This window comes from Poritiphilus flavus (genome assembly GCF_009901585.1).
Classification (GTDB): Bacteria; Bacteroidota; Bacteroidia; order Flavobacteriales; family Flavobacteriaceae; genus Poritiphilus; species Poritiphilus flavus.
The window spans coordinates 230,686-288,356 of the sequence record NZ_WXYO01000004.1 but is presented as its reverse complement, the minus strand read 5'-3'; the positions used below and the strand labels follow the sequence as shown (position 1 = coordinate 288,356).

The following is a 57,671-nucleotide window of genomic DNA, read 5'->3' as shown; positions in this document are numbered from 1 at the left end:
TACACCGGCATTAACGTTGCCGTTACCGTTAAAATTAAGCTCGCTCTGAGCAAAATTGATCTGTGCCTGCAGAGCGGAAACAAAAATTAGAAAAACAAAAAAGGGTAGAATATACCGAAGTCTAGACGTGAAGGAGTAGCTGTGATCCATTTTTTTGGTTGGTTTGGTGAAACAAAAAACAGACCTGGGGAAATAGACTAGGGCATTAAAAATATTTTGTTTGTGGCTACTTCGGAAAAGACCGCTGTTTTATTCGTTGATCGTATTGATTTTATAGGCCAATGGCAACAGAAAAGGGGGTGGTTGACGTTGCTGATCTGATATTTTTTACTGAAAATTGGATTTTGGGTTGATATAGAACTGTAAATGAGCTAGTAAAGGTCAGAAGCCGACTGTTCTGAACCATTATCAGATTCCCAGACGCACTATGAGCGCTGTTATCCACAGAAATACTATTTTTGCGCAGAAATTTGTGTTTGATGTTTCAAATTTTTGCCAAAAAGGAATACCTGGTCGATCACTTGAGCCATTATGTGGATATGCACAATCATATTCTTCCGGGTATTGACGATGGTGCTAAAACTGCTGAGGACTCCATTGCGCTGATCAAAGGCTTTGGGGAGTTTGGTATTTCGCGTTTTATCGCCACACCTCATATCATGCACAATTACTATCCTAACACAAGGGAGACCATAGAGGGTGCTTTGGCAACACTACAGAACGAGCTTCTTAAAAATGATTTGAAAGATGTGGTCATTGCCGCTGCGGCTGAACATATGATAGACGATAATTTTGAGAGTATTCTTGGAAAGGGTCAGGTAATGCCAATGCAAAAGGAATACCTGCTCGTGGAAATGAGCTTCCTGCAACCACCTATTAACTTTGATAAGGCTTTGATCAAAATCGCGGAGAACCACTACTACCCTATTCTGGCGCATCCGGAACGTTACGTTTTCCTTTACCAACGTCAAAGGAAATTTCAGGATTATAAGGAAAGGGGAATGCTCTTCCAACTCAATCTGTTATCCCTGGGGGATTATTACGGGAAGCAGACCACCAAAATGGCCCTGAAGCTTTTAGAAAATGGACTGATAGACTACGTGGCTTCGGATGTTCATAATCTCCATCAATTAAAAACACTTAAGGAATTGTCTTTGCCAAGAAAAGTACTCAGACAAGTCTTGCCATTGATCAGGCAGACCATAGAAGTATTTTACTAGCGCTACAAAAGAAAAAGGACCTGCCCCAAAGCAAGTCCTCTTCCCAATTTTATCTTTAGAACTGTATTAGTTTCTAATGACCATTTTCAAAAGGAAGGGTTCTCCTTCGCTCATGATGAGCCTTAAGAAATACACTCCATTCCTATGGGTATCAACCGGGATAATATAGGCTCCCTGAATTGTTTGCAGCTCTTCTCCCAAATACGAGCTAACCAGTCTTCCACCTACATCATAGATCCGCACTCCAAAAATCTCAGTATCACCTGGCTGATTCAGTATTTGCACTCTCGCTACGCCTTGCTGGGTAGGATTTAACTCGAGAATTGCTTTCATTTTATCAGCCACCGCCTCAACTGTTATGGTCACTGTTGCCGAATTTGTAAGGCCGGCAGCATCTTCCACAGTCAGAGTCACTTCGTATGTTCCCGGATTATTGAAGGTATAGCTGGCTTCCATATCCGTAGAGGTGCTACCATCTCCGAATTCCCACAGGTAACTCACTATACCCATATCATCCGTAGAATTTGCTGCACTGAAGGTTACTTGTAGCGGTGCATTTCCGCTGGTCGGATCCGCGTTGATCACGGCTACCGGCGGCAAATTAGAACCTTCCGGTAATACGGTCACGGTTACCTCATCAAAACCGGTCTGGCTTTCATCGTCCGTAACTGTAAGTCTAAAGACATAAACGCCTTCTACCAGGTCGGAAGCTGTCAATGTAGCCGTGGTCTCCCCTGAGAGTGTCGCAGTACCCGGGCCACTTTCCTGGGTCCAAAGGTAAGCTGTTATATCTCCTCCATCCGGATCGGTTCCGCTACCGTTGAGTGTTACTGAGTTCGTTGGAAGCACAATGGTCTGATCCGCCCCTGCGTCAGCCACAGGAGGTTCACCGCCTCCTTCCGGCTGGACCGTTACTATTACCTCGTCAAAACCGGTATCGTTCTCGTCATCTGTGACGGTCAACCTAAAGGTATAGGTACCGGCTACCAGGTCACTCACGGTAACATCAGTGGTAGTTTCACCTGCCAGGGTGGCCGTACTAGGACCACTTTCCTGGGTCCAGAGGTAGGCTGTAATATCCCCGCCGTCAGGATCGAATCCTGAACCGCTGAGCATTATCTGGTTTGTAGGCAGGGTAAGGGTCTGATCCGGACCTGCATCCGCGATAGGCGCTCCGGAACCAAATACTTCAATACCCGAAATCTTTGGGTTCTCTACAACTGAGGTCAATATTATAGTAAGGCTACCATCGTTAACCGTAATATTGCTGAAAGTTTCAATAACCGCCGTCGCGCTTCCACCTGCCGCAGCAACAATATCATAATTATCCATGGTTTGCTGTCCTCCTTCAATATCAATATCGAATATCCTGGAACCTTCGCCACCGGTAGGATCCCCGGAGGGAACTCCGAAAAAGATCTCTGCAAAGTGCAGATTAATGTTATAATCACCAGATGCCACCGGTATCTCATAAGTCAGGATACCTGAGGTGTTGAACCGTTCTGTCTGATACAACTCGTCATTTTCAGTATTGGCGATAGCTATTGGGTCGCTAAATACTCCGCCACCCAGGAAATACTGGTCTGCAGACCAATCTTCACCCATAAAGGTCAGAGCAGGTCCACCGGAATTAATTCGAAGTGACAGAGCTCCCTGTAGCACTTCAACAGTAACCTGGTCTGTTCCCATTTCAGCTTCATCATCTGTAACGGTAAGGCTGAAAACGTAAGTACCTTCTACAAGATCGCTCGCTGTAAGATTATCGGTATTCGCATCGCCAAGGGTAGCTGTAGTCGGACCGCTTACCTGAGCCCATTGATATGCCGTAATGCTACCGCCATCAGGGTCGTATCCGGAACCGTCCAATACAATACTGCTGTTTGGAAGGTTTACGGTCTGATCTTCGCCTGCATCGGCTACAGGTGGTTGAGTGCCACTTTCACCAAGTACCTCAATACCTGTGATCTTCGGGAATTCCACTATCGCGCTGAGCGTAATGGTCAAAGCACCGTCATTTACATTAATGCCTGTGAAATTCTCAACCACTGCGGTAGAAGGTCCGCCTGCTGCCACGAAAATATCGTAGTTCATAAGTTGCGCCTGCCCACCTTCAATATCTACATTAAATACCCTGGAACCGGCACCTCCGGAAGGATCTCCATTAGGAACCCCGTAGAACACTTCTGCAAAATGCAGGTTGAGATCATAGGTACCATCGGTCACAGGTATTTCATAACTGAAAGAGCTGGAAGTGGTAAACCTTTCCGTATGATACAACTGATCATTAGAGGTGTTCGCGATTTCCATGGCATTGGCAAAAGTATCGCCACCAGAGAAATACTGGTCTGCACTCCAATCCAGTCCGTTAAAGGTATAAGCTGGACCTCCGGCATTTATTCTTATGGCATCCGTAGGCGGAACCACGTTAACCGTAACATCGTCAAATCCGGTTGCGCTTTCATCATCAGTAACTGTAAGCCTGAAGACATAGACTCCTTCAATAAGATCATCTGCTATCAGGTCTGCTGTGGCCTCACCGGATAACGTGGCGGTACTCGGACCGCTCTCCTGAGTCCACATATATGCATTGATAGTCCCTCCATCTGGATCATTTCCTGAACCATTCAGGACCACGCTGTTCGTTGGGAGTGTTATGGTTTGATCTTCTCCGGCATCAGCTATAGGATCTGAAGGGCCTGCGGTTGTATTTTCAAATATTCTGGGAATGATGTTATCCCAGCCGATAGAGACCACATCCAGGTCACCATCGTTGTCAATATCCACTACCTGGGCTCCATCGTGATGGTCAAAGCCAGTTCCTCCCATATCAATAGTCTGCCGTATAAAGGTTCCAGAGTCACATAGGTCGTTCTCAAAGACGATCAGGCGATGGTCTTGCAGCCATTCCCCAACAATGATATCTTCATCTCCATCGAAATCAATATCCTCCACGAACACACTCAAACTACCGGTAATATCCGTAGCCAGAACCCGCTTGGTCCAGGGCTGTTCCGGATCAGCCGGAGCCTCAAACCAGGCAAACTCAAAGCGATCAGGATCACTTCCAAGACCTAGCTGGCCTACTACTGCATCCAAATCCCCGTCCCTGTCAAAATCTGCCAATTGATTACGATCAAGCGTCGTTGCGTAAGTCGCACCGGTTGAAAAAGTTGTCCAGGTACCATCTCCGTTATTTCTTAACCAGTTGCCACCCTGGAAGAGATCCAGGTTACCATCACGGTTAATATCTCCTTCATTAACATCTTCACCCAGGGAATCCGGACTTAAGTTCTCAAGGGTCCAGGTGGTGTTAACAGGATCTGCTGGCACCGTAAGCAGTTGCATGGCGTCTCCGGTATCTTCCGCTCCATTCCAGTTTATAGCCATTTGATAGGGGCCCGCAGTTTGAAATACCCCTCCTGCCAGTCCGGCCAGGAAAGGTTCTCCAAAAGTGGCCGTTCCTGAAGGAATATTTGTTCGAACCGTAAAATTCCCGGAACCATCATTTTCGGCCCAGGCCATATCCGAACTTTCGTAAGCTCCCTGCGTACCCAGCAGGTCCATATCTCCATCCCCGTCAAAATCGTATACGTGCGCGACGTTATTAAACGGACTTCCGATAGCATTTTGCTGCCAGTTCCCAGAGGCTGAACCCGGGTTTTTGTACCACCATCCTCCGGTTACAATATCTTTCAGACCATCGCCATCAAGATCGTAATGCGGGAAGATATACACAGCCCGATAGGGCAACTCAAAATCTTCTATCTCGTGTACTACCCACTGGTCTGGGAACGGATTGTCATTACAGGTTAACTGAGCTGTAACATTGACCGTTATTTCATCAAAAACACCAGTGCCAACGTGAGAAGCATCAAATAGTTCAAGTCTTATGGTGTGATTCCCAAGACTTAATCCATCTATAGTGATAGGGCCATAGCTGTAATGTGGCCCCACCATAACACCATCAATAAAATAGTGCATATGAGTACTGCCAACGGCGATCTCCCAATTCTCTACCGTAAAGTTAACCTCAAAAGGTTGATTAACATCCCAACCATTAGAAGGCGAAATTATGGTAATGTCCGGTGTCGCCTGGAAGGTATCCGGAGGTAAGATCTCTATAGCCGATATCTTTGGATTGTCTACCCCTGGGGTAAACTGTATATTGGCTGTTCCGTCAGTTATGCTGAAATTATCAAAAGTTTTGATCAGGGCTGTGGCCGGATCGGTTTCGGTCAGAATATCGAAATTGACTAATACCTCTTCACCCTCAATGGCCACATTGAATACGCGATCTCCGGCGCCGCCTCCCGGATTTCCACTGGGGACCCCAAGGAATATCTCCGCGAAGTGCAGACGTATATCGTATTCGCCGGCAACCGGAATAGGAATTTCATAAGAAAATGTGCTATAGCGTTCCGACTGATACAACTGATCAGCATCTGTATTTTCTATAGGGATGGCGTCTGTATAGGTATCTCCTCCATTGAAGTACTGATCCGCGACAAAGGTCTCTCCGTCTGCGGTGACCTCAGGACCTCCTGCATTGATGCGTACCGCATTAAATATAAAGAAGGAATAACTATCGGACACAACAGGCAGACCTACCAGATTCTGAACGTTACTTATTGTCAGATTATAGGTAACCCCGGAACTTAGGTTTGAGGTAGTGATCAATACCGATTGATCATTCTCTTGTAAAGCCACCGCGTTCACGGAAATGCCTCCGTCTATACTGTAATTAGAAAGGTTTTCTGCCGTAGCCTGGCTTACGTATTCGGAAAAATCTACCCGAATTGTATTATTGTCTTCCGCCACCACGGAAACCACTTCCGGAGGCGTATTATCCGTAGAGACCCCGTTTCCAAGGAATTCTACATAGTTAAGGTCAAAAATATCGGAAGTGACGCCCCCGTTCTTAAAGACAAAATACAGGTCGTTCTTTCCTCCCGGGTTGGTTAAATTGCTTTCAACGTCCAACCAGTTGGAGTTACCACCGGTATTCGGAACGTTAGTAGCGACTACCAAGGTACCGGTTGGACTTCCTAATCTAAGTTCTATGGATCCTCCGGCCATGGTTGAGGCTACCCTGTACTTTACCCCGGTAATATTTGCAAGGTTCCTTCCTTCAAAGACGATATAACCGTCATTATCTACCCGCATAGCCGAGTTACCTCCACCCCAGGGGTCCGTATTACTGATCAGTACGGTTCCACTTTCCGAATCGGCGAACTCCGCCTCCTTGCGTTTGGGGTGAAGTCTTATCTGATCGAAGGAGATCAATCCACCGGTATCCGTATAGTTTGTTCCAAGGACGAAAAACAGATCCGCTTCCCCCCCAATTTGGTGACCTTCGTACCCCAGGGTTACGGTTTGTGGGCATCCATTAAGTGTAGCTTCATCGTGAAAGTGGTTCAGGTGACCAAGTGAAGGAACCACATTTACGTCATCGCAATCTATCTCTCCTCCGGAGGTACTTCCGTCCTGCTCATCGGTTACTTCCAGGTCTATGTCAACATCATCCCCCCATCCTATCAAACCACCATCCACAGGAGATGTAAAATCAAATGTAGCTTTGGTGTTGCCTGCATATATGGTAACGTTCTTTACTCCTATTCCACCGTTACCGTCATCCACACGAAGTTGAGCATTAAAGGTACCTTCAGTGGTATACGTGAAGGTAGGATTAGGATCTGTGCTGTCTATGATTCCGTCTGTGGTAAAATCCCAGGCGTAAGACAGAGGAGAATCTCCATCCGGGTCAAAAGTACCATCACTAGAGAAATTAACTTCCAGATCCAGGATACCATCGGTAGGGCTCGCGTCCAGCGTAACCACAGGAATGGAGTTGGTAGTAATTCCAATGTAATCCACCCTGATCAATCTTCCGGTTCCCGCGTTCTGTGGGCAACATCCGGTTCCGTACGCCAGAATATACATAAAGCCATCAGGGCCGATCTTCATATCGAGAAAACCATCCTGGGATGTCGGGAAAACAGAGGGGGCCAATTGTTCGTTGGTTATAATATTTCCAGTGGCATCCATGGTGACTGCCCAAATCTTACTGGTATTGAAATCAAAATAAAAGTAGACCCCATCGAACTCTACCGGGAGTCTTTTAAGGTCTGTAAGGCTGGCATCGTAATAATATCTTGGTCCGGACAAGTAGCACTGGTGAAAAAAGTCTAACCATGCCGGCTGAGCCGGAGGAAGATCAGTTCCTCCCGTATTCCATACGGAAATGTTCTGCGGAGACGCTGGATTGTTATAGTATGGTGTGCTGGCATAATCTACCAGATAGGCTTCGTTATCTCCCGAAAAATAGGGCCAACCGTAATTCCCTGCTGCTTTGGTAAGGTTAATTTCATCCAATCCAACGGGTCCTTCTCCCGAACCTCCTGGAACATCTGCATCAGGGCCTACTTCTCCCCAAAACAGCCAGTCTGTATTTTCTTTGTCGACGAAGATCCGATAGGGATTCCGCGCACCCATCACATAGATCTCGGGTAAGCCATCTACTCCTCCTGGGAATAAGTTTCCCGCAGGAATGGTATAGCTGCCATTGGACTGTGGTGTGATCCTAAGGATCTTTCCTCTCAGATCATTCATATTGGAGGAAGTGTTCTCTGAACTCTCCGTAGGATTATTTTCATCAAAAGTAGCGTATGGGCTGTGGTTGGTATTATCCCCTGTTGCTATATAGAGATTTCCCTGGGAATCAAAATCGAGATCCCCACCAGAGTGAAAGCAGCAGGTTCGTTGGGTTGTCCATTCGATCATGACCACTTCCGAAGAAATGTCCAGTACATCCCCATTCATGGTAAACTGAGAAACCCTGTTCACAGATGCTGCCAGGGGCGAATAGTGTAAATAGATATAGTTGTTCGTCGAGAAATCCGGATCAAAGGCGATTCCCAACAAACCGTCCTCAAACTCGTGAAAGACAGGAAGAGTTCCTGCAGAAACCGTAGACTGCGTATCCGGCTTATAGATAATTACCTCACCGTATCTGTCAATAATAAAAATTCGTCCGTCAGGAGCAAACTTGAAAGTAGTGGCGTTAGCCAGTCCTGTAACCAGGTCTACCTTCTGAAATTCATCCGGAAGCTGGGCGTGAATAGATCCACTTGTGAACAAAGCGAGTAATAGAAGGCTAAACAAGCCAGATCTCAAACCTCTGGTGTTCAACAGAGACAGTTCACGTAAGTTCTTCTTAAACAGTAAAAATAAGGGAGTGACAATAGCAAACGATAAGTAGGTTTTTGGGTATAATTTTCTCATAGTTCACAAGTTATTATAGCAGTTTTTTTTACGTGCGCACACGACCCACAAAGATAACTTTATAACAACTTTAAGGGTAAATACCCTACCGGTTTTCGTTAAAACTAGATTGAAAATCGGCAAAGTACTTAAACCAACTAAATTTGTTTAATTTATCCAGTTGGGATTACTCTGTAATCTGTATGGTTTCGGGGGTTACCAGAGGATTTCAGGCACATCCTTAGAACGGGCCGTCAAATTTACAATTACTGAGGTTTTTAATCACATTATTAACACTAAAATCCGTCGCCTTTTTTGGTTGTAGGAAACCACCTATATCAACCCAGGCAAATCGCTTCTTTTAATCTGGTTATTTGTGTGTAGTTTGGTTTAATTGAATGGTGTTAAATGAGCTGCAAAAGCTCAATGGGGAACCTGAGATCCTAGAACCTCCACCATTTCTTCTGTTCTTTGGCATAGCCATAACCGTATTTTCCGGCGTATCCTAAATTAGATGCTTTTACGTCGTTGACCACAAAAGAGAGACCGTTAATTTTACCTTCTTCCTTTAGCTTGATGGGGTATTGAACCGCCTTCTTTTCAGTAACTCCCGCCCGGGTAACATAGACTATCAGGTCGGCAAATTCACTGATCAGTAAGGTATCGGAAACCACCATCATCGGAGCGGTATCCACAATGACGTAATCGTAGGTTTCAGACATCTCATCTAAAAGCTGCTTCAGTCTGTCGCTCATCAGTAATTCGGCCGGGTTAGGTGGTATCCTGCCCGAATAAATCACATCAAAGGTATTGTGGTGAACCAACATAGGGTTAATGATATCTTTGGATTGCAGGTCTTCATTGTACAGATATTCTGTCAATCCCGCGTCTTTGTTCTTGCTTCTTTTGGTAAGTTTATCCACCTGGCTTCCCATAAAAAAGGTATACAGCTTAGGATTCCGTATGTCTGCCCCGAGCAATAGCACTTTCTTATTGGTTCCGGAAAGTATCATGGACAGATTGGTAGACACAAAGGTCTTACCTTCTCCTGGTACACTGGAGGTCACAAAAATAATGTTGTGCTTACCCCGGCCTTTTTTGGCTTTGATCAGGTAATCCAGGTTGGTCCTCATGATACGCAGTGCCTCGGCCAAAATGGACCTATCATCCTTAACCACCACTTTCTCCTCATTTTTGGCCAGTTTTGGGATCTCTCCCAATACGGGAACGCTCTTGGTGATCTTTTCCAGGGAGTGCATATTCTGTACCTTGTTATCCAGGAGATCCGAGGAATAGATAACCGTAAATGGCAGCAATAGACCCAGTATCACCGAAGCCAGATACACCAGGGACCTCTTGGGAGAGACCGGGTCTTCCGTTTCGTTATAGGCGTAATCGATGATCTTTGATTTTGGGGCCGTAGACGCTACCGCGATTTGAGCTTCCTCACGCTTTTGAAGCAGATATAAGTAAAGTGATTCCGTAGTCTGCTGCTGACGTGTAATGTCTCTTAATGCCCTTTCATTACTGGGTGCGGAATAGATCTTTGAATTTATTATCGCCTGCTGTCCGCTCAGCGTATTTACCTGCAACCCAAGATTGTTTACCGTACTGTTCAAACTGGACTGCATGCTTTGTTTAAGGCCTCTCAACTGTTGGTCCAGGTTCTGGATGATCGGTGATCTCTCTGTGGAGCTTTTAAGCAGTCGCTTTCGCTCCAGTACAAGCTGGTTATATCTTTCCGTGGTACTGGCGATAGTCGGATCGTTTAGTCCGATATTTCCGGGAAGTACCTCAAAACCTTCCTGTTGTTCTACCAAATTCTGCATGGAGCTGGCAATGTCTAACTGGGTACGATAGTTTGCAAGTTCCTGCTGGTTCGCAGCGCCAATATTTAAATTGATGTTAGCCTCTGATTGGATGTCCGTCAGACCCCGGCTAGTTTTGAGGTCCTGGGCGTCCTGATCCACCGTAGAGAGGTTGGCGGAAATATCTGAGATCCTTTCGTTGATGAAGTTGGAAGTCCGGTCTGCAATGATCTGCTTATCTTCAATGGCATTCTCATTATATATCCTTATCAGGGTGTTGAGGATGTCTCTCGCCTTTTCTTTGATGGGATCTTCCAGGGAAAGTGTAACGATATTGGAATACTCATCCGGATTCAGGACCTTGATGCGTTTCTGATAGTTTTGTGCAACCAGCATGGTTGGGGTGATCTGTACCTTTATCCTGGTGTCCTTATACTTGCTGAAAGTTTCGATGTTCGGAGTGATAACAATCTCACCTACAGGGGATTTGATGTCCTTACCGAAAGCATAGATCTTTACGGGTTTGTCCTCCTCCTCACTGTAGCCAAAGGTGGTTGAAGAAGACAGTGTGAGGTAAAAAGAGAACTCCGCTTTGTTGATCACGGAATCCGGCGCAATGAAGTTCAGCTTTATCGGTGGATCTTTATAGATCTCGGTGTTCAATACATGGCCGGTTGCCATGATCTTGGTATTCAATCCTAATTCCTTTACAACATCTATGAAATTGGATCTTGAGTTGATAATGGCAATCTCATCTTCCACCTTATTCTGAATTCCGGAAAAGATCTCCATTTCAGAGAAAAGGTCGAGGCCGGTGCCGGAACTGGCATCTTCAAGAATATGGATCTTAGCCCGTGCCTCATACTGCGGGATGGTATACCTCAGATAGAGATAACCAAAAACAATACAGGCAACAATGGATAATACAAACCACTTCCACCTGACGGTGTAGTTATAAATAACATCTTTTAATTCGATATTCTCGGGCATAAAAAAACAATTTTTAAATGGGGCTGTCTACAGCCCGGCGTATCGGTATTAGTTCCTTGTTATTAACAGCACTGTAGAGGTAATAAGAACAGACGCAATTGAAACTGCTATTGTTGCCCTGTTGTCCAGAGCGGAAGAGGTAATGGCCGACCTGTTCGGCTCTACATAAACCACGTCGTTTTGAGTAAGGTAATATACCGGTGAACTCAAAGCGTCCTTATCGGTGAGATTTATTCTCGTATATACTTTCGTACCGTCAAAATCACGAATCACCATAACATTCTCTCGCTGACCTTTAATAGTCATATCTCCGGCCAAACCTAAGGCCTCTAAGATGGTAATCTTTTCTCCTATTACGGGATAGGTACCTGGACTTCGGACCTCACCCAAAACCGTTACACTAAAATTCCTTAAACGTATATTGATAATGGGGTCCTTAAGGTATTCCGAAAGCCGGTCTCGTAAGAGCACGCGGGTCTCCTCCGGGGATAATCCCGCGATCTTCAATTTCCCTACAACCGGAAAATCTATTTCTCCCTGCCCGTCGATCAGATAATCTACCTGCTGCGGTGTAATACCGCCTTCCTGAGCACCTCTAAACAGGTTAAAGGGTACACTTGCCTCATTATCCAAAGTAGATACGTGTATACTCACTAAATCGTCTACCTTAAATTTCGGGATAAAGTTGTTTTTTTCTACCAGCGTTTCAAAGGTACCGGCATTTTGAAAATAAACAACGTCCTTTTTTGAAGCACAGGAGGTTAACAAGCATATCACGAAAGATATGAGCATAGGGGCATAGAACCGAGAGTAGTTACTTTTTTCTAACATATTAATTGGAATTTTCTGTACAAGTATAGTCAAAATCTAGGATTGAAACACCTTCTTCTGAACCTTATTGTCCACTGCCTTCTTCTCGGATTCATCAAGCTTACAGAATTCTGAATTGTTAGAAACGTACTCAGGAACAATTTCTTTCATCAACTTTACAGTGTCACCATTGAAGAACATGTTAGAAACGCAAAGTTCGTCTATTTTGGAGCGCACTTCGGAGTAGTCAAGCTCACGCACTTTACTGATCATGATCTTCTTGTGGTAGGTAGGTAATGTGTTTTCGCCTGAAGCCAGCAGTTCTTCGTACAGCTTTTCCCCTGGCCTTAGACCGGTAACCTTAATATCAATGTCTTCCGGATAACGAAGACCGGAAAGTTTGATCATATTCTTCGCGAGGTCGTAGATCTTAACGGACTCACCCATATCAAAAATAAAGATCTCACCACCCTGACCCATCGCGGCTGCTTCCAGTACCAATTGCGAAGCCTCAGGAATGGTCATAAAATACCTGGTAATGTCTTTGTGGGTTACCGTCAGCGGGCCTCCTTTTTCAATCTGCTTTCTGAATAGCGGGATAACCGATCCGTTGGAACCCAGAACATTACCAAATCTGGTTGTAATGAATTTGGTCTTTTGCTCCTGGTGCATACAACTGATATACATCTCTGCAATACGCTTGGTGGCTCCCATCACATTGGTTGGGTTAACCGCCTTGTCCGTGGAAACGAAAACAAATTTCTCCACATTGTAAAGCAGGGAAAGGTCTACCAGCATTTTAGTACCTGCAATGTTGACCTTAATTGCTTCATAAGCATTGTATTCCATCAGCGGAACATGCTTGTAAGCCGCGGCGTGGAAAACAATGGTTGGCTTGTACTCCTGGAAAAAGGTATTCATGCGGTTTTTGTCCCGGATATCCCCTACAATAGGGATGAAATTGTGAAAGCCGTTTTGTTTTAATTCCTGCTGCAGGTCGTAAAGTGCAGACTCCGCCTGATCGATAATGATCAACGATTTGTAATCATAGGTGGCTATCTGCCTTACAATCTCACTTCCAATGGAACCGGCACCTCCGGTTACCATGATCACCTGCCCCTTCAACTCATCAGATACTTTGGATTTCTTGATATTGATAGGAACCCGGTTCAGCAGATCCTCAATCTGTACCTGTTTGATCTGAGAAACCTTGAGCTCCCCGTTGATCCAATCCTGTACAGGAGGAACGATCTTAACCTGTACCGGAAAGTCTACAAGGCTTTCAACGATTTCACGCAGGCGGTTGTTATCAATCGTATTTATAGATACAATGATCTCGGAAATATCACTTTTCTTGAGGAAGAATTCCGTGATGGTCTCCTTGCCATATACTTTAATACCGTTAATGCTCTTTCCTACCTTTTTATTATCGTCATCAATATACCCTATGACTCTTGCGTTACTTGCGGTATGATTAGTCAGAGCATTGTAGGTAAGAATACCAGACTCCCCTGCTCCATAGATCAATACATTCTTATTGATATGGAATTTCTTGACCAGGTTATAGTAAAGCGTCTTAAAAACATACCTGGATGTAGTAAGTGCAATAAACCCGATTAAACTATGTATGATAATAATAGACAGCGGGATAGTGAAATTCTTCATCAACCCCATCTGCTTATTGACGATCACCATGAAAATGGTCAGGATACTGGCCAGACAGATCGCGTTAAATATGTTATAGACATCCCTCACCCCGGTATGTCTTACCACTCCTTTATAAGAACCGGTAAAAATAAATGCTGCCAGAGCTATCAGGGCAACCAGGGGTAACTGAAGGAAAAGTTGCTTGGTATCGAAGTTCAACGTCAGATTAAACCTGATCAGGTAAGACAACATGAATGAGATACTGATAAGAAAGACATCAATACCCAAAACGAGCCATTTTGATGCGTATCTATGTGCGTTACTTACGAGGTAATTCTTAATCATGCTAAATTGTTTTGAGGATTAGGGCCAGGATTCTTTTCAGATCTTCCTCTACTAAATTGGATCCGCTCGGGAGGCATAGTCCTCTTTCGAACAGATTTTCTGAGACTCCGTTGGTATAAGACAGATTCGCTTCGAACACCGGTTGCATATGCATGGGTTTCCAAAGTGGTCTGGACTCAATATCATCCTCCAACAGCGCCAATCTTATTTTTTCTCTTGTTTCGTAATCCGGCAATAGTATACAACTCAACCACCTGTTGGAAAAGAATCCTTCAGGCTCGGCGAGGAAAGTAATGCCGGATATATGTTCCAGATGTTGCTTGTAAAATTCGTGATTGGCCCTTCTCGCTTTCACCCGCTCTTCCAGGACCTCCATCTGTCCTCTGCCTATTCCGGCGAGAACATTGCTCATACGATAATTATATCCCACTACCGAATGCTGATAGTGAGGAGCATTATCCCGGGCCTGAGTAGCCAGGAATACCGCTCTTTGCTTGTGCTCCAAATTTTTACTTACCAGGGCCCCGCCACCGGAGGTGGTAATTATTTTATTGCCGTTGAAGGACAAAATTCCAAGATCTCCAAGGCTACTGCAATTCTTTCCTTTGTACTTGCTACCTAGTGCTTCGGCGCTGTCTTCTATAATTGGGATATTGTATTTTTTTCCAATAGCGGTAATCTCGTCTGCCATATAGGGCATGCCATAGAGGTGTACCGCGACGATAGCCTTGGGCTTTTTCCCTTTGGCTGAACAATCCAGGATCGCTTTTTCCAGTAATTCCGGAGACATATTCCATGTCTTTTCCTCACTATCTATAAAAACGGGCTGAGCGCCTAAATATAAAATGGGGTTTGCGGAAGCGGAAAAAGTAAAACTTTGGCATAAAACCAGGTCACCTGAAGTAACACCCAGCAATTCAAGGGCAAGATGGATCGCAGCAGTTCCCGAACTCAGTGCGGCTACATGTACATCTTCCTGTACGTAATCTTCCAGAGCCTTTTCAAACAAATTTACATTTGGCCCCAGGGGTGCCACCCAGTTGCTGTCGAATGCCTCTTGAACGTAGGCTTGTTCATTGCTTCCCATATGGGGAGAGGAAAGCCAAATTTTCGTTGCGGTTACCAATGGTTAACTATTTTAAATTAATGTCAGCCCTATCCCTTCAACTACTTATCTCGGCAAATGAATTCCGGTAAACTAAGAGAGTAATATATGTTTATTCCGGATTCTGCAACATACAATATACTAAATATATAGCAGAAAAATTTCAAAAATCTCAAAGTCAGGCTGCATCTGTTGAGTAAAAGTACAACTTATCAGAATTCACAAAGTAAAATCCCGAATATATTTCGTTAAAGGGATAATTTTATCGTTAAAGCAGGGAGAATTTCTGAATTGAGTCAAAACAGCTGAAGCAAGGCCATGCTTTAAACGGCTAATTCGGACTGATGACTCGTAGTGCGCAAAATTCCTGCTACCATAAGATTTTCAACCCGATTGTGCAATTTGACATACAAATAGGTGCTTTTGGCAGCATTGTGTCGAAGCTTCCAAAAATATTTTATAATCTTTGCGCCATATTAGTTTTACCCTTAAATCAAAATGAAGAAAATAAACAAAATTTGCTGTATAGGAGCGGGTTATGTGGGCGGCCCTACCATGTCCGTGATCGCACAACAATGCCCTGAAATTAAGGTTACTGTGGTAGACATTAACAAAGAAAGGATCGCGCTCTGGAACAGCGAAGATCTGGATAAACTTCCTGTTTACGAACCAGGACTTAAAGAGATCGTCGGTGAGGCCCGGGATCGAAATCTGTTTTTCTCCACTGAGGTGGATCAGGCCATAGACGAGTCTGAAATGATCTTCATCTCCGTGAACACCCCTACCAAGACCTATGGAAAGGGAAAAGGACAAGCCGCAGATCTAAAATTTATAGAACTCTGCGCCCGAGATATCGCAAGGGTGGCCAAGACAGATAAGATCGTAGTTGAAAAATCAACACTTCCGGTTAGAACGGCCGAAGCAATAAAGAGTATACTTGAGAACACGGGTAACGGGGTTAATTTTGAGATCCTTTCCAACCCGGAATTCCTGGCTGAAGGAACGGCAATTGACGATTTATTAAATGCAGACCGCGTCCTGATCGGCGGTGCAGAGACCGAGGCCGGACAGGAAGCAAAGGATGCCCTTAGCAGTGTATATGAACACTGGCTCCCCAAAGAGCGTATACTTCAGACCAATGTTTGGTCTTCCGAGCTTTCCAAGCTTGTGGCCAACGCCTTTCTCGCTCAAAGGGTTTCCTCTATAAATTCCATTTCGGCCCTTTGTGAGAAAACCGATGCCAATGTGGCCGAGGTTTCCAGGGCCATTGGTTTTGACAGCAGGATAGGACCTAAATTCTTAAACGCCTCCGTAGGTTTTGGTGGATCTTGTTTCCAGAAAGATATCCTTAACCTGGTGTATATCTCCAGAAGTTTTGGCTTGGAGGAAGTAGCGGATTACTGGGAGCAGGTGATCATTATGAACGACTACCAAAAAAGGCGTTTCGCAGAAAATATCATCAGTACATTATATAATACGGTCTCCGGAAAAAAGATCGCTTTTTACGGCTGGGCCTTTAAGAAGGACACCAACGATACCCGTGAATCCGCCGCTATCTATGTGGCTGACGCGCTTCTTGACGAACAGGCGGAGATAGTGGTTTACGACCCTAAAGTAACTGAGGAAACTATCTATGCAGATCTCGATTATCTAAAAACAAGGGATCCACAGGAGAACCGACGTCTGCTTAAGGTGGTAACGGACCCTATGGAAGCTGCAAAGGAAGCTCACGCCATTGCTATTCTTACCGAATGGGATGAGTTTAAGGAATACGATTGGCAAAAAGTATATGAGGCCATGTTGAAACCGGCTTTTGTGTTTGATGGAAGACGACTGCTGGATAGCGATAAAATGAACGAACTTGGCTTTAAGTATTACAAAATAGGCCAGTCATGAAAATTCTGGTAACTGGTGCGGCCGGTTTTATTGGATACCATCTCTGTGAACTGCTCTTGAAGCAGGGACACAAGGTAGTGGGGCTTGATAATATCAACGACTACTACGATGTCTCCCTCAAGTACGATCGCCTGAAACAATTGGGAATAGCCAGAGAAAAGGCCGAAGTTTTCAACAAACCGGTGGTAAGCAGTCTTCACCCGGATAGTTTTTCTTTTGTACGTATGAACCTGGAAGACAGGAATGCTCTTCCACTCTTATTCGGTACTGAGCACTTTGACAAGGTGTGTAACCTTGCCGCCCAGGCTGGAGTTCGTTACAGTCTGGAGAACCCCGAAGCCTATGTAGATAGCAACCTCGTGGGTTTTCTCAATATCCTGGAATGTTGCCGAAATCATAAGATCAAGCACCTGGTCTATGCCAGTAGCTCCAGCGTATATGGCCTGAATAAGGAAATACCTTTTAAGGTGGAACACAATGTGGACAATCCGATAAGTTTGTACGCCGCCACTAAAAAGAGTAATGAGCTTATGGCCCATACCTATAGCCATTTGTTCGATATCCCAACCACAGGATTGCGCTTCTTTACGGTTTACGGACCCTGGGGAAGACCTGATATGGCCATGTTCCTGTTTACCGAAGCCATAGTGAATGACAAACCCATCAAGGTCTTTAATTACGGCAAGATGGAACGTGATTTTACCTATATAGATGATATCGTTGAGGGTGTGGCAAGGATCATGAACCAGGAAACCGCTTCCCTGGCCCAGGCTGATAAATACAGATTGTACAATATAGGTAATAACAATTCTGTAAAACTTATGGATTTCATTCAGCAGATAGAACAGAACCTGGGTAAGGAAGCCCAAAAGGAAATGCTACCCATTCAACCCGGAGACGTTGAAAAGACCTGGGCAAATGTGGACGACCTGATCGCGGACTACGACTATCAACCTAATACGGACGTGTCTATCGGTGTCAAATCATTTATAGATTGGTATCTGGACTATTATGGTAAAACGGTTTCGTAGTTTTGCAACAGGCAACGACAGAAAGTGATATCGCCTGATGGAGAAAGAACCGACAGGAACTTTTGGCCGAACACAAAGAATTTGAAAATCCGTATTACTATAAACCTCAATGACAAATTTTAAACTTGACCCAATCCATACCGTACTGGTTACAGGCGGTGCCGGGTTTATCGGGTCTAACCTTTGCCAATGGTTATTACAAAATGGCAATAAAGTGATTTGCCTGGACAACTTTGCAACAGGCAAAAGATCCAATATAGCTCCCTTTGAATCTCATCCGGAATTTCGTTTTATTGAGGGGGATATCCGCAATTTGGGAGATTGCATGGAGGCATGTAAGGATGCGGACTACGTATTGCATCAGGCGGCGCTAGGGAGCGTCCCGAGATCCATAAACGACCCTATCACAAGTAATGAGGTTAACGTTTCCGGCTTTCTGAATATGTTGGTAGCGGCACGAGATTCCGGGGTAAAAAGACTGGTCTATGCCGCGAGTTCCTCTACATACGGGGATTCCAAATCCATGCCCAAGGTGGAAGAAGTGATCGGCAAGCCGCTTTCTCCCTATGCGATCACCAAATACGTAAATGAACTGTATGCGGATGTCTTCAACAAAACTTATGGCCTTGAAACTATCGGCCTGCGCTATTTTAATGTTTTTGGAAGGCAACAGGATCCCAACGGGGCCTATGCAGCCGTGATCCCAAAATTTGTATTGCAACTCATCGGCCACCAATCCCCTACCATCAATGGCGATGGAAGTTTCTCCAGGGATTTTACTTATATAGATAATGTAATTGAAGCTAATATCCGCTCCATTACGGCAGATTCAGCAGAAGCGGTAAATACGGTTTACAATGTTGCCTTTGGAGAGCGTACGGATCTTAACGAGTTGGTGCGATTGCTAAAACTATACCTGTCTGAATTTGATGCCGAAATAAAGGATATTGCGGTGATTCACGGCCCGGAACGCAAAGGGGACGTCCCGCACTCCCTGGCTTCCATTGAAAAAGCGAAGAGGCTACTGGGGTACGATCCCAGGTTCAGTATGGAAGAAGGACTAAAGGAAGCCGTGGCCTGGTATTGGGCAAATTTGGAGAGGATCAGCTAAGTTTTGTCCGATCTGAATCCCTCCACGCCTCAAATAACCAATATCTTTAGTACTTTTGTCGCATTTTGATATCAATTGGTAACAGGCTGCCACAATCCGACCGTTAGCGGGAGAACATTCCAGCAGTGATCAGGTGCTATAGTGGCAGCAAACGAAGAAGCCAAGAAAACGCTTCCGTCGCATGACAAACAACAACAAAATTGCCGTAATTGGCCTGGGATATGTAGGTTTACCCCTGGCCCGTCTTTTCGCTACAAAATACCCTGTGATAGGTTTTGACATCAATGAAGAAAGGGTTCGGGAATTACAATCGGGTACAGATAGTACCATGGAAGTATCTGATGAGGCATTGCAGGTTGTTTTGAAGCAGTCTGCGGATATGGAAACCGGCCTCTACTGTACCTTCGAAATAGAAGATCTCTCCGATTGTAATTATTATATCGTTACCGTTCCCACACCGGTAGACAGTACCCACCGTCCTGTATTAGTGCCGCTATATAAGGCCAGTGAAACTGTGGGTCAGGTGCTGAAGAAAGGAGACATTGTCATTTACGAATCTACAGTTTACCCGGGAGTTACCGAAGAGGAATGTGTACCTGTTCTGGAAAGGGTTAGCGGATTGCGATTCAATCAGGACTTTTTTGCCGGTTACTCTCCTGAGCGTATCAATCCCGGAGACAAAGAACATACGGTGGATAAGATCCTAAAAGTAACCTCTGGCTCTACTCCGGAAGTCGGGAAGCAAATAGACGAATTGTACGCTTCGGTAATTACCGCCGGCACTCACCTGGCCCCCTCTATCAAGGTGGCGGAAGCGGCCAAGGTCATCGAGAATTCTCAACGAGATATCAATATTGCCTTTGTCAATGAACTGGCAAAGATCTTTAACCTAATGGAAATTGATACCCATGAGGTGCTTAAGGCTGCCGGTACCAAATGGAACTTTCTTCCCTTTAAGCCCGGCCTGGTGGGAGGTCATTGTATTGGTGTTGATCCCTATTATTTGGCTCAGAAAGCACAGGAATTTGGGTATCATCCTGAAATCATCCTGGCCGGCCGGCGAATGAATGACAGTATGGGGAAATATGTCGCTACCGAAGTGGTAAAACTTATGGTCCGGAACGACATAATGGTTCGCAAGTCTAAAATTCTGGTTCTTGGGATCACTTTTAAGGAAAACTGCCCTGACGTACGCAATACGAAAGTAGTTGATGTTATTTACGATCTGCAAAGCTATGGTTCGGATGTCAGCATCTATGACCCCTGGAGCGATCCCGTGGAAGTACAAAAGGAATACGGGCTCTCTGTAACCAGGGAATTGCAGCTTCAACCGGACTTCGATGCGGTGATACTCGCAGTTGCCCATAAGCAGTTCTCCGATCTCAATTTTGAAGCACTGCTTAGGCCCAAAGGCATTCTTTACGATGTTAAGGGCGTTCTTTCCGGAGAAGGAATTAGCGGACGCCTGTAAACTTCCCGTCTTTATAGCCAAACCTTCAGGTTTATTCCATCTGCAAAGGTCTGATCATTTGCCCTGCTCCTGGTATACCTTATAATATATTGATCTCTTTCCGCTGAAGCACTTAAAAGAATCCTTTTCCTAATTAAAGTAAGTCCATCCATGTGGAATTCTTAAAAAAAAGTGCAGTTCATCGATTAAATTCCTAATTAATGTTAAAATCAATTCAACGGTAATCTAAAGCTTTACAACAGCCGTAATAGATTACAATGTGGCCTAAAAACCGGCATCTTTGTTAAAAACGATGCTTTTCATCGAAAATAAGTGTTGCTTTATCGATAATGTTTAATTTTTTAAATATTTTTAAATGCCCAAAAATTACTAGTTAACCTAAATCTTAAACCTACTTATGACATTTCCCCCCAAAAACATCATTTGTTTGGTGCTCTTTTGTCTTATATTTCAGATTATCATTTCGTGTAGCAAGGACACTGACTTGTTCAATGACATCGTATTGAATGAAAATGGCTCTTTAGAAGAAAGAGAAAGAAACGTTGGCGAAGAAGGCGATGAGCCCGGAACCAGGATCTTCGCCTTTACCCCTATCAATGACGTCTACCTTCAGGGTGGCACTTCCTTTGATCAATCCATCATAAGATTACAGGAAGATTACAGAACAAGTTACCTCATGTTCGATCTAAGCGGTCTGCCAGGGGATATTAAATCAGCCAAGTTACAGTTTACCATTAACGCCGATGACGGGGATGGACTTATTGAAGTAAATAAAGGTACATCTAACGACTGGACGGAAGAGACACTAGATGAGAACAGCGCCCCGGGCATAGAGGCTGTGCTGGGAAGCATTAATCAATCCTATGCCATGGGTTCCACCCAGGAGGTAGATCTCACAACAGAAGATCTTAGCGCGGAAAAGCTTACTCTTGTACTCACGCACAGTACCGGAAACGACCTGGCTTTTGCTTCCAAAGAACACCCTTTGGATGATCTTTCTCCAAAATTGGTTGTTACCTATTACGGTACCGAAGATCCGGTAATTCAGGAAGAGGAGCCTGTGGATGAAGGAGAGGAAGAGCTACCACCATCTGATGAGCCTATCGATTACGGTGAGTTAAAAGCATTCCCCTCAGCCTACGGAGGTGGAGCCTACGCCACCGGCGGACGAGGAGGCAGAGTGATACATGTTACAAACCTGAACGATACCGGACCCGGAAGCCTCAGGGAAGCCGTATACGCCAGCGGACCGCGAATTGTCGTTTTCGATGTTTCCGGTACGATCAACCTTCAAACCACCTTGAACATTAAAAATGGAGACCTGACCATAGCCGGACATACCGCACCGGAAGGCGGGATCACCCTTACGGGGGCCAGGACCCAGTTTGACGGATGTGATAATGTGATTGTCAGATATATCAGGGTGCGCCCAAGATATCAGGCCATTGAACAGGACGGCCTTAGGGTGGCAAATTGTACGAATTACATCTTTGACCACGTTTCCGTTTCATGGGGAACTGACGAAGTTGCGAGTATGGGCGGGATCCTTACCCGAAATTCCACTTTTCAAAGAATGCTGATCGCAGAAGGAAAAACCGCGGCCCTGCTCGGGGATAGCGATACCCCGGCAAACTCTGATAATTTCAGTATGTTGAATTCGCTCTTCTACAACATCAGCCACAGATTCCCGAATGTGAATTCCAACGGCCGTGTGGATGTCGTAAACAATGTAGTATACAACTGGAATTTCAGACTAATCCGTACCCAGGGAAGTATCTTGCTCAACCATATCAATAATGTTTACCTCAGGCAGAAACACGGGGTTTATGAAAACCAGATGCACAAGGTGGATCATCACCATGGAGGTAACATACCACAGATCCACACCAGGGGTAATCTGGTACTGCCTGACGTGCTTACGGATCCGGACGCGGACAACTGGTTTACCTGGACTACTTTTGGTAGCTGGAGTTATGGTGGCACTTGGTATGACCTGAACGATACCAGGCCGGCACCACGTGATTTCCAGGCTCAGTCACCCTTTAGTATGCTAGGGCCTGATTTCCCATTGAAATCTGCCGGAGTAGCTTTTGATAATGTCCTTGATGATGTAGGATCCAATAAAAGGCTGGACGGTAGCGGAAATGTAATATGGGAACAGGATAATGTAGATGAGATGTATATAACCAGGGTAAGGAATGACGACCCGGTACCTTACACTTACGGAAGCGTTACTGAAATCCCTGCTACTCAACATTATCAGGCGTTCTGGGAAACTGTTAGCAATACACCGGTAGCCACACATCCTCAGGGTTATGATTCAGACAGAGACGGAATGCCCGATGCCTGGGAACTTGCTCAAAGCCTGGATCCAAACAATCCGGACGATGGAAGTCAGGACAGGAATAACGATGGATATACCAACCTGGAAGATTACCTCAACCTGATCGATTTTTAAGTCAAACCAAGGTATATATGATATCAAAGACCTTCGTCCTGCGGATAGGAGGTCTTTTCTTTTAGGCAGCACTTTGAAACTGTCCAAAGACCATTCCGTATATTAATTTTGGTTTGATCTTTGATATTCGTTTCTCGAACGTTTCAATTTTTGTTGACAAGTCATTCCGGAATGAGATAAAAAAGACCCGTTTATCCACTTTAGATCATAGGAAATCTTTGTAGAAATATCCATTGAGAAGCCTTGTCAGCCCGTTTGTTTTATCCCCATTAGCTGTACGCCATAGGAAAATCACTACAAAGTGTGCAGTTCATCGATTTTTTTATTAAAAAAATGTTAAAACCCTGTCGGTTGATCGTCCAAAACAGGAGCTTGCTACGTATGCTTAACAATGCTGCTTGGGGCAAAGTGTGCAATTTTGTTGATAACTTATAAACATTTTTTGAACAAAGAAAAATGGTTCAACTCTTTTGTGCTTATTTTTGTCCGGTTTGCATTTAAACGGAAAAAACAGCTATTATGTCGGAGATTTTTTAGATAAATGGCAGATCCCGAATAACCACTAAACTATTAGAGTTCACTATGAGATTTCACCCCACCCGAGTCCATAAGTTAAACCTATGCCTTAGTTTATTACTTTTTTTGATCGTTCTTGCCTGTACCAAGGACAGCGATATCCTCCAGGAAGCAGATTTCAGTAACGAAGTACTGCAAGTGGACGAAAATGACAATTCCGAAGAGGAAGCAACTGAAGAAGAAGAAACAGAAGAGGAAGAGGCGACTGAAGAAGAGGCAACCGAAGAAACCGAAGAGGAAACCACCACAGAAGAAACCCAAGACGAAGAATCCGCCGCGGAGGAGGTATTCGAAAGTCGTACCACCGTATTTATACCGTCCCAGGACGCCTACGTTCAAAACGGACAGGGTTTTAACGATGATATAATCAGAGTTGATAACGAGTTCAGAACCAGCTATTTACTTTTTAATCTTAGTGCCATTGATAGTATTGGAGGTTCTATTACTAATGTAGAGCTTCGCTTTACGATTAATGCGGATGGAGGAAATGGACAGCTTGATATACATAAAGGTGTAGGCAATGACTGGTCTGAAGATGCATTGGACGAAAGTAATGCTCCGGAAGTTGATGTGAATGTCGGATCGGTCAACAAAGACTACCAGGTGGGGACTGTACATGATATCCTCCTTAACGCGGAGAACATCACAGCAGACAAAACCACTCTTATCCTAACGCACGGGGAGGGAGACGACCTGGCATTTGCTTCCAAAGAACACCCTTCCGTAGAAGGTCCGAAACTCATCGTTACCTATGACGCTCCTGAAAGTGCTCCTGAGGTTGTAACCGACGAAACGGTGGAAGATAGCGGTGGAGGCTCCGGCGGTCAGGAAGACACAACATCAGAAGAGGAGACTACAGAGGAAACTACCGGAGAAAACGGAGCTCCAACAGCCCGTATAGGTGCCGATCCGACATCGGGAACCGCACCGCTTGTCGTTTCTTTTACCGGAAATACCTCATCGGACGACAAAGGCGTTTCCAGTTATCTGTGGGATTTCAAAGATGGCAATACAGCAACAAGTGTAAATCCTTCTCATACATTCACAGATGCAGGGACCTATGCCGTTACCCTTAGAGTTACAGATGAAGAAGGTCTGTCCGATACTACAACTGTGACAATAACGGTTGAAAATCAAGTAGATAACGAAGAGCCTGTTGCCGTAGCTAATGCGAGTCCGGATACAGGAAATGCTCCTCTGGAAGTTCAATTTGTGGCTAATAATTCTACAGACGACAAAGAGATCACCAGTTACTCCTGGGATTTCGGCAATGGCCAATCTACATCTAACAAGAACCCATCTTATACCTACAATACAGCTGGCGTATACGAAGCAACTTTAACTGTTACTGATGCTGAAGGACTTTCCAGTTCCGATTCTGTTACCATCACGGTAAATGAAGGCGGAAGCGGTGGCTCCGGAGGCGGAGGCGGCGGTGGCGGCGGCGGAGGCGGTGCTCCTGCCGGAGGGGTGAAAGCCTCTACTTTCGGTTACAATTCAAGTAACGCCACCGCGGCGATCAAAGCGGCGATCAACTCTTCAAACAGTGTCATCATCGTGGACCGTCAATCCAGTGATTGGATTGTAGAGCCTCTGACCTTCAAGAATCTGAGGAACAAAACCATTTACTTTGAACCTGGTGTGGTTCTCAGGGCGAAAAGCGGGGCCTTCCCCAACACTTCGCACAGGCTCTTCCAACTCATTGACTGCGACAATATTGAAGTGATCGGATACGACGCTACTTTCAGAATGAACAAACCAGAGTACCAGGACGGACAGCAGCGGCACGCCTTTGCGATCGTAAGATCATCGAATATTACCGTAAAGGGACTTACCCTCCGGGATAGCGGCGGAGACGGAATCTACCTCAGCCGATTCAATCCGGGAGAATACAACAGAAATATTCTAATAGAGGATATCGCGGCGATCAACAATGCAAGACAGGGTATGTCTGTGATAAGCGTAGACGGTCTCACTATACGCAATTCTACCTTTACCGGAACAACAGGAGAGTCTCCTGGTGCGGGGATCGACTTTGAGCCTGATTTTATTCAGGACAGAATGACGAATATTGTGGTTGAGAACTGTTCCTTTACAAACAACTGGGGACCCGGGATCCTGTTTGCCCTTACCTATACGGCATCCAGTACAGTACCTATTGATGTGACTTTCAGGAACATTTACCTATCCAACAACTTTGCCACCTCTAACCCGGGACCGTACAAATCGGAGATCAGCCTTGGAATGAGTACAGGTAGTATCCATAATCCGATACGGGGGCAGATCACCTTTGACGGCCTTACTGTGGAGAATAGCAGATATAGCGCTATTTATACCAAAAAGACCCTGGAGGCTTATAAAGTAACCGTTAAGAATGCGGTTCTAAGAAACTTAAGCACCGGCAGTAACTTCCCGGTCATTCATATGGGCGTTCTGGACTATGCCAATTCGTCTACCGCGAATATGGGAGGCTTCACTTTCCAGAATGTGCTGATAGATTATGACGGTAATGATCCTTCCGTAGAGCTGCACGGGCCTACCAACAAGAGCTTCCTTACCAGGGAAATGTATGGACAGATCAGGGTTAGATCGCCTCGCGGAGTACGCTTAAAAGACGATCTGGGCCTCTTGTCTACCAATCATTCATCGGTGACCCTGCAAGTGGTCAGTGATTAGACTTTACTCACTGGAAAATGGCGGTACGGCCGTCATTTCCCAGCCTAAAGTTTGATGATGAAACGCGTGAGTTAGCGGTTGCCAATTTGTAAATTAAGTTAACAGGCGGAGCGAAGTACTACAGAGGTTATCTATGCTGGAGTGCCATAACCCTTCCCCTCCCCTTATAGGATATTATCCTGGGGATTTCTACGATTTTTATGATATTTGCAGCGGATCCGCGGAAAGTTCTTGTCTACGCTTTTTGGATCCCGGTTAGAGGAAAGTTCCCCGTAACTTTGAAGGAGACTCAGCGGATAACAGTTTACACCTGTCATTTTAGGGCTTTGGAAATAATAGATTGGAACTGTGATCGTTTGCTTATTATTGGGTAGCCAAACCAACCAAACCAGACGGCTCAAGCCCAAGATCCTGAAACGGCTGCTTATTTAGTGACCTTCAAACTGAATGACATAATCAAGACAAACAGTTAATGCAATCACAGGAACTAGAAATCAATCTGGAAAAGACCAAACAAATAGATAAGCTTATATCTTTTTTGTTGTTCTTTGGCCTGTTCCTCAACCTCTTTTTTATCTATTTCGCCCAGGAACGCCTCTATATGTTTAAGACTACGGGATTCAACTTCCTGGGGCCGGAAAAGTATATCAGGATCGTTTCTGTTATTAGCATTATACTCACAGCGCTTATCTCCGTCTTTTTCGCAAGGGCCAAATATCATCTTTCCATATATTTTGCTTATTCCATATTGGTTTTAAGCATATTGTTGAACTATCTTCTAAGCGGTGCAGATCTGTTCAATACTACCGAAGTAATGGATAACAGGGGAATAGGCACCTGGGTATGTTTCGGACTGATCTTTGTAAGCTATCACCACAACAGGTTTGAGTTCTTTAAAAAATTCCTCTATCTCTCGGTGATAGTGATCTCATTGCTCTGTTTGTACAATTTCTTTGACTTTGGAATTGGGCTGTACAGGGGCCAGGCCTTGAGCAAATACCGTGTATATGCCACAAATCTGGTATGGATCGTACCCTATGTCTTTTTGATTTTAAAGAACAATAAAAAACTGAAATGGCTCAGGCTGTTTGCGCTGGGGTTTGGTATACTACTCGCCCTGATCACCCAGACAAGGTCTTTTCTGATCATCTACCTTATCACCATACTTTTTGATTTTTATCACACCAAGCGTAAAGGAAGTTATTTGATTTTGTTCCTGCTGGGGTTCGTGGGGCTGATATTCCTTATTATCAATACGGAGATATTCAGCACTTCCTGGGAATTACTGATCAACAGGGGGACAGAAGACACCAGATCTAACCAACTCGAGACTTTTCTGGAACAATTGAACGGTTTTGAATTGGTTACGGGTTCCGGATTTTTCGCTACCTATCAGTTCGGGAGCCAGCAATGGTCCGCAATTGATAACCAATGGTTATTTTTATTGTGGTGGGGCGGTTTACTTCCGGTGCTGTCTTACTTTTATCTGAGCGTTGTAGTACCTATAAAGATGATACGGAGAGGTAATCTGAGCTATGAGACCAAAGTTGAATGCTACATTATTATTCTATGGATCCTCGGACTTACCGGACTGGCCATTTTTACCACAATGTCGGTAGATTTCTTCTTTTTTGTTATCAGCATCATTCTTGGAAGGCTATTGTACAAATACAGTAGCGGAATGAGGTGATAGATCGTCAAATCCTGAAACCAACACCCATGACCTGCCCAATACCCAATAAACACAAAACCGAGTTCTTTTGCAGAAAAGAAGGAAATTCCGCCTTAAGGGAATTCAATTATTTTCTGGGAAGGGGCAGGCTGATTCATTTGCATCCAGTATCATCGTAATGGCGAACAGTACCCTCAAGAAAATAATAACCATGTACGGTGCCAGTGTTCTTGGCATCCTGATCGGGTTTCTGGTGAGTATCTTTAATTCCAGGGTGCTGGGTCCGGAGCGATTCGGGGACTTTAAGTTCATTGAAACAGCAGCCCGTTTTATTGCCAGCCTGGTTTCCGTTGGTTTTTTCATTTCCATTACCCGGCTTATGGCTATGAACGATGACAAAGCCAGGGAACGCCGTTATGTGGGCTTGTTCACTGTCATCTTTGCGATAACTTCCGCAGTGGGAATACTGATTTACCTGGGCTTTTCTTTCCTTGAACCCTATTTTTTCGATAATGAGCTGGATCAGTCCATCTGGAGATATTTCCTGATTGTAATGGTTATCATCGGGCAGTTGGCCATGAACGAGATCCTCAAGGGGATGCATAAAATTTATACCCTGTCTCTCTTCGGGGTCCTACCGGCCTTCCTCTACCTTGCGGTGATCTATCTGGTCCATGAATTTATCACTCCGGTAACCATCGATTGGGTGCTTTACGGTTATTACGGATTCCTGATGCTCGTCATTACGGTGATCCTTGTTGGCTTAAAACCCAGTTTTGATATCAAAAAACCTCTGGTCAGGGAGTTGTTCAAAGAAAATAAGTACAATGGCAGACCCATTTATTATGGCAGCCTTGCAGGAGTGGCCACCACCCATATCGCGGGTTTTACCATATCGTATTTTATGGACAATACCCAGGTGGGTTTCTTTATGCTCGCCAATACGGTCTGTAGTCCTCTACTGGTAATCCCCTCGGTTTTAGGCACCATATTTTTCAAGAAATTTGTGCATCTGGATTTCATCCCCAAAAAGGTGGTCTATTTCAGTTTGGGTATTACCGCATTGGCCCTGGTAGTTTTCTATGCACTCATAGAGTTGGCCGTGATCACCTTTTACACCGAGGCCTATTTGCCGGTCTCAGACATCTCAAAACTACTGATACTCTCCTTCATATTTCACGGATTAGGGGATCTCATCAACAGGTTCTTGGGAGCTAAGGGAAAGGGTACCTTATTGCGCAACGCGGCCTTCATAGTTGGTTTTGTCAACGTGCTGGGTTATACCATTTTAGTAAGCTTTTATAAAATAGAAGGAGCCATAATAACCAAGATTTTAGCCAGTGGTCTATATTTTGCAGTTATGTTATGGTATTATTATAATTTTACAAAAATTAATAAACAATAATGTTCGAAGGTAAAACACTTTTAATCACCGGAGGTACGGGCTCATTCGGGAATGCCGTACTCAACCGTTTTTTGGAAACCGACATAAAAGAGATCCGCATTTTCAGCCGGGATGAGAAGAAGCAGGACGATATGCGGACCCGCCTCAAAAATGAGAAAGTAAAGTTCTACATTGGCGATGTACGCGACTATAACAGCATAGAAAGGGCGATGAATGGCGTAGATTATGTCTTCCACGCCGCAGCCCTGAAACAGGTGCCTTCATGTGAATTCTTCCCCATTGAAGCCGCCAAAACCAATGTTTTTGGAACTCAGAATACCATAGATGCCGCCGTGGCCAATAAGGTAGAAAGGATCATTTGCCTGAGTACAGATAAAGCCGCCTATCCTATTAATGCCATGGGCATCAGCAAGGCGTTGATGGAAAAAGTAGCAGTGGCCGCATCGCGGAATATCCCTGAGGGTGGTACCACCGTCTGCCTCACGCGTTATGGAAATGTGATGGCCTCCAGGGGTTCTGTAATTCCGTTGTTCGTCAAACAAATTCAGGAAGATCTGCCCTTAACGGTTACAGATCCGAATATGACCCGTTTCCTGATGTCTCTTGAAGACGCTGTAGACCTTGTACTTTTTGCATTCCAGAACGGAAGGCAGGGAGATCTTTTTGTGAACAAGGCTCCTGCAAGTACGATTGGAGATCTTGCAGAGGCCGTCAGGGACATCTTTAGTGCGAAAAACGATATTAAGATCATCGGAACCCGTCACGGGGAGAAGTTGTATGAAACTCTCTGTACCAGGGAGGAAATGCAAAAGGCGGAGGACATGGGTGAATTCTACCGTATTCCGGCAGATAACAGGGATCTTAATTACAGCAAGTATTTCTCTGTGGGAGAAACGGATATCAGCCAGATAGAAGATTATCATTCTCACAATACGAAACAATTGACCAACAACGAACTGAAGGACACCCTTCTGAATCTCGATTTTATCCAAGAACAACTCTAGATGGCCGCATCAAACCTGATCCAGGGTTCCCGCTTTTCCGATGCACGTGGAAAACTCAATTTCTTTAATGGATTTAAGATGAAGGAGATCGTCAGGTTTTATGAGATCCATCCGGCAAACCAGGATATTATCAGGGCGTGGCAGGCGCACAAAGAGGAAAAGAAATGGTTTTACTGTAATTCAGGTGCTTTCATTGTCAATCTTATCAAAATAGATAATTTTGATAAGCCATCCAGGGAATTGATCCCGGAGCGTTACATTCTGAAAGCTGAAGATCCACAGGTACTTGAAGTTTCCGGAGGGTATGCCACTGGTTTTAAGGCCCTTGGCGAAAATGCCAAATTGCTTGTTTTTTCCAATTTTGATTTACAGCAGTCCGCCGGTGACGACTTCAGGTTTCCGCCGGATCACTGGGAGGCAGATTGGGAGGTAAACACATAAAAATAACTATAAAATGAAAATAGGGATTACCGGCCAGGCGGGTTTTATGGGTTACCATTTGTATACCACTTTATCACTTAAAGAATCCATAACACTTATCCCTTTTGAGCGCTCCTATTTTGAGGATCCCCTGAAACTGCAGGAATTTGTTTCCGAATGCGACGCTATTGTACACCTGGCGGCCATGAACCGGCACGAAGACCAGCAGGTGATCTACGAAACCAATCTTGCATTGGTTACCAAACTGATCACGGCCTGTGTGGATAGCCAATCCTCGCCACATATTATCTTTTCCTCTTCTTCCCAGGAAATTCGTGACAATCTCTACGGAAGATCAAAAAAAGAAGGCAAAGAAAAGTTTATGGAATGGGCTGCCGCTGGTAATGGAAAATTCAGTTCCTTAACCATCCCCAATGTTTTTGGGCCTTTCGGCAGACCTAATTACAACTCTGTAGTGGCCACCTTCTGCCATAAGATCGCCCGTTACGAAGAGCCTACCATTATAAAGGACGGTGAAGTTGGGCTGATCTATATCAATGAACTAGTACAGGTATTTCTCGATACCATTGAAGGAAAAGCGGAGGCCGGGGAGATAGGCAAGAACAGTTTTGCCGTGGATATTGCACCCAGGCATAACAAGAAAGTGTCGGAAATACTCGTGCTGCTGAAAGCATTTCAAAAGGACTATATGGAAAACGGGATTTTCCCTAATTTGGAAGAGCCCTTTCAGAAAGCCCTGTTCAATACCTTCAGATGTTATATCCCTGAAGATCACTACCCTGTAAAGTTTACCAAGCACACGGACAACCGTGGAAGTTTTGTAGAGATAACCCGGGCTCAGACCAGCGGGCAGTTCTCCTTTTCCACAACGGTACCGGGGATTACCAGGGGGAATCACTTTCATACCCGAAAAGCGGAGCGCTTCGCGGTGATCCAGGGAAAGGCACTGATACAATTAAGACGGATTGGCACGGACCATACGGTGGATTACTATCTGGATGGAAATGAACCTGCCTATGTAGACATGCCCATATGGCACACCCATAACATTAAAAATATCGGCGAGGAGGAACTGATTACCTTATTTTGGATCAACGAGCCCTATAATCCTGAGGATGCCGACACCTATTTTGAAGACGTTTAATATAGAAGCTAAAACAACCCACTTTGAAAAAACTTAAAGTAATCACTGTAGTTGGAACACGCCCTGAGATAATCCGCCTGTCCTGTGTTATGCAGGCGCTGGATGCCAACCAGGCTATAGAACATACTTTGGTACATACCGGCCAGAACTACGACTACGAATTGAACGAGATCTTTTTTGAGGACCTCGGAATACGTAAGCCGGATCACTTTCTCAATGCCGCAGGAAAGAACGCAGCAGAAACCGTAGGGAAGATCCTGGTAGCGATTGACCCCATCCTGGAAGAGATCGCGCCTGACGCTTTTTTGGTGCTGGGAGACACCAATTCCTGCCTTTGCGCTATCCCGGCTAAGAAACGTAAGATCCCTGTTTTCCATATGGAGGCCGGGAATCGATGTTTTGATCAAAGGGTTCCGGAAGAGACTAACCGGAAGATCGTGGATCACGTTGCGGACATTAACCTTACCTATAGCGACATTGCCCGGGAATACCTTTTAAGAGAGGGACTCCCGCCAGATCGCGTTATAAAGACCGGTAGCCCGATGTACGAGGTACTCGGTAAATTCAGGGATAAGATAGAAGCTTCCAATGTGCTTGAAAAACTGAGGCTGGAGAAGAATAAATACTTCGTGGTTTCCTCCCACCGGGAAGAAAATATCAGCAATCCGAAGAATTTTAACGGCTTGATCAGTTCGCTGAATCAAATAGCCGAGAAATATGACTACCCCGTCATTGTCTCTACCCACCCCAGGACTAGGAATATGCTGGAGGCAAAGCAGGTTAAGGCGCATAAGAACATTCAGTTTCTTAAACCCCTTGGTTTTTCGGATTACAATGCGCTACAGTACAATTCCTTTGCAGTCCTATCCGATAGCGGGACTATTTCAGAAGAATCTTCTATTCTGAATTTCAGGGCCTTGAACATTCGCGAGGCACACGAACGTCCTGAAGCTATGGAAGAGGCATCCGTAATGATGGTAGGATTACATCCGGAACGGATTTTACAAGCCCTGGTGGCCCTGGAAGTGCAGGAAAGAAATCCTGAGAGGAATTTCAGGGAAGTCGCGGACTACAGCATGCCCAATGTAAGTGAAAAAGTGGTTCGTATAATTATCTCATATGTAGACTACGTCAACAGAGTGGTGTGGTCTAAAACGGACGCGGATGAGTAAGAGGGCCTTATTCGTTTACAGCAATTATGATTTCGCCCTTAAAAATGTGGGCTCCACCCGTATGCGATATTATGCCGGGGCGGTGGCGGACCAGGATACCAAAGTGTATCTGGTAAGTTGTACCTCCGGAGAACTGAATGATGATTTCTTTGAAGAGGTCAGTCCGAATGTCTTTAAACCAAAGGACAACAAGCTTCAGTCTTATGGTGTTTGGGCTTCAATAAAGTTCCTGAGGAGGTTATTCAGATTCTCAAAGCTCAAAGGAGACTCCAGGGCATTCATCTTTTACCCCTCCCACCGTATTGCACTCGAGATCATCGCTATTCTCTATTTAAAACTGATCAAACGGCAACGGGTCTTTACGGAATACAACGAGGTAAGAAAATATACTGCGAGTTTTCACAACCCATTGTCCATAAGGAAACCGGTTTACAGCCTGAAAAGAATTATCTACAGGACGGTGTTTAGCTGTATGGAACTACTACTCCCTCTGTATAACGGCCTGATATGCATTTCTACTGAAATTCAGAAATACGGAAGCAGGTTCAACAAAAATACAGTGAGGATCCCGATTCTTACAGACCCTTATACACCATTGGAGGTAGAGGAAGGCACTTATGCCAATCCAGAGGTCTTTAACATCGGGTTTTCCGGAAGTATTCACCTGGAAAAGGAACGGCTGCAGAATTTTTTCGAGGTTATTTCACAGCTGAAGAAAAAGGGATTTGAGCTGCAGTTTAATCTATGCGGGCAGGTGAAGAAAGACCAGGAAGATTATATTTTCAATCGCTTATTAAAAGATCTGGAAATAGATAGCTCGGTGAATTTTTGCGGTTATCTGCATAAAGAAGCGCTATCATCATTTTTGAAACAGCAGGAACTGCTGGTTATCCCAAGAGGGTTCACGCTTCAGAACAAATACGGTTTTTCAACTAAACTGTCGGACTATCTGAATCACAAAAAACCCGTTCTCGTAACTGATGTCAGCGACAACGGCAAATTCATCAAAGATAAGATCAACGGATTCATCGTTCCCCCGGATAATGACGAAGCTATGTTGGAAAAGTTGGTCTACATCATCGAAAATTATAAGGATTTTTATGAAGAAGTGGTTGCCATGGCCCACAAAACCTCGGAAGATCACTTCTACTATAAACGTTATGGGGAGGCCCTGAAAAACTTTTTGTTCGCGGCTTCGGAAAACTAAAAACAGCATTGGTTTGCCGAAGGCTAAGAAGAAAACTTCCTCTTAAGCTTCTGGTAACTGATAATGTCCCCTGAAATGCTTACTTAGATGAGAGATTTTTTTAAGAATTTATATCGGAATACCTGGCTGGGCAAAGTGCTGCTTTGGCCCTACATCTATTTCAGAGACCACCTGCTTCCGGAGAAAACCCTGGCCAAAAGGACTTTCAAACGCCGACTGGGGTACTCCTTGAATCTAGATTCTCCAAAAACTTTCAACGAAAAGATGATGTGGCTTAAGCTGAATGACAGGACCCCTTTGCATACCCAATGTGCGGACAAATTCAGGGTACGCGAATATGTGGCGGAAAAACTCGGGGAGGAATACCTTATTCCCATGGTCTTTCAATCCTACGATGCAAAAGATTTGCGCCCCGAGAATTTCCCGGACCACCCCTTTATCATCAAAACAAACCACGACAGTTCCGGTGGAGTAATCGTGCGGGATAAATCCAAGATAAATTGGGAGGAATTACAGCAGGATTTCGCCAAAAAACTAAAAACAAACTATTTCTACGGTAGTGGAGAATGGCAATACAAGAATATCCGGCCTTGCATTGTGGCTGAGAATCTGCTAAAGGGTGAAGATGGTGGAGTTCCGCCAGATTACAAATTATTTTGCTTTCACGGAAAGGTAAAGTACATCCAACTGGATCTTGACAGGGATACGGTCCACAAACGCAATATGTACGATACGGAGTGGAACCTGCTCGACTTTAAATACCTCTATGAAAATGGCAGACAGCTGAAGAAACCCCAGAAGCTGGACGAAATGATAAGATTGGCGGAGATTGTCGCTCAGGATTTTGTGTTTGTACGGGTTGATTTTTACAATATTGGGGATAAGGTCTATTTTGGGGAGATTACCTTCCATCCCGAGTCCGGAATGGGAAAATTCGTCCCGGACAAATGGGATGCGGAATTGGGAAAACTCCTTACCCTACCCCTTTAATCCAACAAAAAATACAATGGTCCTCGGGGACCCGCAACACTTCCGGGGCCAATTGAGAAAGAAATTTTAGCAAACAGTGGCCAAACAAAAGATATCGGTTTTAAATATCAGTATGACCAGCGGAGGGGCGGAAAAAGTGATCAGCCTTTTGCTCAAAAAACTGGTAGACGATTTTGAAGTGACCCTTATCCTGATGTACGACCACATTCACTTTGACATCCCAGAAGGTGTCGACATAGAAATTCTGTCAAAAAAAACGGAGGAAAAGCAAGCCTCTTTTTTTAAGCAGTTAGGCGATAGCATTCTTTTTCTCAGGAAGTATTTCAAAGTCATCAGATCCCGTGAAATTGACATTGCCATTTCGTTTTTGGCCTTTCCGAATTTTCTCAATAGCCTTGCCGCAATGCGGTTTTCAAAACTTAAGACCATCGTAAGCGAAAGAGGCTATCCTTCGGATAATACAACCAGCAGGCTTTCTTATTACATTTCCAAGATCTTCTATCCCCTGCTCTACAACAGGAATACCAGGCTGTTCTCCAATTCCATATATATTAATCAGGACCTTGCGGATAATTTTCGGGTAAAGATCCCTATGGAGGTGATTTACAATCCGATTGAAATGCCTGAAAGTCAGGTGGCTCCGGATAGCCTTGGAATTGCTACGGATAAGCTTAGAACGGTTACGGCAGGCACCTTAAACGAACGAAAGAACCAGGCTATCATCATTAAGGCCATAGCAGAAGCCGCAGAAGGCTTGGAACTGGATATTTACGGGAACGGACCGCTTAGAAGTCAACTTGAAGAACTCATCGCTGAAAAAGGCCTTGGGGATTCAGTATTTCTTAAAGGAAGGGTAAAAAAAGTATCGGAACGCCTGGTCCAATACAACTGCTTTGTATTGTCATCCAATACCGAAGGCTTCCCGAACGCTTTGCTTGAAGCCATGGCCGTTGGACTGCCCTGCATATCGACCAACTGCCTTTCCGGGCCATTGGAGTTATTAAATGGTTCCGCGGATGAAATATTTATCGAAAAGGGCAGTTTCTATAAAGGTAAAAATGGCTTATTGATCAACAACGGGGATCATCTGGGGCTGCATAAAGCATTGTTATACTTTAAAGAGCATCCCGGGGAGCGGGTGAAATTTGGAGCACGAGCGTCAGCAAAGGCCGCCGAGTTTGAGTTGGGCACGGTTTACGATCAGTTTAAGAACTTTATTATTTCCTAATCATTACTGCTATGTGCGGAATCAATGGATTTATATCGAAAGGACAATTAAGTAAAGAGACCCTCGCGACGAAGATCGGGGAGATGAATGATATCATCTTTCATCGTGGTCCGGACGAGGACGGTGTTTACACAGATGTTCAGGAGGGATTCTCACTGGCATTGGGCATGCGCCGCTTATCCATTATTGACCTCAGCACTGGAAAACAACCCATCTTTACGGACGACCGTGAGATGCTTATTCTATTTAACGGAGAGATCTACAATTATCCCATACTAAGGCATGAACTTGCGCAAGAGGGAGTCACTTTCGCGACCCATAGTGATACGGAGGTAATCCTGAAACTTTACGAACGCCACGGCGAAAAGGCTTTCAGCAAACTGGATGGGATGTACGGTTTCAACATCTATGACAAAAAGAAAGACAGAATTGTCATAGCGCGGGACTTTTTCGGGGAGAAACCGCTTTACTATACGCAACAGGGAGATAAATTCATCTGGGGATCTGAACTTAAGTCCCTTCGCTTGCTCATGGATGAGAGACCTGGGATCTCGGACAAAGGACTGAACCACTTCCTGCGGTCAACATATATTCCGGCACCCTATACTATTTACGACAATGTCTTTAAATTAGAAGCTAACCACTGCCTGGTATACGACCTGAAAACGCATAGTTTTGAGATCTCCCCCATTGAAGAAGAATTCAATATAGTAGATGAAAAGCACGATTTTGCCACCGCACGGGAGAAAGTAAAAGACCTGGTCCGCGAAAGCGTGGAAAGCAGATCTATCTCCGATGTACCTATAGGCACATTTCTATCAGGCGGGGTGGATTCTTCCATCGTTTCTCTATGCCTGTCTCAAATGACCCAGGAACGCATCAATACTTTTTCTATAGGATTCAAGAAACAGGCTTATAGCGAAACAGATAAGTCGCGCCTGGTGGCCAAACAGATTAACAGTAAACATCACGAGTTTATCATAGGAGAAGAGGACCTGAAAAACAATATTCACGAGATCCTTCTAAATTTCGACGAGCCATTTTCAGACACCGCTTCCCTGCCTAACTACCTGGTCTCCAAAAAAACCAGCGAACACGTTAAAGTGGCACTGACCGGTGATGGGGGCGATGAGATTTTCGGGGGTTACAACAAATACTATGTTGGAAAACTGAATAAGAGATACACCTCCATTACGCCTAAATTCATCCACAATTTCATTATGAAAAGGGTCTACCCTCTTTTGATGGATAAGGACGATAAACGAGGGCGTAAATTTCAGATCAGGAAAATGTTGAATTCGGTAAATTATGAGGGAAACTACTATTGGGATATCATTTCTCTGGCGAATTCCGAAAACCAGCTAAAGAGTCTTATCCGGCCGGAACTGCATATAGAAGACCTTTACAGGGAATACAAACAAAAACTGAAAATTGACAAGCCAAATTCCCTAACGGCTTATCGTTTTATTGATAAGATCATTAGTCTGGAGGGTGGAATGTTAACCAAGGTAGACCGGACCAGTATGATGAATTCCCTGGAATGCCGGGCTCCTTTCCTCAACAAAAAGATATGGGAATACACCAATGGACTTCCTGAAAATTATCTGATGAAAGGCTGGGACAAAAAGTATATACTCAAAGAGGCGTTCAGAGACCAGTTCCCTGAAAATTTCCTGGATAAAAGTAAACAGGGATTCGGGTCGCCGGTTGGAGACTGGTTGCGCTCCGGCCTGAAAAAAGAGATGGAATCCTATATAGAGACGGATTTCCTGAAGGCACAAAACATATTCAACCTCAATTACTTACAAAGTATGGTCAAGGACCATTTGTCCGGAAAACGAGACAATACCTTTACGGTCTGGGCTATTTATTGCTTCCAGAAATGGTATGTGAACACCTATCTGAACTAAAATCCCCGGAAGCACTCTAATTTTTGTAAATTCAACCTGAAAACTCCAAATCGCCTGCTAAGACCCTAATGGAAAAACCAAAAAATATCCTCGTTCTTTGTTCCGCCTCCTATTCGCTGTACAATTTCCGGGGTGATATGATAAAGAGCCTGTTAGAAAACAATTTCAAGGTGTACTGCGCCGCTCCTGATTTTGACGATCGCACTTTAAAACTGGTTCATGAGTTGGGAGGAATACCTGTCCCTTACAATCTGGAGCGAACCGGGCTGAATCCGCTTAAAGACCTGGGCTCCATTAGGCAGCTGAAAGGCATTTTAAAAGAACACAAGATCGATCTGCTTTTCCCCTATACCATCAAGCCGGTAGTTTATGGGTCCATGGCGGCCAAAAAGCACCGCATCCCAGTGGTTTCTCTGATTACCGGGCTGGGTTTTACCTTTAGCCAGGTTTCTTTTAAATCAAAACTATTGCAGAAGGTTACAGAGTTTCTATATCGAAGGGCATTGCGCTATAATAGTGCTGTGGTATTCCAGAATAAGGACGATTTACAGCTTTTCCTGGACAAAAATATTGTTACTGCCAATCAGACTCTTGAGGTGGTTCAGGGATCGGGCATCAACCTGGATCGCTTTGCCTTTAGGAGTAACAAAAAGATCAAAGGAGAGCCTGTTCGCTTTATTATTGTGGGAAGACTTATACGAGAAAAGGGTGTCGGTTTGTTTATCGAGGCAGGAAAAGAGCTCCAAAAGGAGTTTCCAAAGGCCGAATTCCATATTGTTGGAGCCCCTCCCCCCAATAACAGTTCCGCTATTTCCCTGGAGCTACTAAACACTTTAAACAGTGAGGGGGTTATTGTTTATCACGGCGAATCTAACCAGGTGGATCAACTGATCTCCAGGGCGGATATCTTCGTATTGCCTTCTTTTTACCGGGAAGGGGTACCCCGCTCTGCCCTGGAGGCACTTTCCACCGGGATGCCGATTATTACCACAGACCAGCCCGGTTGCCGGGAAACCGTGGTCCCTGAAGAGAATGGATTTCTTATTCCGCCGAACGAACAGGAACCCCTGACCAAGGCTATGCGCTATTTCCTGGATAATCCGGAAAAAATTGAGGCCATGAGCCTGGCAAGCAGGAAGTTGGCCAAAGAAAAGTTCGATGTTAATCTGGTAAATGCGCAGCTCATCGATATCATAAATAGCAAAATATAACTGGTCTGATATGAATGGGGACCTTATAACTTTTTTAGGGTGTCATTTGTCCATTAATTGAGAGGCTATCCAAAAATATGGTCTTATTTTGCAATGTAAAGGGTAAGTAAATATGTACGTCCGTTTTTTTAAGCGCTTGCTGGACATAGTTTTATCTTCTGTACTTTTATTGCTACTCAGCCCAGTGCTGATAGTGGTAAGTTTGTTATTGCTCCTGGCGCAAGGCAGCATTCTTTTTTCCCAATCCAGGCCAGGAAAAAACGAGAAGATCTTTAAGATCACTAAATTCAAGTCCATGACGGACGAACGCGGACCGGATAATGAGCTTTTGCCAGATGAAGAACGACTAACAAGGATAGGACAATTCGTAAGAAAGACTTCACTGGACGAAATTCCGCAGTTGTTCAATGTACTTAAGGGTGAAATGAGTCTGATAGGCCCCAGACCCTTGCTGGTATCCTACCTGCCCCTTTACAACGAAAGACAGAAAAAAAGGCATTTGGTAAGACCGGGAATAACAGGGTGGGCCCAGGTGAACGGCAGGAACGCCATTTCATGGGATCAGAAGTTTGAATATGATGTGTGGTACGTAGAGAACATCAGTTTTAGCCTGGACATGAAGATCTTGTGGCTGACCTTCTTGAAAGTATTAAAAAGAGAAGGAATTTCGTCCGGCACCAGCGCTACCATGGAATTCTTCACCGGAAACGAAGCTTCATGAGATTAAGTATCGTAATCCCCTGCTATAATATGGAGGCCTACCTGCCTCAATGCCTGGACAGTCTTCTGGCCCAGGAACTCGATCCGGATGAACATGAGATCATCGTGGTCAACGACGGCTCCAAAGACCGGACTCTGGAGATTGCAAAGTCTTATCAGGCCCAAAATCCGCAAATTGAGATCATCGATAAAAAGAACGCGGGTGTTGGCGCTGCACGGAATAGCGGGTTGGACAAAGCTATTGGGGCCTATATCTATTTTCTGGACCCGGATGATTACCTGGTGGAAAACAGGCTACATGAAGTGCTCAATCTGGCTGAAAGTCAGCAGGTTGATATTCTAAGTTTTATTTCAATACCCGTTGGTAAGGACGATTATATCACAGATGGTGCGCCATTTGAGCCGGTTTGTGAGCTGGATATAAGCGATGGTATCAGCTATATCGCCAAAAAGAAATTCCACAATGAGATCTGGTGGTACTTAGTACGAAAGGAATTCCTGACCTCCAATAATCATCGTTTTATTGAGGGTCGATGGATGGAAGATGCCATTTTAACGGCCGAACTTTTTTGCACCGCAAAGCGCATGGCGCATGTGGATATAGACCTGCACAGATACAGGATCTTACCTACCTCGGCCATGAGGAATAAAACTCCCGAGCACTACAACAAGGTTATTTTTGACAATGCCAACGCCGCCCATGTATTTGACGGGCTGATAAAGGAGATACCTAAAGAGCACCCAAAGGCAGAAAAATGTATACAGCGCCTCAAAACCAGGCAACAATCCTTTGTTTTCTTCCTTCTGGTCAGGCTGATGAAATCTGACCTTTCTGTAAAAAGAATTCCCGAAATGTTAAGTGGGTTCGAAGAGATAGACGCCTATCCGCTTAAAAAATTCCTGGGTAAAGACTATAGCGGTTTTAGCTATTCGTTTATGGTTTTTATCTTTAACAGAAAATATTTGATAAATCCGTTTATCAAGATTTTCCGAACTTTTTACGCAATAGTCAGATGAATATATTGATCACTTCGGCAGGCAGGCGTGTTTCTTTGCTCAGAGCTTTCCAAAAAGAACTGAAAAAAGTAAACCCGGAAGCCAGGGTTTATGCCGCCGATGCTAATCCTGCACTCGCAGCCGCCTGTACTGTGGCCGATGGTTCATTTAAAGTTCCGCGACTTTCGGAACCCAACTACATCGACTATCTGATCGGAAAGTGTAAAGAACACCAGATTGGCTTAATTATTCCCACCATAGATACCGAACTGCTGCTCCTGGCAGAGAATTCCTCCCTCCTGAAAGATCACGGGATCCAAGCGGTAATATCCTCTCCTGATTTTATCGTAAAGTGCCGCGATAAACGAAAGATCCACAAGTTCTTCGAGGAAAAAGGGATTGCCGTGGCCAAAGAATACCCACGGGACAATTACAAGCTCCCTATGTTCCTGAAACCCTGGGACGGGAGCCGCAGCGTAGACACTTACCTCATACAAAAGAAAGAAGAGCTGCAGGAGCATCACTTTGCCAATAAAAAGCTCATGTTCCTGGAATATCTGGATCATTCGCAGTTTGAAGAATATACCTGCGACCTTTACTACGGCAGAGATCACAAACTCAAATGCGCGGTCCCCAGGAAAAGGATAGAAGTACGGGATGGGGAAGTCAATAAAGGTGTAACCTGTAAAGACGACCTGGTTCCGTATATCAGAGAACATATGGCGGAAATTGAAGGGGCTGTAGGCTGCCTTACCACTCAATTTTTCAAACACAAATCCGAGCCCAGGATATACGGGATAGAGATCAACCCCCGTTTTGGTGGTGGATATCCCCTATCCTACCTGGCAGGAGCGAACTTCCCGAAATGGATCATTCAGGAGTACCTGCTGGACCAATCAGTTGAAGATAATTTTGACTGCTGGGAAGGCGATTTGCTCATGTTGCGATATGATGATGAAATTTTAGTCCATGGATATAAAGGTTGATTCAAAGACCGTAATTGTTTTTGACCTGGACGACACCATTTACAATGAACTGGAGTTCTTAAGATCCGCTTATATTCACATTGCAAGGCAATTAGACCCCGAAGATTGGAGGAAACTTTATGTTCTCATGTTTTCCTTATACCGAAATAAAGAGGACGTTTTTGGAATGCTCTCAGAGCAATACGGAATTTCTAAAACCCGGTTGATAAAGGATTATCGGGAACATATACCCAATATAGTTCCTTTCCGGGGTGTGGTTGAGCTACTAAAGGAGATCAGGTCCAAAGGCGGGCAGACAGGCATACTTACGGATGGCAGGGAAATCACTCAAATGAACAAAATAAGGGCGCTGGGCATTGAAAACCTCATAGACCATATTGCTATTTCCGAAGTACTCGGATCTGAAAAGCCAGACCTCAACAACTATAAGGTTTTTATGGACAAATATGCTGTAGCTAAGTATTGCTACATTGCAGATAATGCTAAAAAAGACTTTGTTACGCCAAATAGTTTGGGATGGAAGACCATTGGCCTTATGGACAATGGCCTGAACATCCACAGCAATGCTTATCAGTATTTCTCAAAGGAATATCTGCCGCAATTCTTTATTCAACAAATTTCTGAGATCCGGATAATTTAGGGCTTTTAGTACTCCACGACTAGAAACTCCGTTCTTCGGTTTACGCGATGTTCTGCCTCCGAACAAGGTACATCATTCTTACAATGATTGGTTAATTGGGTTTCACCCAGACCTTCGCCGATCAATCGATCTGCTTCCACCCCTTTTTTGGTCAGGTAATCCAGAACGCGTTTAGCACGGCGTTCAGACAACCATTGATTGTATTTTTCAGCACCCCTGGAATCCGCGTGAGCGGTGATCCTTAGTTTTAGTGTAGGCGTTTCGGCTAAAAGCGTTGCTAAACCATCGAGTACGGATTTGGATTCTCTGCCCAGATAGGAAGAATTCAGGGCGAAATAGGGTTTACCCAGACTTTCGATAGCATCTAACAACTGTTGTTTGCGTTTTTGCTCAGCTTCCTGCCTGGCTTTTTCTGCCGCGGCAAGTTCTGCTTCGCGTTTCTCACGAGCCAGCCTTTCTGCAAGCGCCTTGGCTTCTTCTTCAGCCCGCTTGGCCGTTGCAATGGAATCTGCTACCCGCTGACGTTCTTTTTCCAGTTCTTCTATAAGCGCTAATTTCTCTTCCCCTTTCTTTGAAAGCCCTTTTTCGATACCGAATTGGTACACTACCCCGGCAGCGTGTTGGATGTGGTTGGTGGCGTTATCACCTATAGACCATTTACCCGAAGAATTGAGATCAATACCCCAATTGTCCGAAAGCCATGTTCTGAAGCCCACAACGGCATTGTAAGTACCCCTGCCCTGGTTATTGGCGTCTGTATAACCCAAACCTACCCCGACATAGGGGTCAAACCAGGCTGTCTGTCCAATGATCTTATTGAGGTCATAAGACAATCGGGTATCTATAGACCAATAGTCTATGTCGGTGTCATTCACCACCCCATCTATGATCTTCCCTTCTTTGTATTGAGAATAGGCCGCAATGGCTTCAACACCTATTCCGCTCTCAAAATACCTTCCTATACTGGCTCTTGAGGGAAAAGCTACCATATTCCATTGACTGTCTGCATCAAAAAGCTGATCAAAAACATCACCGGAATCGTCAATAATGGTGTATCCAAGACCTGCCATCCAGGAGCTCTTGACGATACTATCCTTTGCGGTGAGGGCTATTTCTTCCTGCCCGAAAGATTTTGCGAAAAAGAGCAGAATTGCCACAGCGAGGACATTCTTATAGGCTTTCATAATTTTAAGATTTAGGGCTTAATTGTAAAACAAAATTACCCCAGCTATAATGCGGTGCCAAATTCCGGGTATGATCTTCAATAAAATTCGACAGAAGGTCAACTTAGCCGCTGATACGTCTAGTTTTCTCGTTCTAGCTCAATTTCCCGATCGGTAAGCGGTAAGGTATAAAGGATGAAAGGATAAGTAATGGCGGTAGAACTTTCCTGATTCTCAGTCTTTTCCGTGGCCACGGAAAGTACCAGTTTTTCCGGATTTTCCGATTTGGTTTGCAGGGCAGGAATACGACTTCCTGAAACCTCGCCTCCGCAGTAAATCACCACCATTTCCCTGGAGAAGTCCACTTTTGGAATTGGCAGTCCAGGTTTTCTCGTTTTATTGATCTCCAGGAAGAAGCGCTTTAGCTTTCCGGCCTCTCGGATAATCATGAGTTCAGGAACTTCAGTCCCTCCATAGCTATCGCTGAGAACATAGGTAAGATTGTTTTCCACTGCCGTTTGTGCTTCATTGGTATTCACTCCTTCTTTTTGACTTTTACAGCCTAAAATAAGAATTAAGATAACGAATACTAATTTATTCATAATCAATTAGTAAGCGTTTTTATATCGCCCCTTGTAGGCCTTCTCGTAAACAGCCTCGTAAAGCGGAAGTATATGGGTGATATCAAACTTTGAAGCTTCCTTAAAAGCGTTTTCTTTGAACTTTTCCAGCGTTTGATCGTTCTCTAAAATACTCAGGGCGTTGGCTACCATATTGTCAATATCGCCAACTTTGCTCAAATACCCTGTAACCCCATGTTTGTTTACCTCCGGAATACCCCCGGTATCACTGGAGATCACAGCCACTTTATTGATCATGGCTTCCAGGGCAGCGAGTCCAAAGCTCTCTGTTTCTGAAGGGAGTAAGAACAGATCTGAGAAGCAAAGGATACGATCTATCTCATTGCTATTCCCAAGGAAGACTACCCGGTTTTTGATTCCCAGTCTTTCGCAAAGCCTTTCTGCCTTTTCTTTCTCCGGCCCCTCTCCGACCATGATTAGCTTTGCAGGGATCTTACGCTGTATCTCGTAAAATATGCGAATGACATCTGGTATCCGTTTTACCGCACGGAAATTACTGATATGCGTAATTATCTTTTCATCGTCATTGGCCATAAGTGAACGCTGGCAATCCGTGTATTGCATGCTGTACTTTCGCTTGTCTATAAAGTTTGGGATCACTTCTATCTCCTTTTTGATCCCGAACAAATCCTTTGTGCTCTGTCTTAGATTTTCAGATACCGAGGTCACCACATCAGACTTATTGATACTAAAGGTAACCGCCGGCTTATAGAATGGATGGTTCCCGACCAAGGTGATGTCCGTTCCGTGCAAGGTGGTGATCATAGGCACATAGATGCCTTCTTCCTCCAATATTTTCTTGGCCATAAAGCCCGCATATGCATGAGGTATGGCATAGTGCACATGCAACAATTCAATCCCGAATAGCTTAATGGTGTCCACTAGCTTGCTGGAAAGTGCGAGCTCATATGGTTGATAGTGAAATAGCGGGTACTCTGGAACATGAACTTCGTGGAAGTAGATCTTGTTGCTCAAAAGCTCCAGTCTTACCGGTTGTTTATAAGTAACAAAATGAACTTCATGTCCCCTGTTGGCCAATGCAATACCCAGTTCAGTGGCCACTACCCCACTTCCTCCGAAGGTGGGATAACAAACAATAGCTATCTTCATGAATACAAATCTACATTTTAATTCCTTCGCTAATTTATAATGGAATCATAAATAGCCTGTTGGATACGGGTCCTAAGCCCGGATTTTACCAATAGCCGGTTGGTGGCCGAAGGAAAGGTACGGTTAGACAAGAATACGTAGACAATCTCTTCTTCAGGGTCTGCCCAGGTATAGGTCCCGGTAAAACCACTATGTCCAAAACTCTTGCGGGAAACACAACCACAGGTTGGCCCCTTATCTTCCAGCTGGGGCTTGTCGAAGCCCACGCCTCGCCTGACATTTTTATGGCAGAAATAGCATTTGTTGAATTTTTCAACTGTTCGCTCCTCTAAAAATCGTTCACCGCCGTAAAATCCACCCTGTAAATACATCTGCATGATCTTTGCCACATCATTCGCATTGCTAAATAAGCCGGCATGCCCACCTACTCCACCTTGCATTGCGGCTCCCATATCATGGACGTATCCCTGTACCTTCTGATAGCGGTAATAATTGTCAATCTCAGAAGGTACTATGTTTTCCCTGGGGAACTTCTCCAGTGGGTTATAACTGGTGTTGGTCGTGCCCAGGCGTTTGTAAAATAACTGATCTGTAATATCGTCCAGGCTTCTACCGTAAGTATCCTCAATATATTTTTTGAGAACGTAATAGGCCACGTCACTATAGCGATATCTGTTTGATTTTAGTTCCTGCCTGCCAATGCGGTTATATATGGAGTCGGTGTAGGCATTCGCGAGGTACATGCGGTCTGTTACCTTTATGGAAAATCCGTCCGAAGGGTTGCTTCGGTAGAACTCTCCGGAAGGTCTTCGCTTTTTATCCAGAGTGTCTATGTAAAAGGCGATCCAGGCAGGTAGGCGGCCATAATGACTTAATGCCTTTAGCACTGTGACATTTTTGAGTTCGGAGTCCTCATAAGCAGGTATGAGCTCTTTGAACGTAGTGTTCAAGGCGATCTGCCCCTCCTCCTCCATCTTCATAACAGTGGGTAGTGTAGCCAGGATCTTGGTCAGGGAAGCCAGATCGTAAATATGATCCGCGCGAATACTATCTCCATCTTTATAAGTAGTCTTGCCAAAGCCTTTATTGTAAACCACTTTACCCCGACGGGCTATCAGTACCTGTGCACCGGGATACATCAAAGAATCCAGACCATCCTGGACCAGTCGGTCCACCTCAGCCAGGCCTTCGGAGCTAAGCCCCACGCGTTCCGGTACGCTATAACCCAAACGCATCAGGGGTTGAAGAGACAATCCTGAATGAACCGGAAACTCCGGGTGAGCCGTAACTGGCAGCCTTCCTTTTGCCCCGATAGCGCCAAAAAGCAATTCCGCTGCCGTTTCCTGGGCTATCTCACTATTCTGATAGGCCATGACCACGGCATCTATGGTATCAAAACTGGCAACATCCAATAATGCGTAGGGCTTGGCAAATGCCGTAAGTATCGTATTGGAGGTCCTTAGTTTGCTGATCTCATGTAACCAGAACCGGTCTTTTTCGGAAAATTTATAGGCTTTCCAGGGACTATCGTTGCTTTTGTGAAATCCTACGATCACCAGGTTAAAATCTGCCAGTTTAGCCTTTAGGTCTGCAATATTGGAAGCGCTTACCTCGGTAACTTCAGCATAGTTATTCAAGTTTTTCAGAAAAGTATCCCCTTCGGCATCACCCAACTTTACATAGGCTATCTTTTTGTTTTCCAGCTTCTTGATCGCCAATAGATTTACCTTGTCTTTCAGCACTGTTATAGCATTCTCCATCACTTCCTCGTAAAGCATATCGTCTTCCGGGGAATTCAAGGATCCGTAAAGGCCTGTGGTATCAATAGGTTGATATTGGTGTAATCCGGCCTTGTATTTGGCCATGAGCATTTTCTTTACGGATGCCTCCAGCCGTAGATCAGAGATCCTGCCCTGATCATAAGCCTCTAATATCCTGGTCTTGGCAGCTTCTATATCGCGGGGCATCAATAGAATATCATTCCCCGCCAGAAAAGCCTGTAATTCGGTTTCACCAGGCTCGCCGTAATTAGCGACACCGTTCATATTCAATGCGTCCGTAAAAACCAGTCCCTTGAACTGCATTTTCTCCTTTAACAAGCCGGTAATTATGGATTTAGAAAGGGACGATGGCAGGGCTTCCTGATTTTCCAATTCGGGCACATTCAAGTGAGCTACCATCACACTGCTCAAACCATTCTCGATGAGTTTTTTATAAGGATAGAGTTCTACACTGTCCAAACGCTGTGGCGTAAACCCTATAGTCGGTAAGGTATTATGAGAATCCTGGGCGGTATCTCCATGACCTGGAAAGTGCTTTCCACTGGATAGCACCCCGGCTTCTGCCATGCCCTGCATAAAGGCCAGGCCCTGCCTGGTTACGATCTCTTTGTCTTCCCCGAAAGATCGGTTGCCGATGATGGGATTTTTTGGATTGGTGTTAATATCTATATCCGGAGCGAAGTTTATATGCACCCCCAGGCGTCTCGCGTGTTTTCCGATCCGGTATCCCACCCGCTCTATGATGCAGCTGTCCGTAACGGCTCCAAGGGTCATATTCCAGGGAAAGGCATAAGCCGAATCCAAACGCATAGCCAGCCCCCACTCCGCGTCCATACCAATCAATAATGGGACCCTGGAATTCGCCTGGTAGGAATTGGTGAGATGGGCTTGCCGCACCGGGCCTCCTCTGGAGAATATCACTCCTCCTATCCTGTGCTTTTGTATGATGTCCTTTATCTTGTCCGTAGCTGCCTTTTCCTGATTTGAGGCCACCATCACCATAAATAGCTGACCGATACGGTCTTCAACCGACAGATTCTCATAAGTCTCATCTACCCATTTTTTCTGATCCAGGGTATCCTGACTTACCAGCGGGTCTATTTGTCCCCAGGAATAAAAAAAGCCAATGGAAAATAAATAAACTAGTATTCGTTTCCGCATAAATAGATTAATCTAAGGTACTAACTTAAATCCCGATGAAATATTGCATTTCATCGAATTTCCTAGTCTCAGTGGGGTTTGGCAATTGTTTATGTCAGGCTGTTCTCCGGTTTAAAATTACAAAAATCGACTATGCCAACTTTCGGAAGCCGGTACCTCCCAGAAGTTCTCATACTCCTGTTTGTTGGTAACCAAATTGTTGAATACGACTGTATTCGCTGAAACCGATTTAGCTTTCGCCATTTTCTTGAAATCCGCCAGAGGTTTATAAGCGATATACTCCCCTTGTTTGAAGGAGACGTTCATTTTGTCTAACAGATCAACTTGATATTTCTTTTCCAATGCCTGGATAAAGTGCACCGAAGCGTCTATCGAACAGCCGGATGCTGAATTCAGGTTTTGATCCAGGCCAATCACAATGAATCTTGAATACCTGATCTCAAAACCCGCTTTTAGATCAGCTCCGTGTGCCGTCCATTGCTTGATAAACTCTCCTGTTAAGCTACTTACTTCCTCCAGTTCTTCAGGGGTGAAACTCCGGTTTGACTGGTAGATCCAGATACGCGAAGTTTTGGGAAGTGATTCAAATGATACCAGCATAAGTGTTTTTGTTTTTTCTGAATTGTCAGGGCCAATTTACCACCCCTGACTATTTGTTCGCCAAGCTTCCTGAACCTTACCGGAAATCAGAGATCCGCGGCACGAGCGAGCAACTCTGTGATGTCCATTACAGCGATAGAGGCTTCTTTTTCCTTATTCTTAATTCCATCTGTCATCATCGTATTGCAAAATGGGCAGGCGGCCGCAATAATATCCGGCCGGGTTTCCAAAGCCTGCTCCGTACGCTCAATATTGACGTCCTTATCTCCTTTTTCAGGCTCTTTGAACATTTGCGCCCCGCCAGCTCCGCAACACAGTCCTCGTTTTTTGCAATTCTTCATCTCCACCAATTCCGCATCCAACTTCCGGATGAGTTCCCTGGGAGCTTCGTATACGTCATTAGCCCGCCCCAAGTAACAGGGATCGTGATAGGTTATCCGCTTTCCTTTAAAGCTTCCTCCTTCCAGGCTCAATCGTCCCTCTTCAAACAACTGTTTCAGGAACTGCGTATGATGCAAAACCTCGTAGTTCCCTCCTAATTCCGGATATTCGTTCTTAATGGTATTAAAGCAATGCGGACAGGCCGTTACGATCTTCTTTACCCCATATCCATTGAGAATTTCAATATTGGTCACAGCCTGCATTTGAAAAAGAAACTCGTTCCCTACGCGTTTTGCCGGATCTCCACTGCAACTCTCTTCAGTACCTAAAACCGCAAAATTTATGCCGGCCTTGTTCAGCAATCGCACAAAAGCTTTGGTTATCTTTTTTGCTCTATCGTCAAAACTACCTGCACAGCCTACCCAGAACAGTACTTCGGGCTCTTTACCTTCGGCAAAGAGTGAGGCCATGGTTGGAACATTTATTTCATTACTCATAGTCCTATAACAAGTTTTAGGATTCAGATGCCCAATTCAGTCTGTCCATCTGATTAAATGGCCATGGAGCTCCGTTATTCTCAATATTCCCCATCATGGAGTTCAGGTCTGAAGGTGCGGCAGACTGCTCCATAACCAAATACTGCCTCATATCCATAATAATTGAAAGGGGGTCAATGCTGATGGGGCAGGCCTCTACGCAGGCATTACAGGAGGTACAGGCCCACAATTCTTCCCTGCTGATATAATCGTCCAGCAACTGCTTCCCGTCTTCCACAAAGTTTCCTTTGTTCGCCGTAATGTTGCGACCCACTTCTTCCAGCCGGTCCCGGGTATCCATCATGATTTTCCTGGGAGACAATTTCTTCCCGGTTTGATTCGCCGGGCACTCGCTGGTACACCTGCCACATTCCGTGCAGCTGTATGCATTTAGTAGTTGTATCCACTTCAGGTCCATTACATCCGAGGCTCCAAATTTCTCAGGAGGTGGTGCATCTTCCGCCGGCGCGGCGTAAGGATCAGCCGAAGGGTCCATCATCAACCGCACTTCCCTGGTAACCGACTCTAAATTCGCAAACTGCCCTTTGGGATTCAGGCTGCCATAGTAGGTATTAGGAAAAGCCAGGAGAATATGTAAATGCTTGGAATAGTAAAGGTAATTGAGAAAGAAAAGGATACCCAGAATATGAAGCCACCAGGCAGATCTTTCTATAAGCACAAGGGTGCCAATGGAGAGACCCTCGAACAAGGGCGCAATAAACTGGCTTACCGGGAATGCACCTGCTTCATTATAATGTGGAGCACCGAGTTGCTGCAATTGCAGGTCGGAGGCGTTCATGGTGAGGAACAAGATCATCAGTACCAATTCAATGTAAAGGATCAGGTTCCCGTCTTTTTCCGGCCAGCCTTTCATCTCGGGTTTTATAAATCGCTGCAATCTGATAATATTCCGTCTCAACCAAAAGACAATCACCGCTACGATCACCAAAAGGGCCAGGACTTCAAACGATGCGATCAGGAAGTCGTAGAACCCGCCCATAAAGGCGAACACCCTGTGTGTACCCAACAGTCCGTCTATGATGATCTCAAGGACTTCAATATTGATGATAATAAAACCGAGGTAGACGATCACATGCATGATCCCGGCAACCGGTCTCACTACCATTTTACTCTGCCCCAATGCAATCATGGCCATATTCCGCCACCTGGTGGAAGCATTGTCACTGAGATCCACTTCCTTTCCCAGTTTAATATTCCGGGCGAGTCTTCGTACGTTCCTCGTAAAAAATGCTATCCCCAGAACGAGGGCTATTGCAAACAGGATATTCTGGAGGTATTCCATTTATTGATCGTCATTTTTATCCGCTGGGTCGTCCTCAGGCAGGGTATAATCTTTCTGTTTCTTTCCAAAGACCGAAACATTGACATAGCGTTTCGGATTGAGTCTGAAATCCTGAAGCAAAAGGTCCAGTTCGCGAGAAGCCTCGGAGAGATTGGTATACAATGCTTCATCGTGCATCAGTTTCCCCAATGAACCCTCACCTTTCTGCATTTTCGCCATTAACACATCTAAACTGGCCAGGGTAGATTCCAGATTTCGGATCGTTTTCGATAGATCGGCGGTAGCAAGGGAGTCGGATATTTTGGAAAAATTAGTCGTAATGGTGTTGATATTCGTAATAGAACTATCTAACTGGGCCTTATTCGTTATTAATATCTCATTAAGAGCATTGGCGCTTTTCTGAAAACTGCTTACCAGGCCGTTCAAACCTTCTATGCTCTCCCTAAGATTTTTTTTGGTCCGGGTGTCCAATACATCATTGAAATTCATCAATAGGGAATCCGCATGAGAAACCGCTCCTTCTACTTTAAGTTGGAGGGGAGTTAACCGTTGCTGTACCAGTTCGGTAAGGCCGGGTTTCGTATCGGTTATGAGCGTATCACCTGAGACTGCCATTGGCGCCCCATCAAAAACCGGCTTTATCTGAATTCCCTTTCCTCCTATAATACCGGTGTCGTAAAGTTCCGCTCTGCTATTCCTCGAGAACTCAAAATCACTACTAACCGAAAAGGTTACCAGCAGGCTGCCGCTTTCATCTTTAAATTCAATACTGTTGACCTTTCCAACTCCAAATCCGTTGATGGACACTGGAGTCCCGGGTTGCAATCCGCCTATATGCTGGTATACAGCGTAGAAGGTCTTGCTGGATTCAAAGATTGAGGATGACTTTAGAAAAGTAAACAACAAAATAAACAGGAGAACTCCGCCTATGACGATTATCCCCGTTTTAAATTCCCTGGATAGTTTCAAAAGGACTTTGTTTTGGTTACAAACAAAATTAGAAATAATTTTTGAGGACAAGCCATTATTCAGAGACGTAATTTAAGGCCTCTTTAATAGGAATTCGAACACCGTCCTTATAAGCCACAATAAAAGAGGTGGAATAACCCTTGGCATCTGCATTGGATTTATAGAGCGTGGCCTGGAAGTAAGAATCCGTATTTCCGTACATATATCGGAACAGGTTTTTGTAGGGTTCTTTGGATAGAGTGTTCAACCCTCTAAAGTCTTCTGCCCTGAGAGGCATATCCTTTGAGCTGGCCAACAGCTGTACTTTAAAAACTATATTGACATCGGGTTTGGCCTTTTTGGCCGGCGGTGATTTGGCGGCCACGGTAGTTTTATCCACTGCTTTTTGAGCTACCTCTTCTTTTTTGGGTGGGTCTGCTTTAGCTGCCACTACTTCTTTCTCGGGCGGGGGAGAATTTGTTTTGGCGACCTCTTTTTTGGAATCCTCTTCCACAGGTTGTGGGGAGTTCAGTTCTTTGGTTACAGCCGCAACCACCTGTTCCGTCTGCTTGTCCACTTCTGCCGGCGGAGTTTTTACAGCTGGCGTGGGTTTTGTCTCTGGCGCCTTTTTAACCGCAACTTCAGCCGGAGGCTGCGGCACTGGTTCTTTTTTCGGCAGATTCGTGGTCTCCGGGGCCTTTTCCGCAGAAGTAGTATTTGTGGTTTTTGGAGGTTCAGTCTTCTCGATTACCGCTTCCGCCACCTCGGTAGCTTTTTCTTTCTCCTCCGTTTTGGCTTCTGTCACTGGAGGTTCTGCTGCTGTCTCTATTTCCGGACTTTGTTGGGTAACAACAGCCGGTTCAGTTGTGGTATCGATTGTAACACCATCTTTGTAAGACACTATGGCATCGGCGATCGCTTTCCCTATCTCTGTCTGACCTTTGTTGGAATTCAGGTACATCCCTTCGGACTTGTTGGTCAAAAATCCGGTTTCTACCAATACGCTTGGCATAAAAGTCTGATGGAGTACAATAAAGCCGGCTTGTTTTACTTTGCGATCATTTCGCCTTAACTTATTGGAGAAGTTTTCCTGCATCAGGGAGGCCAATTGTATACTCTTTTCCAGGAATTCTTCCTGCATAATGGTTAGCCCTATAATGGATTCGGGCGAATTGATATCATATTTGGCGTAGCGGGACTCGTAGTTGTCCTCCAGGTAGATTACTGAGTTCTCCTTTTTGGCAATCTCAAAATTCTGTTTATTGGCGTGCAGGCCAAGAACAAAAGTACCGGCACCATTGGCATTGGAGGTGTGTGAATCGCAATGGACCGACACGAAAAGATCCGCGTTCGCTTTGTTGGCGATCTCGCCTCTTACGTAAAGGTCAACAAAGGTATCGTCCTTACGGGTATAGACCACTTTGATCCCTGCTTGCTTTTCCAGAAATTCACCTGCCCGAAGTACGATCTTAAGGGCAATATTCTTTTCAAGGTAACCGTTCCCGAGGTTTCCAGGGTCATGTCCGCCATGACCAGCGTCTAAAACTACGATGAAATCCTTAGCCGGTGCATCTTCCTGATTCGGTTTTTCAAAAGAGACAAAAAGCGTCAGACTAAGTAAAAAGGGAATAAAAAAAAACCGTTTTCTTTGCATTGTCATACTGCTATTTCAGGGCATCTGCTATGGTTAAATTTATGGTAATGTGCTGTAAGCAGAAGAAAAAATATATGTATGTTTGGTCTCCAAATATCAGGCCAAACCATTACAAAAATAGGATTTATAGCCTTGCAATCAAATAAACATCCTTTACTTTTACTATGGTTGCTTCTCTTTGGTGCCTTTTCTCTTGTGGCTCAGGAAGATTTGATCAAACCCCTGCCTATCAAGGCTGTAAAGGACTCCATCACGGCTCCTCTCCTTACTCCACAAATGGTACGTGATACGGTTGTTACAGATTCCACAGAGATTGACACTCTGGGTGGAAAGGAACCATTTTTACTGGATAAAATTGAGTACAAGGCCAAAGATTACGTCAAACTCAGCCAGAAAGACCAAAAGATCTATTTGTACAATGAGGCCGAGATCTACTACCAGGATACCGAGCTAAAAGCGGGCATCATAATCATGGACTATATTAAAAATGAGGTCTACGCCGGCAGGATCAAAGATTCACTGGGGAACTACACACAGCTACCTTACTTTAAACAGGGAGAGAACGTGGTGATCCCGGACTCCATCCGATTTAATTTTGACACCCAGAAAGCACTGATATGGAATTCCAGAACGGAGCAGCAGGCGGGCTTGGGGCAGTTGGGTAGCGATGCGATGAAGGTATATGCAGATGTCACTAAAAAGGAGAACGACTCGGTTTACTTTCTGAGTGAGGGCAAGCTCACTACCTCCAAAGACACGATCGATCCCGATTATTACATTCGGGTCAGAAAGGCCAAGTTCGTCCCCAAGAAAAAGGTAATTGCCGGCTTTAGTAACCTGTATATTGTTGATGTACCCACCCCTATTGCTTTGCCTTTCGCGTATTTCCCCTTAACGGTAGGGCGTACCGCGGGTATTATGATGCCCACCTTTGGTAATGATCCGGACCGGGGGTATTTTCTGCAGAACGGAGGGTATTATCTCCCTATAGGGGATTATGCGGACCTTACCCTTACAGGAGACCTGTATACCAACGGAAGTTACGGGATACGTGCCCAGTCCGTATATGCCAAACGCTACAAATTCCGGGGGAATATCAATTTCAGGTTCGAAAATCAGATCGTAAGTCAAAAGGGATTTGACGATTTCAGCCGTGGGACCATTTACAATGTACAGATCTCACATTCTCAGGATCCCAAGGCCAATCCCAATTCAAGGATCTCCGCCTCTGTTAACCTCGGAAGTAGCCAGTATTACCGGAATTCCCTATTGCAGCAAAACCTGCCCAATACACAGATCAATAACCTCTCGTCTTCCATATCGTATTCCAAGACATTTCCGGCTTATCCCTCGGTGAACCTGAGCCTTACTGCCACCCATAACCAGAACACCAATACCAATGTGGTGGATGTTACCCTGCCAACCTTACAGGCCAGTATGGAGCGTATCTTTCCCTTCGCCAAAAGGGAGGGAATTAAAAAAGGGGCTTTACAGAACATTAATTTTCAATATGATCTGAACGCCAGAAACCAGATCCGTACCAATGATGAAGATTTTCTGAGTACAAGAATGTTTGACGATGCCAAGGTCGGAGCCCGCCATCGTATTCCGATCAGTACCAACTTTAAGGTTGCCAAGCACTTTAGTGTTACCCTGGGTGGTAGCTATGAAGATGTATGGACGCTGCAGACCTTCAATCAAAGCTTCGATCCGGATACACAAACCGTTGTAACGGATACTATTAGTGGTTTTGACCGTTATAATCAATACAGTCTAAGTGCGAGCATTGGTACTACCCTGTACGGGACTTTCAATCGTGGGGAAGACAGAAAACTACAGGCCATAAGACACGTGATGAGGCCCTCCATCAGCTATGGATTTGCACCTTCATTTGAACAGTTTTACGATGAGTACCTGAATACGGTTACCGGCCAGACTGTCCAGTTCAGCAGGTTTCAGAACACCATCTACGGGGCCCCAAGGCTGGGTAGGTCCAATGCGCTGAGCTTTACCCTTGCCAATACTTTGGAGGCTAAGGTGAGGGACAGGGATTCAACCGTTACGGAACCCAAAAAGATCATGATCCTCAATAGCTTCAATTTATCTTCTGGGTATAACTTTGAGGCGGATTCGTTGCGGATTAGTCCGCTGGTTATTTCAGGAGGAACTAATATCCTCAACAACAAGATGTCCATTAACTTTGGCGCCAATTTAGATCCCTACGCCATTGATAATAATGGAAGACGGATCAATACTTTCAATATTGATAACGGGGGAAGCCTTTTCAGGTTAACCTCGGCGCGAGCCAACCTAAGTTATTCCATAAGCAGCTCGGACTTTGGAGGAGACAAGGAAGAAAAACGCGGAGATCCGGACAGTCCCTATGACGGTCAGAACTACGTCGCGGCCAGTGGAGGTAGGACGGATGATCTCTTCGGGCAGGCCAATAATTTCAATGAGGGAAGTTTTGACAATCGGGATGAAGACGATGTGGAAAACCCGGTTTACGGAACCAAGATCCCCTGGGATCTCAGGCTGCAATACGCCGTAACCTATAGCAATAGTAACCGGCAGAATGAGTTTAGCAACCACTCCCTGATGTTCTCAGGGAATGTAAATCTATCCCCTCGCTGGAGGGTGGGTGTTTCGTCCGGTTATGATATCAGACGGAAAGGTTTTACGGTAACCCAATTGCGTTTTGAAAGGGACCTGAAGAGCTTTAAAATGAATTTTAACTGGACTCCCTTCGGGGATTTTGAACGATGGTATTTCTTTATCGGGATAAAAAGCTCCATCCTTTCAGACCTGAAGTGGGAAAACCGAAGTCAGCCCAATATCAGATAAGTCAGTATTCAATTCTCTACCCACCGATGCACTAAATCGTAAAGTCACAAAAACAATACCCATGAAAAGAATCATCAACACTGTAAATGCCCCAGCCCCTATAGGGCCTTACAACCAGGCTGTGATGCATGGTGATACGCTATACATATCCGGTCAGATACCCATGGATCCTAAGAGTGGTGAGCTCGTTGAAGGAGATATACAGCAGGAGACCAGGCAAAGCATGGAAAACCTGAAAGCGATTCTTGAGGAGGCCGGGATGTCTTTTGAGAACGTGGTAAAAGCCACAATTTTTGTCAAGGACATGCATCAGTTCGCTGAGATCAATCAGGCTTACGGAGCGTACTTCGATGCTGCTACCGCTCCGGCAAGGGAGACTGTAGAAGTTGCCAATCTACCTAAATTCGTCAATGTTGAGA

At 44.8% G+C, this 57,671-nt stretch carries 38 protein-coding genes and 1 pseudogene (2 of these 39 only partly in view); 24 read left to right on the top strand and 15 right to left on the bottom strand.

Annotated elements, in window-relative coordinates:
* A protein-coding gene (locus tag GTQ38_RS10245; RefSeq protein ID WP_161435414.1) for a malectin domain-containing carbohydrate-binding protein crosses the window boundary here: on the bottom strand, positions 1-150 show its 5' end (the start). The gene continues 5,382 nt to the left of window position 1, outside the view; 150 of the gene's 5,532 nt are visible here — the first part of the coding sequence; the start codon lies at positions 148-150; the stop codon falls past the left edge of the window.
* 329 nt (positions 151-479) lie between these two features.
* On the opposite strand from GTQ38_RS10245, the gene GTQ38_RS10240 reads away from it, so the two are divergent.
* Positions 480-1,220 carry a tyrosine-protein phosphatase gene (locus GTQ38_RS10240; RefSeq protein ID WP_161435413.1) on the top strand — a complete coding sequence of 247 codons (741 nt, stop codon included), beginning with the start codon at positions 480-482 and terminating at the stop codon, positions 1,218-1,220.
* A 66-nt stretch (positions 1,221-1,286) separates the two neighbouring features.
* Here the strand turns inward: GTQ38_RS10240 and GTQ38_RS10235 are convergent, their stop codons facing one another.
* The 5 genes from GTQ38_RS10235 to GTQ38_RS10215 form a co-directional block, all read right to left on the bottom strand.
* Complete coding sequence (locus GTQ38_RS10235) at positions 1,287-8,501, bottom strand: PKD domain-containing protein (RefSeq protein ID WP_161435412.1); 7,215 nt, start codon at positions 8,499-8,501, stop codon at positions 1,287-1,289.
* Between the two features lie 422 nt (positions 8,502-8,923).
* Positions 8,924-11,278: a GumC family protein gene (locus tag GTQ38_RS10230; RefSeq protein WP_161435411.1), complete on the bottom strand. Its 2,355-nt coding sequence runs from the start codon at positions 11,276-11,278 to the stop codon at positions 8,924-8,926.
* A 48-nt stretch (positions 11,279-11,326) separates the two neighbouring features.
* Positions 11,327-12,109 carry a polysaccharide biosynthesis/export family protein gene (locus tag GTQ38_RS10225; RefSeq protein WP_238857897.1) on the bottom strand — a complete coding sequence of 261 codons (783 nt, stop codon included), beginning with the start codon at positions 12,107-12,109 and terminating at the stop codon, positions 11,327-11,329.
* 36 nt (positions 12,110-12,145) lie between these two features.
* On the bottom strand, positions 12,146-14,080 hold the full coding sequence (locus GTQ38_RS10220; protein WP_161435410.1) for a polysaccharide biosynthesis protein: 1,935 nt from the start codon (positions 14,078-14,080) through the stop codon (positions 12,146-12,148).
* Between the two features lies 1 nt (position 14,081).
* Positions 14,082-15,206, bottom strand: coding sequence for a DegT/DnrJ/EryC1/StrS family aminotransferase (locus tag GTQ38_RS10215; protein WP_317169064.1), 1,125 nt, complete (start codon positions 15,204-15,206; stop codon positions 14,082-14,084).
* Positions 15,207-15,683: 477 nt separating this feature from the next.
* On the opposite strand from GTQ38_RS10215, the gene GTQ38_RS10210 reads away from it, so the two are divergent.
* From GTQ38_RS10210 to GTQ38_RS10110, 21 genes are all read left to right on the top strand, one after another.
* The gene (locus GTQ38_RS10210) at positions 15,684-17,081 is read left to right on the top strand and encodes a nucleotide sugar dehydrogenase (RefSeq protein WP_161435409.1); all 1,398 of its coding nucleotides are present in this window, start codon (positions 15,684-15,686) and stop codon (positions 17,079-17,081) included.
* A complete protein-coding gene (locus GTQ38_RS10205; protein ID WP_161435408.1) occupies positions 17,078-18,112 on the top strand; it encodes an NAD-dependent epimerase in 1,035 nt (344 codons plus the stop codon). The genes GTQ38_RS10210 and GTQ38_RS10205 overlap by 4 nt, the downstream gene beginning before the upstream one ends.
* 109 nt (positions 18,113-18,221) lie before the next feature.
* Complete coding sequence (locus GTQ38_RS10200) at positions 18,222-19,223, top strand: SDR family oxidoreductase (protein ID WP_161435407.1); 1,002 nt, start codon at positions 18,222-18,224, stop codon at positions 19,221-19,223.
* Positions 19,224-19,404: 181 nt separating this feature from the next.
* Entirely contained in the window at positions 19,405-20,694 is a 1,290-nt protein-coding gene (locus GTQ38_RS10195; protein WP_161435406.1) for a nucleotide sugar dehydrogenase, read from the top strand.
* Positions 20,695-21,091: 397 nt separating this feature from the next.
* Entirely contained in the window at positions 21,092-23,152 is a 2,061-nt protein-coding gene (locus tag GTQ38_RS10190) for a DNRLRE domain-containing protein (RefSeq protein ID WP_161435405.1), read from the top strand.
* 582 nt (positions 23,153-23,734) lie between these two features.
* Positions 23,735-26,404, top strand: coding sequence for a PKD domain-containing protein (locus tag GTQ38_RS10185; protein ID WP_161435404.1), 2,670 nt, complete (start codon positions 23,735-23,737; stop codon positions 26,402-26,404).
* A 472-nt stretch (positions 26,405-26,876) separates the two neighbouring features.
* Complete coding sequence (locus GTQ38_RS10180; protein ID WP_161435403.1) at positions 26,877-28,094, top strand: hypothetical protein; 1,218 nt, start codon at positions 26,877-26,879, stop codon at positions 28,092-28,094.
* A 70-nt stretch (positions 28,095-28,164) separates the two neighbouring features.
* The gene (locus GTQ38_RS10175) at positions 28,165-29,481 is read left to right on the top strand and encodes a lipopolysaccharide biosynthesis protein (RefSeq protein ID WP_161435402.1); all 1,317 of its coding nucleotides are present in this window, start codon (positions 28,165-28,167) and stop codon (positions 29,479-29,481) included.
* Positions 29,481-30,485 (top strand): polysaccharide biosynthesis protein, encoded by a 1,005-nt coding sequence (locus GTQ38_RS10170; protein WP_238857896.1) that lies wholly within the window; start codon positions 29,481-29,483, stop codon positions 30,483-30,485. The genes GTQ38_RS10175 and GTQ38_RS10170 overlap by 1 nt, the downstream gene beginning before the upstream one ends.
* A complete protein-coding gene (locus tag GTQ38_RS10165; protein WP_161435401.1) occupies positions 30,486-30,926 on the top strand; it encodes a cupin domain-containing protein in 441 nt (146 codons plus the stop codon).
* A 13-nt stretch (positions 30,927-30,939) separates the two neighbouring features.
* Positions 30,940-32,070 carry a polysaccharide biosynthesis C-terminal domain-containing protein gene (locus GTQ38_RS10160; protein ID WP_161435400.1) on the top strand — a complete coding sequence of 377 codons (1,131 nt, stop codon included), beginning with the start codon at positions 30,940-30,942 and terminating at the stop codon, positions 32,068-32,070.
* Positions 32,071-32,093: 23 nt separating this feature from the next.
* The gene (gene wecB, locus GTQ38_RS10155) at positions 32,094-33,242 is read left to right on the top strand and encodes a non-hydrolyzing UDP-N-acetylglucosamine 2-epimerase (protein WP_161435399.1); all 1,149 of its coding nucleotides are present in this window, start codon (positions 32,094-32,096) and stop codon (positions 33,240-33,242) included.
* Positions 33,235-34,449 (top strand): glycosyltransferase family 4 protein, encoded by a 1,215-nt coding sequence (locus tag GTQ38_RS10150; RefSeq protein ID WP_161435398.1) that lies wholly within the window; start codon positions 33,235-33,237, stop codon positions 34,447-34,449. Before wecB ends, GTQ38_RS10150 begins: the two co-directional genes overlap by 8 nt.
* A gap of 87 nt (positions 34,450-34,536) precedes the next feature.
* Entirely contained in the window at positions 34,537-35,439 is a 903-nt protein-coding gene (locus GTQ38_RS10145) for an ATP-grasp fold amidoligase family protein (RefSeq protein ID WP_161435397.1), read from the top strand.
* A gap of 76 nt (positions 35,440-35,515) precedes the next feature.
* Positions 35,516-36,667 (top strand): glycosyltransferase, encoded by a 1,152-nt coding sequence (locus tag GTQ38_RS10140; RefSeq protein ID WP_161435396.1) that lies wholly within the window; start codon positions 35,516-35,518, stop codon positions 36,665-36,667.
* Positions 36,668-36,678: 11 nt separating this feature from the next.
* Complete coding sequence (gene asnB / locus GTQ38_RS10135) at positions 36,679-38,577, top strand: asparagine synthase (glutamine-hydrolyzing) (protein ID WP_161435395.1); 1,899 nt, start codon at positions 36,679-36,681, stop codon at positions 38,575-38,577.
* Positions 38,578-38,645: 68 nt separating this feature from the next.
* Positions 38,646-39,788, top strand: coding sequence for a glycosyltransferase family 4 protein (locus GTQ38_RS10130; RefSeq protein ID WP_161435394.1), 1,143 nt, complete (start codon positions 38,646-38,648; stop codon positions 39,786-39,788).
* A 112-nt stretch (positions 39,789-39,900) separates the two neighbouring features.
* The gene (locus GTQ38_RS10125; RefSeq protein WP_161435393.1) at positions 39,901-40,509 is read left to right on the top strand and encodes a sugar transferase; all 609 of its coding nucleotides are present in this window, start codon (positions 39,901-39,903) and stop codon (positions 40,507-40,509) included.
* On the top strand, positions 40,506-41,525 hold the full coding sequence (locus GTQ38_RS10120; RefSeq protein ID WP_161435392.1) for a glycosyltransferase: 1,020 nt from the start codon (positions 40,506-40,508) through the stop codon (positions 41,523-41,525). Before GTQ38_RS10125 ends, GTQ38_RS10120 begins: the two co-directional genes overlap by 4 nt.
* Positions 41,522-42,490 (top strand): ATP-grasp domain-containing protein, encoded by a 969-nt coding sequence (locus GTQ38_RS10115; RefSeq protein WP_161435391.1) that lies wholly within the window; start codon positions 41,522-41,524, stop codon positions 42,488-42,490. The genes GTQ38_RS10120 and GTQ38_RS10115 overlap by 4 nt, the downstream gene beginning before the upstream one ends.
* Complete coding sequence (locus tag GTQ38_RS10110; protein ID WP_161435390.1) at positions 42,474-43,130, top strand: HAD family hydrolase; 657 nt, start codon at positions 42,474-42,476, stop codon at positions 43,128-43,130. The genes GTQ38_RS10115 and GTQ38_RS10110 overlap by 17 nt, the downstream gene beginning before the upstream one ends.
* A 5-nt stretch (positions 43,131-43,135) precedes the next feature.
* Here GTQ38_RS10110 and GTQ38_RS10105 read toward each other — a convergent pair whose 3' ends face one another.
* The 9 genes and pseudogenes from GTQ38_RS10105 to GTQ38_RS10065 form a co-directional block, all read right to left on the bottom strand.
* Positions 43,136-44,314 carry an OmpA family protein gene (locus tag GTQ38_RS10105; protein WP_161435389.1) on the bottom strand — a complete coding sequence of 393 codons (1,179 nt, stop codon included), beginning with the start codon at positions 44,312-44,314 and terminating at the stop codon, positions 43,136-43,138.
* Positions 44,315-44,433: 119 nt separating this feature from the next.
* Entirely contained in the window at positions 44,434-44,895 is a 462-nt protein-coding gene (locus GTQ38_RS10100) for a hypothetical protein (protein ID WP_161435388.1), read from the bottom strand.
* 6 nt (positions 44,896-44,901) lie between these two features.
* Positions 44,902-46,044: an N-acetyl-alpha-D-glucosaminyl L-malate synthase BshA gene (gene bshA / locus GTQ38_RS10095; protein WP_161435387.1), complete on the bottom strand. Its 1,143-nt coding sequence runs from the start codon at positions 46,042-46,044 to the stop codon at positions 44,902-44,904.
* A gap of 29 nt (positions 46,045-46,073) precedes the next feature.
* Positions 46,074-48,986 (bottom strand): glycoside hydrolase family 3 N-terminal domain-containing protein, encoded by a 2,913-nt coding sequence (locus GTQ38_RS10090; protein ID WP_161435386.1) that lies wholly within the window; start codon positions 48,984-48,986, stop codon positions 46,074-46,076.
* 117 nt (positions 48,987-49,103) lie between these two features.
* Positions 49,104-49,586: an ABC transporter ATPase gene (locus GTQ38_RS10085; protein ID WP_161435385.1), complete on the bottom strand. Its 483-nt coding sequence runs from the start codon at positions 49,584-49,586 to the stop codon at positions 49,104-49,106.
* An 86-nt stretch (positions 49,587-49,672) separates the two neighbouring features.
* The gene (locus GTQ38_RS10080; RefSeq protein ID WP_161435384.1) at positions 49,673-50,464 is read right to left on the bottom strand and encodes a (Fe-S)-binding protein; all 792 of its coding nucleotides are present in this window, start codon (positions 50,462-50,464) and stop codon (positions 49,673-49,675) included.
* A gap of 16 nt (positions 50,465-50,480) precedes the next feature.
* Positions 50,481-51,806 (bottom strand): (Fe-S)-binding protein, encoded by a 1,326-nt coding sequence (locus GTQ38_RS10075; RefSeq protein WP_161435383.1) that lies wholly within the window; start codon positions 51,804-51,806, stop codon positions 50,481-50,483.
* Complete coding sequence (locus GTQ38_RS10070) at positions 51,807-52,775, bottom strand: MlaD family protein (protein WP_161435382.1); 969 nt, start codon at positions 52,773-52,775, stop codon at positions 51,807-51,809. It lies immediately after the preceding gene.
* A gap of 859 nt (positions 52,776-53,634) precedes the next feature.
* Positions 53,635-54,408: pseudogene (locus GTQ38_RS10065) on the bottom strand (N-acetylmuramoyl-L-alanine amidase family protein); the annotation flags it as partial.
* A 78-nt stretch (positions 54,409-54,486) separates the two neighbouring features.
* Between GTQ38_RS10065 and GTQ38_RS10060 the strand changes: the two are divergent.
* Both GTQ38_RS10060 and GTQ38_RS10055 read left to right on the top strand, forming a co-directional pair.
* Entirely contained in the window at positions 54,487-57,252 is a 2,766-nt protein-coding gene (locus GTQ38_RS10060) for a putative LPS assembly protein LptD (RefSeq protein WP_238857895.1), read from the top strand.
* A 61-nt stretch (positions 57,253-57,313) separates the two neighbouring features.
* Positions 57,314-57,671, top strand: partial view of a RidA family protein gene (locus GTQ38_RS10055; RefSeq protein ID WP_161435380.1) — the 5' portion only. Its footprint extends 23 nt past the window's final position; only the first 358 of its 381 coding nucleotides appear in the window; it begins with the start codon at positions 57,314-57,316; the stop codon falls past the right edge of the window.

Excerpts from the sequence above, each read along its gene's own strand:
- GTQ38_RS10225 (WP_238857897.1), bottom strand. The coding sequence starts at position 12,109 with ATGTTAGAAAAAAGTAACTACTCTCGGTTCTATGCCCCTATGCTCATA.
- GTQ38_RS10180 (WP_161435403.1), top strand. The coding sequence starts at position 26,877 with ATGCAATCACAGGAACTAGAAATCAATCTGGAAAAGACCAAACAAATA.
- GTQ38_RS10195 (WP_161435406.1), top strand. The coding sequence starts at position 19,405 with ATGACAAACAACAACAAAATTGCCGTAATTGGCCTGGGATATGTAGGT.
- GTQ38_RS10240 (WP_161435413.1), top strand. The coding sequence starts at position 480 with ATGTTTCAAATTTTTGCCAAAAAGGAATACCTGGTCGATCACTTGAGC.
- GTQ38_RS10105 (WP_161435389.1), bottom strand. The coding sequence starts at position 44,314 with ATGAAAGCCTATAAGAATGTCCTCGCTGTGGCAATTCTGCTCTTTTTC.
- GTQ38_RS10210 (WP_161435409.1), top strand. The coding sequence starts at position 15,684 with ATGAAGAAAATAAACAAAATTTGCTGTATAGGAGCGGGTTATGTGGGC.
- GTQ38_RS10085 (WP_161435385.1), bottom strand. The coding sequence starts at position 49,586 with ATGCTGGTATCATTTGAATCACTTCCCAAAACTTCGCGTATCTGGATC.
- GTQ38_RS10200 (WP_161435407.1), top strand. The coding sequence starts at position 18,222 with ATGACAAATTTTAAACTTGACCCAATCCATACCGTACTGGTTACAGGC.
- GTQ38_RS10185 (WP_161435404.1), top strand. The coding sequence starts at position 23,735 with ATGAGATTTCACCCCACCCGAGTCCATAAGTTAAACCTATGCCTTAGT.
- asnB (WP_161435395.1), top strand. The coding sequence starts at position 36,679 with ATGTGCGGAATCAATGGATTTATATCGAAAGGACAATTAAGTAAAGAG.
- GTQ38_RS10115 (WP_161435391.1), top strand. The coding sequence starts at position 41,522 with ATGAATATATTGATCACTTCGGCAGGCAGGCGTGTTTCTTTGCTCAGA.
- GTQ38_RS10190 (WP_161435405.1), top strand. The coding sequence starts at position 21,092 with ATGACATTTCCCCCCAAAAACATCATTTGTTTGGTGCTCTTTTGTCTT.
- GTQ38_RS10235 (WP_161435412.1), bottom strand. The coding sequence starts at position 8,501 with ATGAGAAAATTATACCCAAAAACCTACTTATCGTTTGCTATTGTCACT.
- GTQ38_RS10170 (WP_238857896.1), top strand. The coding sequence starts at position 29,481 with ATGTTCGAAGGTAAAACACTTTTAATCACCGGAGGTACGGGCTCATTC.
- GTQ38_RS10150 (WP_161435398.1), top strand. The coding sequence starts at position 33,235 with ATGAGTAAGAGGGCCTTATTCGTTTACAGCAATTATGATTTCGCCCTT.
- bshA (WP_161435387.1), bottom strand. The coding sequence starts at position 46,044 with ATGAAGATAGCTATTGTTTGTTATCCCACCTTCGGAGGAAGTGGGGTA.
- GTQ38_RS10230 (WP_161435411.1), bottom strand. The coding sequence starts at position 11,278 with ATGCCCGAGAATATCGAATTAAAAGATGTTATTTATAACTACACCGTC.
- GTQ38_RS10160 (WP_161435400.1), top strand. The coding sequence starts at position 30,940 with ATGAAAATAGGGATTACCGGCCAGGCGGGTTTTATGGGTTACCATTTG.
- GTQ38_RS10075 (WP_161435383.1), bottom strand. The coding sequence starts at position 51,806 with ATGGAATACCTCCAGAATATCCTGTTTGCAATAGCCCTCGTTCTGGGG.
- GTQ38_RS10110 (WP_161435390.1), top strand. The coding sequence starts at position 42,474 with ATGGATATAAAGGTTGATTCAAAGACCGTAATTGTTTTTGACCTGGAC.
- GTQ38_RS10125 (WP_161435393.1), top strand. The coding sequence starts at position 39,901 with ATGTACGTCCGTTTTTTTAAGCGCTTGCTGGACATAGTTTTATCTTCT.
- GTQ38_RS10060 (WP_238857895.1), top strand. The coding sequence starts at position 54,487 with ATGTTTGGTCTCCAAATATCAGGCCAAACCATTACAAAAATAGGATTT.
- GTQ38_RS10205 (WP_161435408.1), top strand. The coding sequence starts at position 17,078 with ATGAAAATTCTGGTAACTGGTGCGGCCGGTTTTATTGGATACCATCTC.
- GTQ38_RS10080 (WP_161435384.1), bottom strand. The coding sequence starts at position 50,464 with ATGAGTAATGAAATAAATGTTCCAACCATGGCCTCACTCTTTGCCGAA.
- GTQ38_RS10220 (WP_161435410.1), bottom strand. The coding sequence starts at position 14,080 with ATGATTAAGAATTACCTCGTAAGTAACGCACATAGATACGCATCAAAA.
- GTQ38_RS10130 (WP_161435394.1), top strand. The coding sequence starts at position 38,646 with ATGGAAAAACCAAAAAATATCCTCGTTCTTTGTTCCGCCTCCTATTCG.
- GTQ38_RS10120 (WP_161435392.1), top strand. The coding sequence starts at position 40,506 with ATGAGATTAAGTATCGTAATCCCCTGCTATAATATGGAGGCCTACCTG.
- GTQ38_RS10090 (WP_161435386.1), bottom strand. The coding sequence starts at position 48,986 with ATGCGGAAACGAATACTAGTTTATTTATTTTCCATTGGCTTTTTTTAT.
- GTQ38_RS10145 (WP_161435397.1), top strand. The coding sequence starts at position 34,537 with ATGAGAGATTTTTTTAAGAATTTATATCGGAATACCTGGCTGGGCAAA.
- GTQ38_RS10100 (WP_161435388.1), bottom strand. The coding sequence starts at position 44,895 with ATGAATAAATTAGTATTCGTTATCTTAATTCTTATTTTAGGCTGTAAA.
- GTQ38_RS10165 (WP_161435401.1), top strand. The coding sequence starts at position 30,486 with ATGGCCGCATCAAACCTGATCCAGGGTTCCCGCTTTTCCGATGCACGT.